A 56397-nucleotide genomic window follows, 5' to 3' on the forward strand; every position below is an offset into this window, starting at 1 on the left:
GGCTTGCTGGCGATGGCGATTTCGACGCCGCCATCGCCAGCAAGCCGGCTCCTACAGTAGACCGCATTCCAATGTGGGAACAGTGATTGCGACTCGGTCTACCGTAGGAGTGAGTCTGCTCGCGATGGCGCGGCAGTAACGCCACAAATCTCAAGGCAGCTCAATACGCTCGCTTTCCCCCGGCACCGACGGCCAATCCCCGGCCGCCCAGCGCCGGCGCGCTTCGTCGATAGCCGCCGGATCGCTCGACACAAAATTCCAGTTGATCCGTCGCGGTCCATCCAGCGGCGCGCCGCCGAACAACACCGCATGACAGTCGCTCTCGGCGAACAGCGTCATTTCTTCCCCGGCAGGCAGCACCACTAGCGAGTACGGCTCTATCGGCTCGCCATCGAGCTGCGCCTCACCGCTCAACACATACAACGCCCGTTCTTCATGCTCGGTGGGAATCAGCAGCGTGGTTGCTGTTTGCAGGTTCAGTTCCGCGTACAGCGTAGGAGAAAGCACCGGCACTGGCGATTCCAGGCAAAAGCCTGACCCGGCGATCATCCGGATCTTTACGCCAAGGTTATCGCTGACCGGCAACGTGGCTGCCGGGTGATGGCTGTAGTGGCCCGGGCCTTGCTCATGATCCTTGGGCGATGCCAGCCAGATCTGCAAACCGTGCATCGTGAAACCGTTGGCCTTCAGGGCTTCGGGCGTGCGCTCGACATGGGCAATAGCACTGCCAGCGGTCATCCAGCTGACGTCGCCGGCCTCCACAACCTGATCGGAACCGAGGCTGTCCTTGTGCTGGATTTTCCCTTCGAACAAGTAGGTAAGGGTCGACAGACCGATGTGCGGGTGCTGACGGATGTTCATGCCTTTGCCCGCTGGATAACGGGTTTCCAGCATGTGGTCGAAAAACACAAAAGGCCCGACGCTGCGGCATTTGGCTGACGGCAACGGGCGAAGAATCGGTTGGCCTTCGACATCTTCGGCGCGGGGGCGAATCACGAGCGGAGTGTTCATGGTGCATTCCAGGCTGAGCGGGTGACGCGTGGAGCATAACCCGCTTGCCCAAGCCTTGCTGCTATTGGCTGAACGCGCCTTCGGAGAGGTGGGTTTCGATGCTGACTTCGCTGGTGGTCATCAGCTTGTGTACGGGGCAGCGGTCGGCCACGCGATGCAACTCATCGCGCTGGGCGTCGGTGAGCACGCCCTTGAGGGTCAGTTTGACGTGCAGGGCGTATTTGCCTTTTTGCTCCTGGCTGTTGTCGCGCTTGACCTCTACGCCAACGCCGGTCAGCGGGATGCCTTTCTTCTTCGCGTAGAGCTTCAGGGTCAGGGCCTTGCATGCGCCGAGCGCTGCATCGAAATAGTCGTGCGGCTCAGGCGCCGAGCCTTCGCCACCGGACGATGTCGGGACATCGGCGAAGAGTTCGTGGTCATCGATTTGTACGCTGTGGCGAAAACCTTCGGCGGAAACGGTATTGACGGTGACTGTCATGGGGAACCTCGGCAGTAGGAATAGTCATTCGATCAAAAAAGGCCTTGAAGGTATAGAGCATTCCTTCTTTGGTGCGTTCCACTTTCTTGCCTTCGTAGCCCTGGTTCTTGCTTCGGTGCGAAGGTTGCGTGTCAGGGGGGGGGGCGGTTTTTTTGAGGGTGTACATATCCGTTTCTGCGGTGATGGCCACTAATGGTTTCGCTTTTACAGCGAGTCACTTTGGAAAAGCCCCAAAGTAACCAAAGGGCTCTTGCCCCTTTCGTTCGGTGGCTCGCTAAGGCTCGCCATGCCCTCGCTCCGGTCCTGCTCCGTGGGCCCGCCGCCATCGGCCATCCATGGCCGGGGGCGGCTAACCCGGCCTCCATGCCGGGTTGCCCACTGCGCAGAACCTGCGCTCGGCCTCTCGAGGGGGCGACTACCGCCACAGCCGCCGAGGCGGCCTGAAAGCCGACCTGGCTCTTTGGTGCGCGCGCTCCCTCATTCCGGATATGTACACCTATCCCCTGTAGGAGCCAGCTTGCTGGCGATGGACGTCAACGATAACGCGGGCTGTCTGAATGAACGCGGTGTCCAGACGATTTTCGCCGGCAAGCCGGCTCCTACAGGGATCGGTGTACGCTTTTGATTTCCACCACTCATCAGGCCGAGCGTTAGCTCGCCTTCCGCTTTTGATCTGAGCGCCCCCTCGAGAGGCCGAGTGGAGGTTCTGCGCAGTGGGCAACCCGGCATGGATGCCGGGTTAGCCGCGCACGGCCAAGGATGGCCGATCGCGGCGGGCCCACGGAGCAGGACCGGAGCGAGGGTATGCCGAGCCGCAGCGAGGCACCGAACGAAAGGGGCAAGAGCCCTTTGGTTACTTTGGGGCTTTTCCAAAGTGACTCGCTGTAAAAGCGAAACCAATAGCAGCCGTAACCGCAGCAATGGATATGTACGCCACCAAAACCTCATAGCCTGACACGCAGCCTTCTCCGGCAAGCCGGTCTCGCTCCTACAGGTTTGAGCCGCTACTTTTTCAAGGCAAAAAAAAAGCCCCGCATTGGCGGGGCTTTCGTATCAATCCGGATCAGCTGCCTTTGACAGCCTTGCCGTTGACCTTGCCGTCCAGGAGCATGATGTTGTACTCCTTGCCGTCGGTCTCGACCTGTTGCAGGCGAACCAGCAGGTAATCCCAATCCTTGGCGAACCACAGCACGGTGATGCGCTTGCTTTGTGTCGGGTCGCGCACGCGCTCGACCTTGATCGCGTCGATCTGGCCAGCCTTGGTGTCGACTTTTTCCGAACCCAGCACGCGGAAGTCATAAGTATCGACTTCACCATCATCGACCACCTGATAGCTCATGCTTTTCTTGCCGGCGGCCACGTCATGCTGCAGGGCCAACTGGTAAGTGGATTTGTCGACCATGCCGCGGTTGAGCGGGATCTTGACCGCGTCGCCGCGATCAGTGCCGGTGACCATTTTGGTGGTCCAGTCGAAATCCAGGTCAGCCTTCTTGGCTTTGCCCAGGCCACCGCGCTCAAAGTGGTAGGACTGTGGCAGCAGGGTGTCCTTGTCCAGGGTCAGGGTGCTTTCTTCGGTCAGGCTGGCAATCATCATCGATGCCTTGAAGCTGAGCTTCCAGACGCCGTTGGCTTCCTTGGTCAGGCTGCGCTCGGCGGTGCCGCTCATGGGCAGCTGCTTCCAGTCGGCGGTGTAGCTGGCGGAGAAGGGTTGAAGTTCCGCAGCCTGCGCGAAAGGCAGGGCAAGCAGAGCGCAAGCGAAGAGCAGGGCGCGACGCATAAAATCTCCTAGGTTCGAATCAAGTGGCCACTGGCCGCGAGTAACTTGCCATCCAGTAAAGCACCTTGTTCACCGAGTGATAAGCGACCTTCGGCAAACCAGCGTACGGCCATCGGGTAGATCAGGTGTTCCTGGGTATGAACTCGCTGCGCCAGACTCTGCGGCGAATCGTGCAACTCTACCGGTATTACTGCCTGTACGACCAGTGGTCCGCCATCGAGTTCCTCGGTGACAAAGTGCACGGAACAGCCGTGTTCAGTGTCGCCGGCCTCCAGCGCGCGCTGATGAGTGTGTAACCCTTTGTATTTGGGTAGCAGCGAGGGATGGATGTTGAGCAGGCGGCCCGCGTAGTGACGCACGAAATCAGCGCTGAGGATGCGCATGAAACCGGCCAGGACCACGAGTTTGGGATTGAAAGCGTCGATCAGTTCGATCAGCGCGGCATCGAAGGCTTCGCGGCCTTCGAAAGCCTTGTGATCCAGGGAGCGGGTGTCTATACCCGCGTCCCTGGCGCGTTGCAGGCCGTAGGCGTCGGCGCGGTTGGAAATCACCGCAGCGATGCGGACCGGGCTGTCGCCGGTCCGCGTGCTGTCGATCAAGGCCTGCAAGTTACTGCCGGTGCCGGACAGCAGCACCACCACATCACAGGTGACGGACATTAATGAGCCTTGAGGTTCTTTAGTTCTACCTGGGCCGCGCCTTCGGCCGCGGTGGCGATCTGACCAATGACCCAAGGCTGCTCGCCAGCTTCACGCAGTACGTTCAGCGCGGTTTCAACGTGCTCTTGAGCCACGCAGATCACCATGCCGACGCCGCAGTTCAGTACGCGGTGCATTTCGTTTTCGTCGACGTTGCCTTTCTCTTGCAGCCAGTCGAACACGGCAGGGCGGTTCCAGCTCGCCACGTCAACCACCGCTTGAGCGCCTTTCGGCAGTACACGCGGGATGTTGTCCAGCAGGCCGCCACCGGTGATGTGGGCCATGGCTTTGACCGCGCCGGTCTCCTTGATCAGCTTCAACAGCGGCTTCACGTAGATGCGGGTCGGGGCCATCAGCAGGTCGGTCAGCGGTTTGCCGTCGAGCTGGATGTTTTCGATGTCGGCACCCGACACTTCGATGATCTTGCGGATCAGCGAGTAGCCGTTGGAGTGCGGGCCGGAAGACGGCAGGGCGAGCAGGGCATCGCCGGCAGCGACTTTCGAACCGTCGATGATTTCGGATTTCTCCACGACGCCGACGCAGAAACCGGCCAGGTCGTAGTCTTCGCCTTCGTACATGCCAGGCATTTCAGCGGTTTCGCCGCCGACCAGGGAGCAGCCGGACAGTTCGCAGCCTGCGCCGATACCGGTCACGACCTGGGTCGCGGTTTCGACGTTGAGTTTGCCGGTGGCGTAGTAGTCGAGGAAGAACAACGGCTCGGCGCCGCAGACCACCAGGTCGTTCACGCACATGGCCACCAGGTCGATGCCGATGCTGTCGTGTTTGTTCAGGTTCAGCGCCAGGCGCAGCTTGGTGCCGACGCCGTCGGTGCCGGAAACCAGCACAGGCTGCTTGTAGCCGGCCGGGATTTCGCAGAGGGCGCCGAAACCGCCCAGGCCGCCCATGACTTCCGGGCGCGCAGTGCGCTTGGCGACGCTCTTGATGCGTTCGACCAATGCTTCACCGGCGTCGATGTCTACACCGGCGTCCTTGTAGCTCAGGGAGGGTTGCTTGCTCATGATCCAGGCCTTTAGGGGGGATTCAGGGGTAACGACCGGGTCCAGTGGGACTGTCGGAACAGACGAAGGCGAGTGCCATGCGCGCTATTCCGACACTGCCCGGCTGTTGCCGGTCTGCGAAGGCGCGCGATTTTATCAGGCTTGAGGGGCAGCGGCCATCCTCAGGCCGACAGCAGGGGCATATCGATAGAAAAAAACCGTAATTGCCCGTGTTGGTCGTCTCCCGCTTGGCTGTATAAGGTATCGCGATTAACCGTCTATCGTTATGGCAGTGCGAAAAACTTAACCGGGACGTGTGAATGTTTTGCGTCGGGCGATGGTCACAGCCTTGCTCGATTGTCTTCATGCGGTCAGTTCCAGCCGCTCTTGTCGTCAGGAATCCTCCATGCGTTTTTTCAGATCATTGTTTGTGGGTTGTTTGTCCCTGGTCAGCCTGGCGAGTCATGCTGAAACCGTAAAAGGCCTTTATCAGGTGCGCGAACCAGTCACCAGTCAGGCGCCTGAAGAGCGCGATCAAGCCACCCAGCGTGCGCTCGACACGCTGGTATTGCGCCTGACCGGCGACCCCAAGGCGGCGCAAAGTCCGGGGTTGGCGGCCGTCCGCAAGGACCCGCAGCAGATCATCAGTCAGTACGGCTTCGACGCCGGCCCGCCGGAAGTGCTGAAAGTCGATTTCGACCCTGCCTCCACCGAGCAGGCGTTGCGCCGTGCCGGGCTGTCGCTGTGGGGGGCGAACCGGCCGTCGATCCTCGGTTGGTGGTTGAATGATTCCGCAGAAGGTTCGAGCCTGGTCGGTGATGGGCAGGCCGCTGCTGCGCCGCTGCGTCGTGCCGCACAACATCGTGGTCTGCCGCTGCGTCTGCCATTGGCGGACTTGAGTGAACAATTGGTCGCCACCGCACCGAATCTGGAAGGTACGGATGCAGCGCCACTGCGCGGTGCATCGGAGCGTTACAACGCCGATGCCTTGCTGGCGGTGCATGCCCGGGAAGAGGGCGGTCAGTGGCAGGCCAAATGGCATTTGTGGCTGGGCGATCAGAAGGAGGCGGGCAGCGTGCAGGGCGCGGATCAGGCCGCTGTGGCTGACGCGGTGCTGCTGGCGGTCAGTCAGCGTCTGGCGCCACGGTTTGTGGTCAAGCCCGGTGCTTCGGGTGAGCAGCTGTTGGAAGTGCAGGGCATGAACCTGGAGCACTATGCAACGCTGGGGCGTTTGCTTGAGCCGTTTGGCGCGCGTCTGCAAAGTGTTGACGGTAACCGTATTCTCTACCGGGTCAATGGCAGCGCCGAGCAGTTGCGTTCGCAGTTGTCGCTGGCGAAGTTGCAGGAGGTCCCGGCGGGTGAGGCACCGGCTCCGACGGCGCCTGTCCAGCCGGTGGTCCAGGGTTCGGCGCCCGCTGTTGCGCCAACGCCTGCACCGGTGCCGCAACTGCGTTTCCGTTGGTAAGGTTTTCTTTCTTTATATAGATGCATATGGAGTGGTACATGGCCGATACGCGGCGTTGGTTCTGGTTGGGTGGAGTGGTTCTGCTCTGCGCGTTTATCTGGCTGTTGCATCCGATTTTGACGCCGTTCCTGGTGGCGCTGTTGTTGGCCTACTTGTTCGACCCGCTGGTGGATCGCCTGGAAAAGGCCGGGCTCTCGCGGACCTGGGGCGTGGTGGCGGTGTTCGCGTTGTTCTCTTTGATTTTCACCACGTTGCTGCTGGTGCTGGTGCCGATGCTCGCCAAGCAGTTGTTCCGCTTGTATGAGCTGGCGCCACAGATGCTCGACTGGTTGCAGCACACTGCATTGCCGTGGGCGCAATCGAAGTTCGGGTTATCGGATGGCTTCTGGAAATTCGACAAGCTCAAGGCGGCAATCAGCGAACACATGGGCCAGACCACCGACATTGTCGGCATGGTGTTGAGTCAGGCGACCGCTTCCGGCCTTGCGTTGATCGGTTGGCTGGCCAATCTGGTGCTGATCCCGGTGGTGAGCTTTTACCTGCTGCGGGACTGGGACGTGATGATGGCCAAGATCCGCAGCCTGTTGCCCCGCGCTCGTGAAGAGCGCGTCGTGATTCTGGCCGGCGAATGCCATGAAGTGCTGGGGGCGTTCGTGCGCGGGCAACTGCTGGTCATGGTGGCGCTGGGTGTGATCTATTCGGCGGGCCTGATGCTGGTAGGGCTCGAGCTGGGGTTGCTGATCGGGATGATCGCCGGTCTGGCGGCGATTGTGCCGTACATGGGGTTTGTCATCGGGATTGGCGCGGCGTTGATTGCCGGCCTGTTCCAGTTTGGTGGCGACCTGTACCCGATGATTGGCATCGTTGCGGTGTTCATGGTCGGCCAGGCGCTGGAAGGCATGGTGCTGACGCCGTTGCTGGTGGGCGACCGGATCGGCCTGCATCCGGTGGCGGTGATCTTTGCGATTTTGGCCGGCGGTGAACTGTTCGGTTTTACCGGCGTGCTGCTGGCGCTCCCAGTGGCGGCGGTGATCATGGTGCTGGTGCGCCATGTGCATGATTTGTATAAAGATTCTGATATCTACAGTGGCGTCGATGAACCTGAGCTGTAAGGTTCGCTGATGGCCCATCGCGGGCGGCCTGGTTCAGTACCAGGCTGGCCCGCATCCCTTGCGTGGCTGTCACATGCGCCGCCAAAGAAACAGTCATAAAACCGGTGCGATAACGCAAACCTTTGATTTTGCTTATGGTCTGTCGCATTGTGCGGTCAGCGTCACGGGTATAAACTTCGCAAACTTTACACAGAGGCCACTAACGGTTCCTTTGGAACTGTTCAGTCAGCATGAAACCGATTCAGCTGCCCCTAGGTGTGCGTCTGCGTGATGACGCTACCTTTATCAATTACTACCCAGGCGCCAATGCCGCTGCACTCGGCTATGTCGAGCGGCTTTGCGAAGCCGACGCCGGCTGGACCGAAAGCCTGATTTATCTCTGGGGCAAGGACGGGGTAGGGCGTACGCATCTGCTGCAGGCGGCCTGTCTGCGCTTTGAGCAGTTGGGGGAGCCGGCGGTGTACTTGCCGTTGGCCGAGCTGCTGGATCGCGGTATCGAAATCCTCGACAACCTCGAACAATACGAACTGGTCTGCCTCGACGACTTGCAAGCGGTTGCCGGGCGCGCGGATTGGGAAGAGGCGTTGTTCCATCTGTTCAATCGCCTGCGTGACAGCGGTCGGCGTTTGCTGATTGCAGCATCGACCTCGCCGCGCGAATTGCCGGTGAAGCTGGCGGACCTGAAATCCCGCCTGACCCTGGCGCTGATCTTCCAGATGCGACCGCTGTCCGACGAAGACAAATTGCGTGCCTTGCAACTGCGTGCATCCCGTCGCGGCCTGCACCTGACCGACGAAGTCGGGCATTTTATTTTGACTCGCGGTACTCGCAGCATGAGCGCGCTGTTCGAGCTGCTTGAGCGTCTCGATCAGGCCTCCCTTCAAGCTCAACGCAAGCTGACCATTCCGTTCCTGAAAGAAACGTTGGGCTGGTAAGGCCCAGGTTTTTCAGGGGTTGCGGCATATTTCAGGCGCCACAAAATCCGCTTTCCTGCACGGGGCAGGCTGCGCGAGCGTCTAAATGGGGCTTAAGCGCTTAGATGTAAACGCGAAACCAAGAAGTCACATAAAGTTCGATTGAATTTGCAAATGAGGTTGATAGCGGGCATAGTCTCGGCTTCTTTACAACTATCAGCCACGGTCGTGCCCATGCTAAATCGCTTCGCACCCCTCGTGCCTCTCGCACTCGTCACCCTGTTGTTCGGTTGCGCTGCTCACTCTCCAGTGTCCCAGCAAGAGCAACAACAGCAGGTTAAAAATTCAGTTACCGCGCAATCTTCTTCCGTTCTTTTCCAGGAAGAGCTGGCCACCGATAAAGAACTGGCAGACTTCGCCGACGGCAAGTCCTATCAGCTTCCGGTTCTGGCCGACAGCATCCTCGAGCGTGGCATGTCCCTGATCGGTACCCGTTACCGTTTCGGCGGCACCTCCGAGGCTGGCTTCGATTGCAGCGGCTTCATCGGTTACCTGTTTCGTGAAGAGGCCGGCATGAACCTGCCGCGCTCCACTCGCGAAATGATCAACGTTGACGCGCCACTGGTTTCCCGCAGTGCGCTCAAGCCGGGCGATCTGCTGTTCTTCGCCACCAATGGTCGCCGCGGTCGTGTCAGTCACGCCGGGATCTACCTGGGTGACAACCAGTTCATCCACTCCAGCAGCCGCAAAAGCGGTGGTGTCCGGGTCGATAGCCTGGGCGACAGCTACTGGAGCAAAACCTTCATCGAAGCCAAGCGCGCACTCGCGATGGCCCCGACCGTGGTCACTGCGCGCAAGTAATTGTCCAGCCTGTCGCCACATCAGTGGCGGCAACGGCCTCTCTGCAACAGAGTAGACGGACAGTTTATAAGGCGAACTTAAAGTCTTACTTGAAGTTTGCCGCGTACCCGCTAGAATCCTGATCTATTATTGATGGCAAACCGCCTGCGTCCTGCGCAGGCGGTTTTCTTTTCTGCCCTTGCGGTGGAAAAAGCCGCAGCCAGATCAGGATGTTCTGCTTATGACGATGTCGGCCCGCCTCGCACTCATGTTCTTCGCAGCGCTGCTCAGTGCCTGCGCCAGCCGCACACCGCCACCTGCGCCGGTGGTTCGCGCACCCATTGTCTTCGGCTCCGCACAACCTTTTTCGCCTGAGGCGGAAGACGTGTTGTTTCGCGCCTTGGGCCTCGTGGGCACGCCTTATCGCTGGGGCGGCAATACGCCAGATTCCGGGTTCGATTGCAGTGGCCTGATCGGTTATGTCTACCGTGACGTGACGGGCATATCCCTGCCACGCACCACGCGCGAGATGATCAGCATGCAGGCAGCCAATGTCGGCAAGGAAGGCTTGCAAACCGGCGACCTGGTTTTCTTCGCCACCAATGGCGGCTCCCAGGTCAGCCACGCGGGGATCTACGTTGGCGAAGGCCGTTTCGTCCATGCGCCAGCCACTGGCGGCACGGTGAAGCTCGACAGCTTGTCCAAAGCGTATTGGCAGAAAGCTTACCTGAGCGCCAAGCGAGTTCTGCAACCCGAGCATTTGGCGCGTAACCCCTAGTTCGCAGAGGTCGTCATGACCGCCCGCACACTCAATCTCGACGATTCCCTGTATCAATACCTGCTCGACGTTTCCCTTAGGGAAACGCCGCTGCTCAAGCGTTTGCGCGATGAAACCCAGGCGCTGCCGATGGCGCGCTGGCAGGTGGCGCCGGAGCAGGGGCAGTTCCTCGCATTGCTGGTGAAACTCACCGGCGCGAGGCGTTTGCTGGAAGTCGGCACCTTCACCGGTTACAGCGCCTTGTGCATGGCGGCGGCATTGCCGGATGACGGTTCGTTGATTTGCTGTGATATCCCCGGCGACTACAACACCACGGCGCTCCGTTACTGGAAGGAAGCGGGCGTTGCCGAACGAATTGACCTGCGCCTGGCGCCCGCGCTGGAAACCCTGGCTCGGCTGGATCAACCCGGGCAATTCGATTTGATTTTCATTGATGCCGACAAGGCCAACTATCCGGCCTACCTGGAGCACGCGCTGCGTCTGTTGCGCGTCGGTGGCCTGGCGGTGTTCGATAACACCCTGTGGAGCGGGCGGGTGCTGGAGCCGAATCCTGAAAGCGCAGACACTCGCGCTATCCAGGCGCTCAACCGCGCCTTGAAGGATGACTCGCGTGTGGATCTGTCGTTGTTGCCGCTGGGCGATGGTTTAACCCTCTGCCGCAAGCGGTAACGCTGATCCCTGTGGGAGCGAGCCTGCTCGCGATAAGGGCAGTACATCCAACATTGATGTTGCCTGATGCACCGCTATCGCGAGCAAGCTTGCTCCTACAGGGTATGTGTGTGGCGTAGTTACTGGGTTGCCGACACCCGCCACACCTTATTCCCCACATCATCCGCCACCAGCAAATCACCCTGCTGATCAATCACCACTCCCACCGGCCGGCCCATGGCTTTTTCATCGTCATTGAGGAAGCCCGTGAGCACGTCAACCGGGCTTCCGTTCTGTTTGCCGGCACTGAACGGGACGAAAATCACTTTGTAGCCACTGTGCGGCTTGCGGTTCCATGAACCATGCTGGCCAATGAACGCGCCTTCCTTGAATTGCGCTGGCAGCCTGTTGCCTTCAGCGAACGTCAGGCCCAGTGAGGCGGTATGCGGGCCGACCGCGTAGTCCGGAGCAATGGCCTTGGCCACCAGGTCCGGGTTTTGCGGCTCGACGCGAATATCGACGTGCTGGCCGTAGTAGCTGTAAGGCCAGCCATAGAACCCGCCGTCCTTGACCGAGGTGATGTAGTCCGGCACCAGGTCGCTGCCGATTTCATCCCGCTCGTTGACCGCCGTCCACAACGCGCCGCTCCGCGGTTCCCAGGCCATGCCGTTGGGATTGCGCAGGCCTGAGGCGAAAACCCGATGCTTGCCGGTGGCGCGATCCACTTCCCAGATCGCCGCGCGACCTTCTTCCTGATCCATGCCGTTTTCGGCGACGTTGCTGTTGGAACCCACCGTGACGTACAGCTTGCTGCCGTCCTTGCTGGCGATCACGTTTTTGGTCCAGTGGTGATTCAGCGTGCCGCCCGGCAGATCAACCACTTTGATCGGCGGCGACTTGATGGTCGTGGCGCCGTCCTCGTAGTGAAATCGCAGCAAGCGGTCCGTGTCGGCGACATACAGGTCATTGCCGACCAAGGTCATGCCGAAGGGCGAATTAAGGTTTTCCAGAAACACCGTGCGAGTTTCGGCGATGCCGTCGTGGTCTTTGTCCCGCAGCAACGTGATGCGGTTCGGGCTCGGGACGCCGGCACCGGCGCGGCCCATGGCTTTCTTCATGACCCAGCCTCTAACGCCTTTGCCATCGTCGGGTTTGGGTGGCGCATTGGTTTCGGCGACAAGCACGTCGCCGTTCGGCAGCACGTACAGCCAGCGCGGGTGATCGAGGTTTTCAGCAAATGCCGCCACTTGCGTTCCCGCTGCTGCCGTGGGTTTCGCGCCGTCCGGCCAGCCGATTGCCGGGGCGATGTTGACTGTCGGGATCAGGGTCTTGTTCGGTTCTGGCAGTCGAGGGGACGGGCCGGTGCCGTCGGAGACTTGCAGGGTGGAGGTCTCGCTGCAGGCAGCGAGCCCTCCTGTGAGGGCGATGACGAGAACGAGCCGGAGCTTGTGCATGCTGATCTTCCCTATAAATGCAGTGACCTGATCAATAGAGAAGTGCAAACCCGCGATGGTTCAACCGGTCAGCCGCGGGCTTCCTTGAACAGTACGGCGATGCCGGGATGATAGTTGCCCGCTTCGTTGCGCAACTTGCGGTAGGCGTAGGGGAAATACCAGGCGACCGCGCAGCTGTGTTCCTTTTGCAGGTCGTCGACCATGTCCTGGAGTTCTTCCGGCGTGGCGCCGTGCTGGGCCTTTTGCGGGGCGACGAACAGGCAGCCGAGTTTCAGGTCGCTGGCGTAGCTGATGCGCTTGGCGTCGCTGGTGATATCGGCCAGGGCCTGCGTCAGGTTCAAGCTGTTGACCCGTGGCCAGCGCTGAGTGGCCTGGAGGTAGGCGCGTTCTTCGCTGCTGGCGATGAACAGGTCGGCGCGGGCGTTGCGTTCGCCTTCCTCGTTTTGTTTGCGGGTGGGTGTGTTCTGCAGCGTGACCATTTCCGCCATCCACGCGGCAGCCGAGAGCAAGCCGAGGTTGGCTTTTTCGTCGTACCAGTAAGGCGTGTCGTTATCGCCGCGCACCGCGTTGTAGCGGTCGATACAGTCAAACCAGCGCTCCAGCACCGGGCGCAGGAATTCCAGCTTCGGATTGCTGATGGTCATGCCTTGCATGTGGCTCACCCTTGTTATTGTGTTGTCAGGTTGTGGCGCTTTGATATCACTGCTAGGAGTGTGGCACAAGATTGGCGTCATTTTATTGATCGACGGCAGTTATTCGCCCGACGGTCTCCCGGCTTTAATTGACGCTCCACCCCCAACCCTCTAACCTTCGCGGCTTGTTTCAGGTGCTCTGTGGCGTCGGTCGACAGAGTGAAACAGGGAAGCCGGTGAGTGCGCTCGTTCAATTCATGAACAGTCACGATCCCGGCGCTGCCCCCGCAACGGTAAATGAGTGAAGGCTGCGCCTTGAGCCACTGTGTCGAATGTCGATATGGGAAGGCGCGCAGTCAGGCGAAACGCCGCTCATGAGCCCGGAGACCGGCCTGATCCATTCAGCGGCATCACGGTGGGCGATGCCAGGCTTCTTGCCGTCTATTCTTGTGCCTGCCCGCCGTTATCCAGCCTCAACGGAGAGCTCCCCCATGACTGATACTCCCGATCGTGACGAACGCCATCTGGCGCGTATGCTGCGCAAAAAAGCCGTGATCGACGAACGCATCGCCAACTCCCCGAATGAATGCGGCCTGCTGCTGGTGCTGACCGGTAACGGCAAGGGCAAAAGCAGCTCGGCTTTCGGCATGCTCGCCCGCTCGATGGGCCACGGCATGCAGTGCGGCGTGGTGCAGTTCATCAAGGGGCGCAGCAGCACGGGCGAAGAGTTGTTCTTCCGACGCTTCCCGGAGCAGGTGCGTTTTCATGTGATGGGCGAGGGCTTTACCTGGGAAACCCAGGACCGCCAGCGTGACATCGCCGCCGCCGAAGCCGCGTGGGAAGTGTCCCGCGAACTGTTGCGCGATCCGTCGATTGGCCTGGTGGTGCTCGATGAACTGAACATCGCCCTCAAGCACGGCTACCTTGACCTCGATCAGGTGCTCAGCGACTTGCAGGCGCGTCCGCCGATGCAACACGTGGTCGTCACGGGTCGCGGCGCCAAGCCGGAAATGATCGAGCTGGCTGACACTGTCACTGAAATGGGCGTCATCAAACACGCTTTCCAGGCCGGGATCAAAGCGCAAAAAGGCGTCGAGCTGTGAATCAACCACGTCATTGCCCGGCGGTCTTGATTGCCGCGCCGGCCTCCGGTCAGGGCAAGACCACCGTCACCGCCGCGCTGGCCCGTTTGCATCGCAATCAGGGACGCAAGGTGCGCGTGTTCAAATGCGGCCCGGACTTTCTCGACCCGATGATTCTCGAGCGCGCCAGCGGTGCGCCGGTGTATCAACTGGACATGTGGATGGTCGGCGAACAGGAAAGTCGTCGACTGTTGTGGGAAGCCGCCGGTGAAGCGGACCTGATCCTGATCGAAGGTGTCATGGGCCTGTTCGACGGCACGCCGTCCAGCGCCGATCTTGCGCGGCACTTCGGTGTGCCGGTGCTCGGGGTGATCGACGGCACGGCGATGGCGCAGACCTTTGGTGCGCTGGCGCTGGGGCTGGCGAAGTATCAGCCGGACTTGCCGTTCGCCGGCGTGCTGGCCAACCGCGTGGGCACCTTGCGCCATGCGCAATTGCTCGAAGGCAGCCTGACCGAAGGCTTGCGCTGGTACGGCGCGTTGTCCCGGGAAACCGGGATCGAGCTGCCGAGTCGGCATCTTGGTCTGGTGCAAGCCAGCGAGCTGAATGACCTCGACCTGCGCCTCGATGCGGCGGCCGAATCGCTGGCCAACAGCTGCGACGTTACGCTGCCGCCGCCTGTGGAATTCGCCGCTCCAGAAGTGATCGCCGCCGAGCCGTTGCTGGCCGGTGTCCGAATCGCCGTGGCCCGTGATGAGGCGTTCGCTTTCACCTACGGTGCGAGCCTGGATTTGCTCCGGGCCATGGGCGCCGAATTGTCATTCTTCTCGCCGATCCGCGACACGCAATTGCCGGAGGCTGACAGCCTCTATCTGCCGGGCGGCTACCCGGAATTGCACCATGTGGCGCTGTCTCGGAATACTCAAATGCTCAACGCCATCCGCGCTCATCACGCGGTGGGTAAACCCTTGCTGGCCGAGTGTGGCGGCATGTTGTATTTGCTCGATTCGCTGACCGATGTCGAAGGCACGCGGGCGGAGCTGGTTGGTTTGCTGACCGGTGATGCGGTGATGCAGAAACGATTGGCGGCGCTGGCGTTGCAGGTGGTTGACTTGCCGGAAGGTTCGCTGCGCGGGCATACCTATCACCATTCGTTGACCAGTACCGAACTTGAGCCGATTGCTCGTGGCCTGAGCCCGAATGGCGGGCGTGGGGCGGAGGCGGTTTATCGTGAGGGACGGATGACCGCTTCTTACGTGCATTTTTATTTTCCGTCGAATCCGACCGCGATTGCCGCGTTGTTTGCGCCTGACCTTCAGGCCGCCATCGCGAGCAGGCTCGCTCCCACAGGGGACCGCGTTTCTTCAGGTGGTACAGCCTCAAATGTGGGAGCGAGCCTGCTCGCGAAGAGGCCATGACTGACAACGCATTCAGTCAGGCCGAGCGCGAAGCGGTCTACCGAGCCATCGCCGAACGCCGCGACATGCGCCACTTCAGCGGCGGCACCGTCGAACCCGAGTTGCTCCGGCGTCTGCTCGACGCCGCGCACCAGGCGCCAAGCGTCGGCCTGATGCAGCCCTGGCGGTTCATTCGCATCAGCGACCGGGCCCTGCGCGGCAAGATCCAGTTGCTGGTGGAAGAGGAGCGCATGCGCACCGCCGAAGCCCTCGGCGAGCGCACCGATGAATTCATGAAGTTGAAAGTCGAAGGCATCAACGACTGCGCCGAGGTGCTGGTCGCTGCGCTGATGGACGATCGCGAGCGGCACATCTTTGGCCGTCGCACCTTGCCGGAAATGGACATGGCGTCGTTGTCCTGCGCGATCCAGAACCTGTGGCTGGCGTCCCGTGCCGAAGGACTCGGCATGGGCTGGGTCTCTTTGTTCGAGCCGCAAGCCCTGGCCGACCTGCTGGGTTTGCCCGCAGGGGCCAAGCCTTTGGCTGTTCTTTGCCTGGGCCCGGTCAAGGAATTCTATCCGGCGCCGATGCTGGTACTCGAAGGCTGGGCGCAAGCGCGCCCGCTCAGTGAAATGCTGTACGAAAATTATTGGGGAGTGAGTCAATGAGTGTGGCGTTGTTGAGTGTCGCCGCGGTTGCGCTGGATGCGCTGCTGGGTGAACCCAAACGCTGGCATCCGCTGGTGGCGTTCGGCCGTTTTGCCGACCGCATCGAGCAACGTTTCAATGGTGGCGGGCGCGGCTGGCGCAGCCACGGCGTCACGGCATGGGTGATAGCGGTGTTGCCGCTGACCTTGCTGGCCACGGCGTTTTCATGGGCGCCTTACGTTGGCTGGATCGTCGAGATTCTCGCGCTCTATTGCGCCCTCGGCCTGCGCAGTCTCGGTGAACACGTCGAGCCGGTCGCCAAGGCCCTGCGCAGTGATGATCTGGAGGAGGCGCGCACACGCGTTGGCTATCTGGTCAGTCGCCAGACCAGCGAACTGGATCAAACCGAAGTGGCCCGTGCCGCTACCGAATCGGTGTTGGAGAACGGCAGCGACGCGGTGTTTGCTGCGCTGTTCTGGTTTGCCGTGGCCGGTGCGCCGGGCGTGGTGCTCTACCGATTGAGCAATACGCTGGACGCGATGTGGGGCTATCGCAACGAACGCTTCGAACGGTTTGGCTGGGCGGCGGCGAAAATCGACGACGTGCTCAACTACATTCCGGCGCGGCTGGTGGCGTTGACCTATGCGCTGCTGGGCAAAACCCGACTTGCACTGAAATGTTGGCGCACCCAGGGCCCGACCTGGGACAGCCCGAACGCCGGGCCGGTGATGGCTGCGGGAGCCGGTGCGCTGGGTGTCGAGTTGGGCGGGGCGGCGATTTATCACGGCGAGTTGCATCAGCGTCCGCAACTGGGCGAAGGCGTGCCGGCGGATGCCGACTCCATTGACCGTGGCTGGCAATTGGTCCAGCGCGGGGTATGGTTATGGCTGCTGATTCTCTGCGTGGGAGCTGAATTCTATGCTTGAACACGGTGGACGGTTGCGCAAGGCTGCGCTCGAATACGGTATCGCCGAAGCCGATTGGCTTGACCTGTCCAGCGGCCTCGCGCCCTGGCCGTTTCCTGTCCCGGACATTCCGTTGCGCGCCTGGGCGCGGTTACCGGAAAACGATGACGGTCTGGAGCAGGCCGCCTGTGATTATTACGGCACCGCGCAGGTGTTGCCGGTGGCCGGTTCGCAAATGGCGATCCAGTTGCTGCCGCGTTTGCGGCGGGACGGCAAGGTTGGCGTGCTGTCGCCGTGTTACGCCGAGCACGCCGAAGCCTGGCGTCGCAACGGTTACATCGTGCGTGAAGTGCTGGAGCAGGAAGTCGACTTCTTCCTCGACAGTCTCGATGTGCTGGTGGTGGTCAATCCGAACAATCCGACGGGCTTGAGCCTGACTCCGAGTCGTCTGCTCGACTGGCATTCCAGGCTGGCGCAGCGCGGCGGCTGGCTGGTGGTCGACGAAGCGTTCATGGACAACACGCCGCAGCTGAGTCTGGCGCCATGTGCCCATATGGTGGGCTTGATCGTGCTGCGTTCCTTCGGCAAATTTTTTGGTCTGGCCGGGGTGCGCTTGGGCTTCGTACTGGCGGAGCGCAAGTTGCTCAAGTTGCTCGCCGAACAAGTCGGACCCTGGGCCGTCAGCGGGCCGACCCGCGTGTTGGGGCAAGCCTGCCTGAAGGATGCCGAAGGCCACGCCAGACAACGTCTGCGTACCGAAGAAGCCAGCAAACGGCTGGCGCTGTTGCTTGAAGAACACGGCTTCAAACCTCAGGGCGGTTGCGCGTTGTTTCAATGGCTGGTGACCGAGTGCGCCGAAGAGCTGCATGAGTTCATGGCCCGGCGCGGCATCCTGCTGCGGTTGTTCACCCACAACAGCAGCCTGCGTTTCGGCCTGCCCGGCGAAGAAGCCGACTGGACCCGTCTCGCGCAAGCGTTTACAGATTACGCCAAGGAAAGCCGATGACTACGCTGATGGTGCAAGGCACTACATCGGACGCCGGTAAAAGCACGCTGGTGACGGCGTTGTGTCGCTGGGTTACGCGGCAGGGCGTGCGCGTGGTGCCGTTCAAGCCGCAGAACATGGCGCTCAACAGCGCCGTGACTGCTGACGGCGGCGAGATCGGCCGCGCGCAAGCCGTGCAGGCTCAGGCTGCCAACCTCGAACCGCACACCGACATGAACCCGGTATTGCTCAAACCCAACAGCGACACCGGCGCCCAGGTGATCATCCATGGGCGCGCCGTCACGACCATGAACGCGGTCGCTTATCACGACTACAAAGCCATCGCCATGCAAGCGGTGCTGGCCTCCCATGCGCGGCTGAGCGCGGCGTATCCAGTGGTCATGGTCGAAGGCGCAGGCTCACCGGCCGAGATCAATCTGCGCGCCGGCGACATCGCCAACATGGGGTTCGCCGAGGCAGTGGATTGCCCAGTTGTATTGATCGCCGACATCAATCGCGGCGGGGTGTTCGCGCATCTGGTAGGCACCCTGGAACTGCTGTCGCCAAGCGAGCAGGCACGGGTCAAAGGCTTCATCATCAACCGTTTTCGCGGCGACATTGCCTTGCTGCAACCGGGCCTCGACTGGCTGGAAGCGCGCACCGGCAAACCGGTGATTGGCGTACTGCCGTACGTGATGGACCTGCACCTGGAAGCCGAGGACGGCATCGATCAACGTCAGACCGACAAGGCCGATCAAGTGCTCAAAGTGGTGGTGCCGGTGTTGCCGCGCATCAGCAACCACACCGACTTCGATCCGCTGCGTTTGCACCCGCAAGTCGACCTGCAATTCATCGGTCCCGGCCAGGCGATTCCGCCCGCCGACCTGATCATTCTTCCTGGCTCGAAAAGCGTGCGCAGCGACCTTGCTTATCTGCGCGCCAACGGCTGGGAAAACGCCATCGCCCGCCATCTGCGCTACGGCGGAAAAGTCCTGGGTATTTGCGGCGGCCTGCAAATGCTCGGCGAGCAGGTACACGATCCGTTGGGCCTTGAAGGTGCGCCGGGCTCCAGCGCCGGTTTGGGGTTGTTGGCGTTCGAAACGCAACTGGAAGAAGAGAAGCAGTTGCGCAATGTGCGCGGGCGTCTGGCGCTGGAAGATGCGCCGGTCAGCGGCTACGAAATTCATGCCGGCGTCACCACCGGCCCGGCACTGGAAAATGCCGCCGTGCAGTTGGACGATGGCCGTTGCGATGGCGCGCAAAGTGGCGACGGGCAGATTTTCGGCACCTACCTGCATGGCCTGTTTGAATCGCCGGCGGCGTGCAGTGCGCTGTTGCGCTGGGCGGGTTTGCAGGATGTGCAGGAAGTGGATTACCACGCGCTGCGTGAGCGAGATATCGAGCGGTTGGCGGATTTGGTGGAGAAGCATCTGGATACCCGACTGTTGCGTGAGCTCTGCGGGATTTGAGGTGGCTGTTCTGGCCCCTTCGCGGGCAAGCCTCGCTCCTACAAGATCGAGAGTCGCGCAAACCCGTAGGAGCGAGGCTTGCCCGCGAAGAGGCCATTGACCGCACCGCCTATTTGAAGGAATGAACCATGCTGCAACTGATCCTCGGCGGCGCCCGTTCCGGCAAAAGTCGCCTGGCCGAAAAACTGGCAGCAGACAGCCAGCTCCCGGTGACCTACATCGCCACCAGCCAACCGCTGGACGGTGAAATGAGCGAGCGGGTTGCCCACCACCGCGCCCGTCGTCCAGCCGAATGGGCGCTGATCGAAGAGCCCGTTGAGCTGGCCCGCGTCCTGCGCGAAACCGCCCGTGCCGAGCGTTGCCTGCTGGTGGATTGCCTGACCCTGTGGATGACCAATCTGCTGATGCTCGACGACGCCGAGCGCCTGACGGCCGAACGTGAAGCGCTGCTGGACTGCCTGGCCGAACTGCCGGGTGAAATCATTTTTGTCAGCAACGAGACCGGAATGGGTGTCGTACCGCTGGGCGAATTGACTCGCCGCTACGTCGATGAAGCCGGTTGGCTGCATCAAGCTTTGGCCGAGCGCTGTCAGCGAGTCGTCCTGACCGTCGCCGGCCTGCCCCTGACTCTGAAAGGAACTGCGTTATGACTCAATCCTGGTGGCTGAACCCGTGCAAGCCGATCGATGCCCAAGCCGTCGAGCAGGCTGAAGCCCGGCAACAGCAACTGACCAAACCGGCCGGTTCCCTTGGGCGGCTGGAGTCGGTGGCGGTGCAGTTGGCGGGATTGCAGGGGCAGGTCAAGCCGAGCCTGGATCAGCTGTGGATCGCGATTTTTGCCGGCGACCATGGCGTGGTCGCCGAAGGTGTGTCGGCGTTTCCCCAGGAAGTCACCGGGCAGATGCTGCACAACTTCGTCAACGGTGGCGCGGCGATCAGTGTGTTGGCGCGCCAACTCGGCGCGTCGCTCGAAGTGGTCGACCTCGGCACGGTCACGCCGTCGCTGAATCTGCCGGGTGTGCGCCACTTGAACATCGGTGCTGGCACCGCGAATTTTGTCGACGGCCCGGCCATGACTCAAGCCCAGGGTGAACTCGCCTTGCAGGCCGGTCGCGACAGCGTGCGGCGCGCCATTGCGGCGGGCGCGCAGTTGTTCATCGGCGGCGAGATGGGCATCGGCAACACCACGGCGGCCAGTGCGTTGGCCTGTGCCTTGCTGGATTGTCCGGTGGTGCATCTGGCCGGGCCGGGCACCGGTCTGAACGCGGCGGGTGTCAGTCATAAGGCTCAGGTCATCGAACGGGCTTTGGCCTTGCACAGCGCTCAGCGTGGCGATGCACTGCAAACCCTGTTCAACCTCGGCGGTTTTGAAATCGCCGCACTGGTCGGCGCGTATCTGGCGTGTGCCCAGGAAGGTGTCGCGGTGCTGGTGGACGGGTTCATTTGCAGCGTCGCCGCATTGGTGGCGGTGCGCTTGAATCCGCATTGCCGCGAGTGGCTGTTGTTCGGGCATCGCGGTGCCGAGCCAGGTCATCGCCATGTGCTGGAAACCCTGAACGCCGAACCCTTGCTGGACCTCGGTCTGCGCTTGGGCGAGGGCAGCGGCGCGGCGTTGGCCGTGCCGTTGCTGCGCCTGGCGTGTGCCCTCCACGGGCAAATGGCGACCTTCGCCGAAGCCGCCGTGGCGGACCGTCCGGCATGACCTTGCGCCTGGACCTGTTGCGTCACGGCGAAACCGAATTGGGCGGCGGTTTGCGCGGCAGCCTCGACGATGCACTGACCGCCACAGGCTGGGCGCAGATGCGCGCAGCGGTGGTCGCGCAGGGGCCATGGGATCGTCTGGTCAGTTCGCCATTGCAACGCTGTGCGCGGTTCGCCGAAGAACTCGGGGCGCAACTGGGTTTGCCAGTGCAGCTGGAAAAAGATCTGCAAGAACTGCATTTCGGTGCCTGGGAAGGGCAGAGCGCAGCGGCGCTGATGGAAACGGATGCCGAGGCGCTGGGTTTGTTCTGGGCCGATCCCTATTCGTTTACGCCGCCGCAGGGTGAGCGCGTCGCGGATTTTTCGACGCGAGTACTGGCCGCGGTCGGGCGTTTGCAGGCTGCCTGCGCGGGCGAGCGTGTGTTGCTGATCAGTCATGGCGGCGTCATGCGTTTGTTACTGGCGCAAGCGCGGGGATTGCCGCGCGAGCAGTTGCTCAACGTTGAAGTGGGCCATGGTTCGCTGTTTTCGTTGAACGTCGAACCCGGCGTTATTCTCAAGGAAGCGATCTGATCATGTTGCCGTTCTGGATCGCCCTGCAATTTCTGAGCAGCCTGCCGATTCGTCTGCCGGGCATGCCGGCGCCGCAGGAGTTGGGGCGCTCGCTGCTGTTTTATCCGCTGGTGGGGCTGCTGTTCGGCGGGATCTTGTGGGCGTTGAACTGGGCGTTGTCGGGCACGCCGTTGTTGCTGCACGCGGCGTTGCTGTTGACGGCTTGGGTGTTGCTCAGCGGTGCGTTGCACCTCGACGGCCTGGCTGATAGCGCTGATGCGTGGCTCGGTGGTTTTGGCGATCGCGAGCGAACGCTGACGATCATGAAGGACCCGCGCAGCGGTCCGATAGCGGTGGTCACGCTGGTATTGGTGTTGCTGCTGAAGTTCGCGGCGTTGCTGGCATTGATTGAGCAGCAGCACAGCGTTTTCCTGATCATCGTTCCGTTGATTGGCCGTGCTGCGTTGCTGGGGTTGTTTCTGACCACGCCGTATGTGCGGGCCGGTGGCTTGGGGCAGGCGCTGGCCGATCATCTGCCGCGTCTTGCCGGCAAGCAGGTGCTGGCGGTCAGTGCATTGGCTTGTGTGCTGATGGCAGGGCTCGGCGGTGTCGTGGCGTTGGTGTTGGCTGCGCTGGTGTTTGTCTGGTTGCGGCAGGTGATGCTGCGGCGATTGGGCGGGACCACGGGCGATACGGCGGGGGCGTTGCTGGAATTGCTGGAGATGGTTTTACTGATTGGCCTTGCACTGTTCCTGTAGGAGCGAGCGGTGCGGCGATCCGACTTGCCCGCGAAGAACGATAACTTAGTTTTTCTGTTAGACCGCGGGGCATTCTTCGCGGGCAAGTCTCGCTCCTACAGGGTTTTGTATCAAAAATTTGCATTCATTCAACCGCGGGTATATACACGCACCATGCTCGACTCTCAATGTTTATGCATCAACCTGCGTCGCGCCGCCCGTGGCGTCAGCAGGCACTACGACGGCGCTCTCGACGGCTTCGGAATCAACGTTGCCCAGTATTCTTTGTTGTGCAATCTGCAGCGTCTGAATGAACCGAGTATTTCCACCCTGGCGGAAGCCATGGGCCTGGACCGCAGTACCCTCGGGCGCAATCTGCGGGTATTGGAAGGTGACGGACTGGTCATGCTGGTCGAGGGCGAAGACATGCGTAATCGCATCGTCAGGTTGACCGAGGCCGGCGCTGAACGCCTGAAAGCGGCCTTGCCGGCCTGGGAGGCGGCGCAGCAGCGACTGGTTGATCGTCTGGGCGCCGAAAAACGCGAAATTTTGCTGAAGCTGCTGGACGAACTGGCCTGACGCCAGTTTTTCCGATCTTAAGCGGGTATATACCCGCTACCGGAGAATAAGAATGACATCGATGTGGCGTACTTGCGGTTGGGTTTTAGTGGGGAGTGCGCTGATCCTTGCGTTGTCTCTGGGCGTGCGGCATGGCTTCGGGCTGTTTCTGGCGCCGATGAGTGCCGAGTTCGGTTGGGGGCGTGAGACGTTTGCCTTTGCCATCGCCTTGCAGAACCTGATCTGGGGCCTGGCGCAGCCCTTTACCGGCGCGTTGGCCGACCGCTTCGGCGCGGCGAAAGTGGTGCTGATCGGCGGCGTGCTCTACGCGATGGGCCTGCTGTTCATGGGCTTGTCCGATTCGGCAGTAACCCTGTCGCTGAGCGCGGGCCTATTGATCGGTATCGGGCTGTCGGGCACCTCATTTTCGGTGATCCTGGGCGTGGTTGGCCGCGTGGTACCCCCGGAGAAACGTAGCATGGGCATGGGCATCGCCAGTGCTGCCGGCTCTTTTGGCCAGTTCGCGATGGTACCGGGCACGCTGGGTTTGATCGGTTGGCTCGGCTGGTCGGCGGCATTGCTGGCGCTGGGGCTGCTGGTGGCGCTGATCGTGCCGTTGGTGAGCATGCTCAAGGACAAGCCGTTGCCGGTTCTCGGTCACGAACAGACCCTCTCCGAAGCCTTGCGCGAAGCCTGTTCCCATTCGGGATTCTGGCTGCTGTCGTTCGGCTTTTTTGTCTGCGGTTTTCAGGTGGTGTTCATCGGTGTGCACTTGCCGGCGTATCTGGTGGATCAGCATTTGCCCGCCACGGTCGGCACGACGGTGCTGGCGCTGATCGGGTTGTTCAACATCTTCGGTACTTATACAGCGGGCTGGCTCGGCGGGCGGATGTCCAAGCCGCGTTTGCTCACCGGTCTGTATGTGCTGCGGGCTGTGGTGATTGTGCTGTTTCTGTGGGCGCCGGTGACGACAACCACGGCGTATCTGTTTGGCATGGCCATGGGCTTCCTGTGGCTGTCGACGGTGCCATTGACCAACGGCACTGTGGCGACCTTGTTCGGCGTAAGAAATCTGTCCATGCTCGGTGGGATCGTTTTCCTGTTCCACCAGCTCGGATCGTTCCTGGGTGGCTGGTTGGGCGGGGTGGTGTATGACCGAACCGGGAGTTATGACTTGATCTGGCAAGTAGCGATTCTTTTGAGCCTGTTGGCGGCTGCCCTGAATTGGCCAGTGCGTGAGCGGCCGGTGGCGCGCCTGCAAACCCGGATGAGCGCGACATGAACAGCCTCTGGCCACGAATCGCCGTGGCAGCGGGCGGCCTGTTGCTGCTGGCCCTTGCGTGGTGGGGCTGGCATCAGGGCGGGCTGGCGTTGATGCAATTGGGCATGGGCGCTTGCTAGCACGATGTGAGGGCGAGTAAGTTCATTGCAGACGACTTTTCAAGGATGCATGGACATGCTGATGCGCTGGCTTGCCGTTCCCGCGTTACTCATGGCGTTTACCGGATTGGCTCAAGCGGCCGACGAGTGCCCTGAGCTTTTGCAAGGCTCGTTGCCCAAGCTGCGGGCCAAGGAAACGATCGACCTGTGCCAGCGCTTCGCCGGCAAACCGCTGGTGGTGGTCAACACTGCGAGCTTTTGCGGTTTCGCCCCGCAGTTCAAAAGCCTGGAGGCGCTGAATCAGCGTTACAAGGGGCAGGGGCTGGAGGTGATCGGTGTGCCTTCCAATGACTTCAAGCAGGAATCCAAGGATGGTGCGGAAACTGCCAAGGTTTGCTACGTGAATTACGGCGTGACCTTTACCATGACCGAGACGCAGAAGGTTCGCGGTGATGATGCGATTCATCTGTTTCAGGTGCTTGCCGCCCAAAGCGATGCGCCGAAGTGGAATTTCTACAAGTATGTGGTCGATCGCAAAGGCAAGGTGATCGCCAACTTCTCCAGCCTCACCACGCCTGACGATCCCGAATTCATCGCCGCCGTGGAAAAAGCCCTGGCTTCACAACCCTGATCGACGCCCACTAAAAAGCCCCGCCTCTGTAAAGAGCGCGGGGCTTTTTTGATTCAGGCGGCGAGGGGTTCAGGCTCGCCGTGAATCACATCAGAAGCGGTAGGTCGCACCAATGCCGAAACCGTTCGCCCAGTTTTCATACTTGGCGTTGTAGGTCTGGTTGCGAGGAGCACCGTTGCTGTTGTTGACCTTGACCGACTCTTCGCGCAGGTACGAATACGCTACGTCGATGGTCAGGTCGTCGGTCGGGCTCCAGCCAGCGCCCAGGCTGAAGATCTTGCGATCGCCAGTCGGAATGCGCGGGGAACGGTTTTCGTTGTTGGTCGGCGCCTGGTCGACGGACAGACCGGTACGCAGCACCCATTGCTTGTTCAACTGATAGGAGGCACCGATGGCGTGAGCCCAGGTGTCGTGCCAGTTCTGCTCTTCAGTGATCGTGCGAAGGCCGCGTGCGGCCAGAGCGGCAGGAACGCCTTCGTTCTCGACGGTGATTTCTTTCAGGCGGCTCCAGCGAGTCCAGGTGCTGCCTGCGTAGAGGGTCCACTTGTCGTCCAGCTGATGAGTGACCGAGAAGTCCACGGACTCAGGCGTGGTGATGTCCAGCGAAGCGTCGAACTTCTGGTTCGGGTTCTGGCCCAGCGCCGCGAGCAAGCCGTAGTCGACCTTGGTGTCACCGTCGAGCTTGTACTTCACTTTCGAGTGATAGGTCAGGCCGAGGCGAGTGCTTTCGAGGGCTTGAACCATGATGCCGATGTTGTAGCCGATAGCGGTGTCGTCACCCTTGATCTTGACGGTACCGTCCGCTGCCTGCGGGTTCAGCGACAGGTTCGATTCCAGCTTGCCGTCGATGCGGTTGATGGTCGGACCGAAACCGATCGACACCTTGTCGTTGAAGGCGTAGCTGACGGTTGGCTGCAGGGTGACGATTTTGACTTCGCTCTTGCTGCCGAAGTACTTGCCGGCGAAGCCGTTCTCGTAGTCGGTCACCAGGCCGAATGGCGCGTAGACGCCGAAACCGACAGCCCACTGGTCATCGATTGGCTTTACGTAGTAGCCCATGGGTACGCCCATGAAAGGGACCATGTCACCTTTGTTGGTACCACTATTCGGGCGGGAGCTTGCATCGCTGATGTCAGCGTGCGCGTCGATAAATGCAACACCACCGGTCACTTGTTCGCGCTTGAGGCGAGACATACCGGCAGGGTTGCCAAAAACGGTGGATGCGTCGTCGGCAGCAGAAGATCGCCCGGCAAAACCAGTGCCCATCCCACTGATGCTTTGTTCGTTGAGGGCAAAACCACTTGCGAAGATTTGGGTGGATGCCAAGGCAACGGCGAGGCTAAGGGTGGTTTTGAGCATTACTTTTTTCATTATTAGAACTCCTGGTGATCACCGGGGCGAAAATTACCAACATTTTCGTCCCAGCGCTATAGGCTGTATTGCTTGATTTAGAGCGGTTTTGTAGGACAATCCGACCAAAATCGCGACCTGTTGGGCGATCTTGTTAAGCGAGGGGTTCAGCAGGCGACTTGATTCAACGGTGATACACAGGTTTGCCAGGCGTAGGTGAAATCTCTCAGGCGTCCTTGGGGTTGGAAGGTCTGGCGCCAGATTCGGGCCATTCCCAGCAAGTCGTCTGCTTCGGGGAGGGGGGTGTTCTGTTCTTCGACCAGCAGCCAGGCGATGGCTGTGGCGTAACGCAGGTTTACGGTCAATTCGAGGTGCGGGCCGCTGAGGAACGCATGCTGGCTGGCCAGTCCGCGCACCAGGCTCGCGCGTTCCGGATCAAGTGCCAGGTAATGGTCCCAGAGTGCCTGGTGGCGGGGTTCGGCGATTCGGTACAAGCCGTGTCCACGGCGGTCATGCAGGGCGGAACCAAGGGCTGACTGACTGGCGGCGATGCCCAGCAGCAGGGATTCGGCGGTCGCGCTATGGCGTCCCAGGTAGACCAGTGTCGGACGGATCACATAACGGCACAGTTCGCTGGCAGCGATACCCATAAAACCCTCGAACAAGAAGTGGTCGGCGAGTCCTGAACTTAGCGTTGGCAGCGGGTGGATCGACTCAGGCTCGCCGTAAGCGGTTCAAGCCGCTTGAGTTGAAGTGTAGTGTCATATTCGCGCTGTAAAGGTCTGTTTTTAAAATATTTCCGGCAGACAGTTATAACCGTTATATCGGTTAGTGCTTACGCGGCGGCTGTGAAAAGGGAAATATCGGGCAATAAAAAGACCCGCTTTTTAGGGGGGGCGGGTGTTCTTTTGTTTGGGTGCATATCCATTCTTGGGGTAACGGCTGCTATTGGTTTCGCCCTTACGGCGAGTCACTTTGGAAAAGCCCCAAAGTAACCAAAGGGCTCTTGCCCCTTTCGTTCGGTGCCTCGCTAGTGCTCGACATGCCCTCGCTCCGGTCCTGCTCCGTGGGCCCGCCGCGATCGGCCATCCCTGGCCGTGCGCGGCTAACCCGGCATCCATGCCGGGTTGCCCACTGCGCAGAACCTCCACTCGGCCTCTCGAGGGGGCGACTACCGCCACAGCCGCCGAGGCGGCCTGAAAGCCGACCTGGCTCTTTGGTGCACGCGTTCTCCTTCACTGCTGCGTTCACTCATTCCGGGTATGTACACCGATCCCCTGTAGGAGCCGGCTTGCTGGCGATGGCGTCCTTTCAGGCGATAAATATGTCGACTGATCCATCGCTATCGCCAGCAAGCCGGCTCCTACAGTTGATCGTATTTATCCAAACACATCTGCATTTCCCTTGTAGGAGCTGGCTTGCCGGCGATGGACGCCAACGATAACGCGGGCTGTCTGAATGAACGCGTTGTCCGGACGCTTTTCGCCGGCAAGCCGGCTCCTACAGGGAATCCCATACGCTTTTGCTTTTCACCACTCATCAGGCCGAGCGTTAGCTCGCCTTCCGCTTTTGATCTGAGCGCCCCCTCGAGAGGCCGAGTGGAGGTTCTGCGCAGTGGGCAACCCGGCATGGATGCCGGGTTAGCCGCCCCCGGCCATGGATGGCCGATGGCGGCGGGCCCACGGAGCAGGACCGGAGCGAGGGCATGCCGAGCCTAGGCGAGGCACCGAACGAAAGGGGCAAGAGCCCTTTGGTTACTTTGGGGCTTTTCCAAAGTGACTCGCTGTAAGAGCGAAACCAATAGTCGCCGTTACCGAAGAATCGGATATGTACACCTAGCCCAGTCCCAAACGCCCAGAAACGGCCGCACACGAAACAACAGGCAATAAAAAGCCCCGCTTTTCAAGGCGAGGCTTTTGAGGTTTTCAGCGTTTCTGGCGTCTCAGGCAACCAGTGCCTGACGGGTACGCTCGATCACGGCCTGCAGCGGCTCGGCGCTGGAGTATTGATCGGGGTACAGGCGTTCGCTGTGACGAGCGATGCCGTGTTCGTTGACCAGAGTGAAACTGAAGCAGCCTTTGCGAGCGGCCATGATCAGGCAGTTCATTGGTGCAAAAGCGTTGGTTAGGGTGCGAATGGCATCCTGGGTGTGGATTTGAGTAGTCATTAATGGGTGTTCCTACAAGCGACACGGATAAGAACCGTGCAAAATTAAAACGTTCCAGTGACGACGACCACCATTGGTCGAACGAAGAACCCGACTGGAACAAAGCAGCCAGTTTGAAGCGCTGATTAAGTTGGCGCGCTTGGGCTGGCAGGTAGGTACTTAGGAGGGCAGGCAACACATCAAGGGCAAAGGTTCTGGGCCCGGGGTGAAGATCCTGATCAATTTGCAGGCTGGTTCGGTCAGAGTAAGTGAGCTTCGCAACACCCTTTGCTTTCGATTCAAAGGCTGTGTTGGCGCAAGGTTTACCTGGAAACCATCGAGGTGGTCGATCCCGCTTGTTCGGTTGAGGCTTCCTTTGGGAAGGCTGACCGGGAGGATTTGTTCGACCAGAATTGACTTTCAGCTTGGTACTAACGCCGCGGATACTAACGGATTGAATTGCAGAAAGGAAGTGTGTTAGTCAAAAACATCTCGCGGATGCCGCCATTCGTGTGCGGACTGGCGCTTACCCACAGCCAGAGAGCGCCGGTTTCGCCCCGTAATGGCACAGATTCCGACCATCGGTCGTCGACGTTCGTCGGTTCGAAACCGGTCTGGATCATGGGTTCGCCAGGGTTTATCCCCAAGCCAGGTGAGAAAATGCGCCGAAAAAGCGCATGGATATAACTGCCTCGAAGGTACTTGTGCACATAAGTTGCGCGGACTGTCACCCCACTGTCATCTGCCCTTCAAACGTAGTGGGTGCCTGTAACCAAAATTTAAGTCAATGAAAAACATCGGTTTTTTTTACTGGTGAAAAAATCGTCAGTTTGACTGCGAGCCCCATTCCACAGGGCTTTGCGAGAGTTCAAGGGCGGTTGTCCACTGAGTTATCCACAGCTTCTGTGGATTGTCCCGAGCGCTTGCTCTAGGACGGGCGTGCTGGGTTTTTTTAGGCTTTACCTGTAAGAAAAAAAGAGTAGAGTGGCGCGCCTTCCGATCTGCCCCACAGTGCTTTATGAAGTTTCGCTCAGTACCAGCTTCCGCAACCTCGACACCTACCAGCGTCACCCCACCCAAGCGCTTTTCGATGCGTGTGGCCGAATGGCTGCTGGACAGCCCGCGCCTGGGCGAAAACCACAACGTCAAACATTTCGCCGGGCGTTTGCTCAAGCAGCCGGCGCGTGAAGGCGTGGTGGCCGCGCAGAGCCGTCTCGGTCAGTTGATGTGCCGCGAATGCGGGAATGCCCGGGACCGTCGTATCGGCCAGGACCTCTTGCGTCAGGCCGCGCGAGCCGGGGATCGGCGCGCTCAACAGGAACTCGGTCTGATCGAAGACTGAGCTGTCCAAGACCTGACACCTTGGTTAACCTTCAAGCTTTATCGAACGGGCAGGATTGGCTATGGCGATGGACTTGACCAGCATATTGCTCGGTCTGGCGGGTGCTGCACTGCCGTTGCTGGCATTGGCCTGGCAACTTCAGCGCCGTGCGAGCACCTCGCAGTCAGAGGTTGCATTGCTGGAAGAGCGTCTGGCCATGGCCAACCTGGCACAGGACGGGCTGAATGCCCAGCTCGAAGCTGCTCGCGACGAAATCGCTGACCTGGGGCAGGCCAACGCCACCAAGCAGGCAGACCTCGCCGCCTTGCGCCGTGAAGTCGAACTGCTGCAGATCGAACGTGATGACGCCCGCGACGCCGCTCATGCCTGGAACATTGAGCGCGCCGGCAAAGACGTTGAGTTGCGTCGCCTGGACGCTCAAGCCGCCTCGCTGAATGCCGAGCTGCGTGAGCAACAGGAAAGCCATCAGCAGCGTCTCAGTGACCTGCAAGGCTCGAGGGACGAGCTACGTGCCCAGTTCGCCGAGCTGGCCGGCAAGATCTTCGACGAGCGCGAGCAGCGCTTCGCCGAAACCAGTCAGCAGCGTTTGGGGCAGTTGCTCGATCCGTTGAAAGAGCGCATCCAGTCGTTTGAAAAACGCGTCGAGGAAAGCTATCAGGCCGAAGCGCGCGAACGTTTTTCGCTGGCCAAGGAGCTGGAGCGTCTGCAACAGCTGAACCTGCGCCTGAGTGACGAAGCGACCAACCTGACCCGCGCCTTGAAAGGGCAGAAGACCCAGGGTAACTGGGGTGAGCTGATTCTCGAGCGGGTGCTTGAGCACGCCGGTCTGGAGAAGGGCCGCGAGTATCAGACCCAGGTCAATCTCAAGGGCCCGGATGGCGAGCGGTTCCAGCCGGACGTGATCATTTATCTGCCTGGCGACAAGCAGGTGGTGGTCGACTCCAAGGTCAGCCTGACGGCCTATCAGCAATACGTGGCGGCCGAAGACGATGCCATCGGCCAGATCGCCATCAAGCAGCACGTGCTGTCGCTGCGCAACCACGTCAAAGGTCTGGCCGGCAAGGATTACAAACGGCTCGACGGCTTGCACAGCCTGGATTTCGTCTTGCTGTTCGTGCCCATCGAAGCGGCGTTTTCCGCGGCGTTGCAGGCGGAGCCAACGCTGTTTCAGGAAGCGTTCGACCGCAACATCGTGATCGTCAGTCCGACCACGTTGCTGGCCACCCTGCGTGTCATCGACAGCCTGTGGAAGCAGGAACGGCAGAGTCAGAACGCCCGGGAAATCGCCGAGCGGGCAGGGTGGCTGTACGACAAGTTCGTGTTGTTCATTCAGGATCTGGATGAAGTCGGCAATCGCTTGCAGCAACTGGACAAGGCCTACAGCTCTGCGCGCAACAAGCTGACCGAAGGCCGTGGCAACCTGGTCAGCCGCAGCGAACAGCTCAAGTTGCTCGGCGCACGGGCCAGTAAAAGTCTGCCGGCGGACCTGTTGGAGCGGGCGATGACGGATGTCGATGGCCTGGTCGAGTTGCCCGAGTAACCTCAAAAGCATCGCCGGAACGCCGCCCGCAGCAAGCCGGCTCCTACAGTAAACCGCGTTCTCAACTGTAGGAGCCGGCTTGCTGGCGATGGCGTCGGTTCAAACACCGCAGGGCCAAATCCGTCGCATTACAACGGCAAATGCCGACTCAACAACGCCCGCAACGCCGCCGGTTTCACCGGTTTGGCCAGGTAATCCAACCCCGCTGCATGCACCTGCGCCACCGTCTCGGGATGCCCATCGGCGCTGATCACCACACCGGGCACCGGCTCGCCCAAACGGGTGCGCAGCCACGCCATCAACTCGGTCCCGGTCTCGCCGTCGTCGAGGTGATAATCCACCAGCGCCAATTGCGGACGTACGCCATCGCTGAGCAACGCCGCGCATTCGTCGCGATTGCGCGCCGTCCAGACCTGACAACCCCAGCGGGTCAGCAAACTGTTCATGCCTATAAGGATGCTGTCCTCGTTGTCGATGCACAGCACCTGTGCGCCGCTCAGGAGTTTGCCGTTAAGTTCGGTGACGTTGGCCGGCGCCGCGATTTGCGCCTGAGCCAACGGCACGCTGACGCTGAACACGCTGCCGCGCCCCGGCCAGGAACGAACTTGCAAGGTGTGGCCCAGAACGCGACACAGCCCGTCAGCAATCGCCAGGCCCAGGCCCAGGCCTTTCTCGGCACGGGTCTGGTGGCTGTCGAGGCGTTTGAACTCCTCGAAAATCACTTTCAGTTTGTCTTCCGGGATCCCCGGGCCACGGTCCCAGACCTCAAGGCACAGTTCACCCTTGTGCCGGCGAACCCCTAAAAGCACTGGCCCCTTGGCGTAGCGAAAGGCGTTGGTCAGGAAGTTCTGCAAGATCCGCCGCAACAGTTTGATGTCACTGTCGACCCGCAGCGTACTGCCGCGAACGCGGAATTTGAGCCCCTGGTCCCGGGCCAGCGCCTTGAATTCTGCGCCAAGAATATCGAACAGCTCATTGAGCACGAACGGTTTCGGCTCCGGGTTGATCTTGCCGTTTTCCAGGCGGGAAATGTCCAGCAAATCGCTGATCAGGTCTTCGGCCGAGCGCAGTGACGAATCCAGGTGATGAACCAGTTTCTGCGCTTCGCTGGACAAGCCATCGTCCTGATGGGACAGGGCTGCAGAAAACAGTCGGGCGGCGTTCAGCGGTTGCATCAGGTCGTGGCTGACCGCTGCGAGAAAGCGGGTCTTCGACTGGTTGGCCGACTCGGCGGTGCCCTTGGCTTCGGTCAGGGCCACGTTGAGTTGCGACAACTCGTGGGTACGCTCGGTGACCCGTCGCTCCAGGCCTTCGTTGGCTTCGGTCAGCGCCTGCTCGGCCTCGCGGAACGCGGTGATGTCGGTGAAACTCATGACAAAACCGCCGCCCGGCATCGGGTTGCCGATCAGCTCAATCACACGGCCATTGGGGAAAAGTCTTTCAGACGTGTGGGCACGGCCCTGACGCATCCAGTGCAATCGGCGTGCGACGTGCACTTCCGCTTCACCCGGCCCGCACAGACCACGCTCGGCGTTGTAGCGAATGATGTCGGCAATCGGCCGACCGACGCTGATCAAGCCATCCGGGTAATTGAACAGTTCCAGATAACGCCGGTTCCACGCCACCAGCCGCAGCGACTGGTCGACCACGCTGATGCCCTGGGTGATGTTCTCGATCGCGCCTTGCAGCAAGGCACGGTTGAATTGCAGCACTTCCGAGGCTTCGTCGGCGATGCGCACGACGTCCTCAAGTTGCATTTCCCGACCTTCGATGGCGGCTTTTACCACCGCCCGCGTCGAAGAAGCACCCAATACACCGGCCAGCAAACGTTCGGTATGGGCGATCCACTCGCTGTCGGCGTTCTGGTTGGGGTTGAAGCCTTTGCCCTGGCGATAGGCAAAACGGATGAAGCTCTGACGGGCGCGTTCTTCACCGACAAACCGTGCCGCGAGTTGCAGCAGATCTTCGATTTGCACCGCCAGCATTGAACGCGCGCTGGGGCGGGCACTGATTTCCTGGCCGATGAAACGCCCGGCCTGCCAGTGCTCCGAAACCCTTGTGCGTGACAGCACCGACACCCAGGCGAACAGCGTGAAGTTGGCCGCCAGCGACAACACCACGCCTTGGGTCAGCGGGGTGAGCGGCAGGTTCAGCGGATTGCTGTGCAACCACGCCAGCCCGGGGAACGTGCTCAACGACACGCCGAGGCTGTGCGCGGCAATCGGTAGAATCAGCGTGTAAAACCACAGGAACGTTCCGGCGGCGAGGCCGGCGAACACGCCACGGCGGTTGGCCTGTTTCCAGTACAGCGCGCCAAGCATGGCCGGGGCCAGTTGGGTCACGGCGGCAAAGGCGATCTGGCCGATGGTCGCCAGGCTCGCGGTCGAGCCCAGCAGTCGATAGCTGACGTACGCCAGCAGCAAAATCACCACGATGCTGACGCGGCGCACCGACAGCATCCACTGGCGGAACACTTCGAACGGCCGCTCGGCGTTGTTGCGACGTAGTAGCCACGGCAACAGCATGTCATTGGAGACCATGGTCGACAGCGCCACGCTGGCAACAATCACCATGCCGGTCGCCGCCGAAGCACCGCCGATAAAGGCCAGCATCGCCAGTGCGGGATGGGCCTGGGCCAGTGGCAGGCTGATCACAAAGGAATCCGGCAACACTGAACTTGGCAGCAGCATCTGGCCGGCCAGTGCGATCGGCACGACAAACAATGCCGCCAACGCGAGGTACGCCGGGAACACCCACTTGGCCAGGCGCAAATCCTGCGGGTCGATGTTTTCCACCACGGTCACGTGGAACTGCCGGGGCAGGCAGATGATTGCCATCATCGCCACGCCGGTCTGCACGACCATCGATGGCCAGTTGATGGTTTCCTTCCAGTAGGCTTCGAGGCGCGGCGCGAGCATGGCCTGGTCAAACAGGTCGTCGAAACCGTCGTACAGGCCGTAGGTCACGAACGCACCCACCGCGAGAAACGCGAACAGCTTGACCAGGGACTCGAACGCAATCGCCAGCACCATGCCGCGGTGGTGTTCGGTGGCGTCGAGGTTGCGCGTACCGAAGACGATGGTAAACAGCGCCAGCACCAGCGACACAATCAGCGCCGTGTCCTGGGCGCGGGTGCCCATGGCGTCGGCACCGGCACCGATCAACAGGTTCACCCCGAGCACGATGCCTTTGAGTTGCAGCGCAATGTAGGGCAGCACGCCGACCAGGCAGATCAGCGCCACGACAATCGCCAGTGACTGGGATTTGCCGTATCGGGCGGCGATGAAGTCGGCAATGGAGGTGATGTTCTCCTGCTTGCTGATCATCACCATTTTTTGCAGGACCCACGGCGCGCAGACCAGCAGCAGGATCGGCCCGAGGTAGATCGGCAGGAACGACCAGAGTTGTTCGGCGGCCTGGCCGACGGCGCCGAAGAACGTCCAACTGGTGCAATAGACCGCCAGCGACAGGCTGTACACCCAGGCGCGCACTCGCGGCGGCAGCGGCGCGCTGCGACGGTCACCGTAGAAGGCGATGGCGAACATGATGGCCATATAGGCCAGGGCGACGGCGGCGATCAGCCCGCTGGACAGCGACATGGAAACTCCAGACAAAAGACACACGGGACGACAGCCCGAACAGACAGTCTCGCACGACCGTCCGCGTTAGTCAGTGTCGACCAAGGTCGTGGAGTGGCGGGGTGTCGCAGGGTGGAGCGTCAGTCAGATTTTAGGTGCTTGTGCTGGCCTTTTCGCGGGCAAGCCACGCTCCCACAGGTTCTGTGTCGTATCCAAATCATGCGGTCAGCACAAACCTGTGGGAGCGAGGCTTGCCCGCGAAGGCGTCATCACTGGCTGAACGCAATCTCGATCAACCGATGCAACTCCTCAACCTCCAAAGGCGCCGGCGAAAACAGAATGCGAAACACCGTAGGCGCCGCCATCAGATTGATCAGCCGATCAACACCCGGTTTCGGCTGATCCGGATAACGATCCAGAATCATCTGCAACTGCCCGCCAATGATCGTCACGCACAGGCCCGGCGTCGGGCTCGATTGCACATCGCGCAGCATGTTGCGGCCAGGTTCGGAGCTCATCTCGTCCAGATACTGCTCGGCCCAGGCCTGCACATCCCCGCGCAGGCTGCCGGTGTTGGCAGGCTCGCTGTCGGGTTGCATGCGCGCCAGGGCGACATCCGCCAGCAACGCCGACAGATCGCCCCAACGCCGATAGATGGTCGACGGCGTAACCCCCGCGCGAGCCGCGATTTGCGGGACGGTCACGGTGGAGCGGTCCTGTTCTTCGAGGAGCGCACGGACTGCCGAATGAATCGACTCTTGCACCCGGGCACTGCGGCCGCCGGGGCGTAAACCTTCTTTAATAGCCATGGAACGGACCTTAACACAAAGAATTTGCTTTAAGCGCAGACGAGTAGCACACTCCACAAAAGCAAAAAGTTAGCTTTTGCGGAGTGTGCGCATGTCGAGTTCTGTTTCCAACCGTTCAACCCTGTGGTTTCTGGCGATCACTTTACTGAGTTTTCTCGCCGCTTCCACGGCGCCGACGCCGTTGTATCACTTGTATCAGGAGCAGCTGCATTTCTCGGCAGCAACCTTGACCGTGATTTTCGGCATCTACGCCATCAGTCTGCTGGTGGCGCTGCTGACGGTCGGTTCGCTCTCGGACTATCTGGGACGCAAGCCGGTCATTTTCAGCGCCGTCCTGCTGAACCTGCTGGCGATGCTGTTGTTTATCAATGCCGACAGCGTGGCGTGGTTGATCGGCGCACGAGTGCTTCAGGGGTTCGCGACCGGGATGGCCACCGCGGTATTGAGCGCCGCGCTGCTGGACACCGATCGCCGGCAGGGGCCGCTGATCAACAGTGTCGCGCCGCTGCTCGGCATGGCGGTTGGCGCCGTGGGGTGCGGCTTGCTGGCCGAGTTTGCACCGCTGCCGCTGCAGCTCACTTATTGGGTGTTGTTCGCGCTGTTTGTGATGCAGGCGCTGTATGTCTGGCGCCTGCCGGAAAGCGTCAGTTCGCAACCGGGGGCATGGGCCTCGTTGCGTCCGACCCTGCATGTGCCGACCCAGGCTCGCTCGACCTTGTGGCGAGTGTTGCCGCTGAATATCGCGACCTGGGCGCTCGGCGGTTTTTATGCCTCGCTCGGCCCTTCGTTGCTGCGCACGGCCACCGGTTCCACCTCGAACCTGATGGGGGGCGCGGCAGTCGCCGCATTGACGCTGACCGGCGCGCTGATGATCTTCACCCTGCGCAACCGGCCTGCCGCCAAAGGTCTGTTGCTGGGCGGCACGTTACTGCCCATCGGCCTCGTGTTGCTGTTGCTGGGCGTGCACAGCGCCAGCCTGCCATTGTTTTTCCTCGGCACGCTGGTGGCCGGTTGCGGATTCGGCGCCGGTTTCCTCGGCGCGGTGCGCAGCCTGGTTCCGCTGGCGCAGCCCCATGAGCGGGCCGGGTTGATGTCGGCGTATTACGTGCTCAGTTACCTGGCGTTCTGCTTGCCGTCGTTGCTGGCGGGGAATCTGACGCGCACGTTTGGCCTGGTGGCGACCACCGATGGTTATGGTGCCGTGCTGATTGTCCTGTCGGTCGGTGCGTTGCTGGCGTTGATGCGGCCGCGACCTGCCGAAGTGTGCAGCGCGAGCGGTCATCCATAAAAAAACGCGGCGCCGTTCAAGGCGCCGCGTTTTTGTGTGCAGCGATCAAATCTGTGCAAATCCGCCATCGACGAACAACTCGATCCCATTGATGAAGCTGCTGTCATCCGATGCGAGGAACACCGCGGCTTTGCCCACCTCCGATGGCGTTCCAAGACGGCCAATCGGCACTTGGCTGGCGAGGTAATCCAGCAACCCCTGCTGCTGGTCTGCTGGCGCAAGTTCAGTCAGGCCGGGCGTGTGAATCGGGCCGGGGCTGATGACATTGACGCGAATCCTGCGGGCTTTCAAATCCAGCAACCAGGAGCGGGCAAAGTTGCGCACCGCCGCTTTGCTGGCGCTGTAGACGCTGAAGTTTTCCGTGCCTTTGGTGGCGGTCGTGGACGCGGTGAGAATCACCGAACCGCCGTCCTTGAGCAGCGGCAGTGATTTCTGCACGGTGAACAGCAGGCCTTTGACGTTGACGCCGAAAATCCGGTCGAAGTGTTCCTCGGTAATCGCGCCGAGGGGCAACATGTCGCCACCGCCCGCATTGGCAAAGACGATGTCCAGAGTACCGGCCTTGGTCCTGATCACGTCGAAGATGCGGTCCAGGTCGGCAAGGTTCGCGACGTCGCCCTGAATCCCGGTGACGTTGTGACCGATGCTGCTGACCGCCGCATCCAGTTCGGCCTGGCGGCGGCCGGTGATGAACACCGTGGCGCCTTGGTCGACGAACGCTTGAGCCGATGCCAGGCCGATGCCGGTGGTGCCGCCAGTGATCAGTGCAACCTTGCCTGTGAGTGTGTTGCTCATGAGGTGAATCTCCGCTGAGTCGTTAAGGAAGTTCCTGGCACTGTCGTGCGCCGTTGAACAAACTCTATGCCGGAAGATTCATCGGAAAAATCGCCTGAATCGGGTTTGTTTGTACATGGTTGTGGACAATACTCAAGGCTTGTCCCTTGAGATGTCTGTCATGAATCAACTGTTGGCCATGCGTGTTTTCTCCCGCGTCGTGCAGGCCGGTTCGTTTACCAGGGCCGCCGACTCGCTGAACATGCCAAAAACCTCGGTCAGCAAACTGGTGGCCGAGCTTGAAGAACACCTCGGTGCGCGGCTGTTACAGCGCACCACGCGCCGGCTGACGGTGACGGCGGATGGCATGGCTTACTACGAGCGCGCCTTGCAGTTGATGGTGGAGCTGGACGATCTGGACAACAGTTTCGCCAGTGCCCAGGGCCATCCGCGCGGCAGGATTCGCGTCGATGTCGGCGGCTCGGTGGCGACGATCCTGATCATCCCCGCGTTGCCGGATTTCTATGCCCGATACCCGGACATCCAGGTCGAGTTGGGTGTCAGCGATCGGCCCGTGGACTTGATCAGCGAAAACGTCGATTGCGTGATTCGCGGCGGGCCATTGACCGAACTCTCCATGGCTGCGCGTCCCCTGGGCCTGTCGTCATGGACCACCTGCGCCACCCCAGGCTATCTCGAACGTTTTGGCACCCCGACGGACCCGCGAGACCTTGAGAAAAATCATCGCATCGTCAGTTATCACTCGGCGCGTACCGGGCGGGTAATGCCGGCGCGATTCGAGCGCAACGGTGAAAAGTTCGAGATTCGGGGGCAGGGAGCATTCAGTGTCAACGAGAGCAACGCTCATCTGGCCGCGGGGCTGGCGGGACTTGGGGTGATCCACACGTTCACATACACCGTGCAACCGCACATCGAGCGTGGCGAGCTGGTGCCGATTCTTCAGGACTGGCGCCCGCCCCGGTATCCGTTTCACGTGCTGTATCCGCCGAACCGGCACCTGAGTAACCGGGTTCGGGTATTTATCGATTGGCTGGCGCAGCTGTTCGCCGGTTTGGGTTAGCCTTGGCACGTCATTTCTTTCGACGGACCGCCCATGAAGATCATTCGCAGCCAATCCTTCACCGCTGACCGTGCCTGGGGAGCGCTGGACATCGCCAACATGAACGGCATCACCACGCGTCTGCACTGGACCGATCAACCATACAAGTGGCATGTGAATGATGGCGAGGAAGTGTTCGTTGTGCTCGATGGCCAGGTGCAAATGCGCTATCGCGAAGCAGGCCTGGAGAAAGCGGTGATGTTGGCGGTCGGCGATATCTTTTATGCCTCGGTGGGCACCGAGCATGTGGCGCATCCGCTGGGGGTGGCGAGGATATTGGTGATCGAATCGGAAGGCAGCGTTTGACGCTATATCTATAAAATAGATAACAGTTAGAGATATTACCCGTTATATAGATATTCGATTTGGACCTACCCTGAACTCCACCTCAACAGAGGACAGGAGTTCGCTATGACATGCCCCAACGCCACCCCCGTTTACAAACCTTTCAGCCACTTGCAGCACCCGCGCGAGGTCATCCGCCAGTTCACGCCTAACTGGTTCGCCGCGACCATGGGCACGGGCGTCCTGGCGCTGGCCTTGGCCCAGTTGCCTGGCGCGACCCCAGGTCTGCACGCGATCGCCGAAGCCCTTTGGCTGTTCAATATCGGTCTGTTCATCTTGTTCACGGCGCTGTACGCGGCGCGCTGGGTGCTGTTCTTCGATGAGGCCCGGCGGATTTTCGGGCACTCCACGGTCTCGATGTTTTTCGGCACGATTCCCATGGGGTTGGCGACCATCATCAATGGCTTCCTGCTGTTTGGCCTGCCACGCTGGGGCGAAGGTGTCGTCCATGTGGCCGCGCTGCTGTGGTGGCTGGACGTGGCGATGTCGCTGGCCTGCGGTGTGCTGATTCCCTACATGATGTTCACCCGCCAGGAACACAGCATCGATCAGATGACCGCCGTTTGGCTGTTGCCAGTGGTGGCGGCGGAAGTGGCGGCCGCCAGTGGCGGGTTGCTGGCGCCGCATTTGGCCGAGGCCCATGGGCAGCTGGTGGTGTTGGTGACGAGCTACGTGCTCTGGGCATTTTCCCTGCCGGTGGCGTTCAGCATTCTGACCATTCTCATGCTGCGCATGGCGCTGCACAAACTGCCTCACGAAAACATGGCCGCGTCGAGCTGGCTGGCGCTCGGCCCGATTGGCACCGGGGCGCTGGGCATGTTGCTGCTGGGTGCCGACGCGCCGGCCATCTTCGCCGCCAACGGGCTTGCCGGCCTGGGTGAAATCGCGGCGGGGCTGGGGCTGGTGGCGGGGATCACGCTGTGGGGCTTCGGTTTGTGGTGGATGCTGATTGCGCTGCTGATCACCGGGCGTTATCTGCGCGCCGGGATCCCGTTCAACCTTGGCTGGTGGGGTTTCACCTTTCCGCTGGGCGTCTATTCTCTGGCAACGTTGAAACTGGGAAGCACGTTGAACCTGGCGTTTTTCAATACCTTTGGCTGTGTGCTGGTGGCGTTGTTGGCGGTGATGTGGCTGATCGTTGCCAAACGCACGGTACAAGGCGCGTGGCGGGGTGAGTTGTTTGTCTCGCCGTGCATTGCAGGTTTAAACAAATAACCGGGTAATGTGTGGCCTGGATCGGCGTGCGGCATTCCAATCACAGTATCCACGCCACTCTCTAACAACATCAGGGCACACGGAAGATGAGTCACCCCTCACAGTTCACCTTGCTTCGCACCCGGCGCTTCCTGCCGTTTTTCGTGACCCAGTCCCTCGGGGCGTTCAACGACAACGTCTTCAAGCAATCGTTGATCCTCGCCATTCTGTACAAATTGACCATCGAGGGGGATCGCTCGATCTGGGTCAATTTGTGTGCGCTGTTGTTCATCTTGCCGTTCTTTCTGTTTTCGGCGTTGGCCGGGCAGTTTGGCGAAAAGTTCGCCAAGGATGCGCTGATCCGTCTGATCAAGCTCGGGGAAATCGCCATCATGGCGGTCGGCGCGGTGGGGTTTGTCTTCGATCACCTGTCGCTGATGCTGCTGGCGCTGTTCGCCATGGGCACGCACTCGGCGCTGTTCGGGCCGGTGAAATACTCGATCCTGCCCCAGGCCTTGCATGAAGAGGAGCTGGTGGGCGGCAACGGTCTGGTGGAAATGGGCACCTTCCTGGCCATCCTCGCCGGGACCATCGGTGCCGGGATCATGATGTCCTCCGCGCATTACGCGCCCATCGTGTCCACGGCGATCATCGGCATTGCCGTGCTCGGTTACCTGGCCAGTCGCAGCATTCCGCGGGCGGCGGCCTCATCGCCGGAAATGCGTCTGAACTGGAACATCTTCAGTCAATCCTGGGCCACCCTGAAACTGGGCCTGGGACAAACGCCGGCGGTGTCGCGCTCGATTGTCGGCAACTCGTGGTTCTGGTTTGTCGGGGCGATTTACCTGACGCAAATCCCGGCGTACGCCAAGGAATGGATGCATGGCGACGAAACCGTGGTGACGCTGATTCTCACCGTGTTTTCGGTGGGTATCGCACTTGGCTCGCTGCTCTGCGAAAGACTGTCCGGACGCAAAGTCGAGATCGGTCTGGTGCCGTTCGGCTCGTTTGGCCTGACGGTATTCGGATTGCTGCTGTGGTGGCATTCCGGTGGAATTCCCGAGAGTGTCGACGGCCATGGCTGGATCGAAATCCTCGGCTTTGGCCACACCTGGCTGGTATTGACCGACATTCTCGGTCTTGGGGTTTTCGGTGGTTTCTACATCGTGCCGCTGTACGCGCTGATTCAGTCGCGCACCCCAGAGAACGAGCGTGCGCGGGTGATTGCCGCCAACAATATTCTCAACGCGCTGTTCATGGTGGTCTCGGCGATTGTCTCGATCGTGCTGCTGAGCCTGGCCAAGCTGTCGATCCCGCACCTGTTCCTGGTGGTGTCGCTGCTGAACATCGGCGTCAACGCCTACATCTTCAAGATCGTCCCCGAGTTCAGCATGCGTTTCATGATCTGGCTGCTCAGCCATTCCATGTACCGCGTGGAGCATCGCAATCTGGAGCTGATTCCGGATGAAGGCGCGGCGTTGCTGGTGTGCAACCACGTGTCTTTCGTCGATGCGCTGCTGATTGGCGGCGCGGTGCGTCGGCCGATTCGCTTTGTGATGTATTACAAGATCTACAACCTGCCGGTGCTGAACTTTATCTTCCGCACGGCCGGGACGATTCCGATCGCGGGACGTCAGGAAGACATTCAGATTTACGAAAGGGCCTTCACGCGTATTGCTCAGTATCTGAAGGACGGTGAGCTGGTGTGCATCTTCCCTGAAGGCAAATTGACCGCCGATGGCGAGATCAACGAGTTCAAGGGCGGGTTGACGCGGATTCTCGAAGAGACGCCGGTGCCGGTGATTCCATTGGCATTGCAGGGGTTGTGGGGGAGTTTCTTCAGTCGCGATCCCGACAAGGGCCTGTTCCGTCGGCTGTGGTCGCGGGTGACTCTAGTGGCGGGGCCGGCGGTGGCGGTAGAAGCGGCGGAGCCGGCGAAGCTGCAAGGGATGGTCGGAGAGTTGCGCGGCGCTGTCCGCTGATCCCTGTCGATGCGGGCCGCTACTTTCGCGAGCCCGTGCTGGCGGGAGTCAGCCCGCCATCGCCAAGCGGTTGCGTCCTTCGCGCTTGGCCACATAAAGCGCGCTGTCGGCCCGACGCAGCAGGCTCTCGGCCGATTCGCCGGGCAACAGGGTCGAACAGCCGAGGCTGACGGTCAGCTCGATCAGGTTGCCATCAGCCGAAAAATCCTTGGCTTGCGCCGCGAGTCGCAGGCGCTCGCCGACCATGGCGGCGGCTTCCCGGCCGGTGTTGGACAGCAGAATCAAAAACTCCTCGCCACCAAAGCGGAACACCATGTCCACGTTGCGCAGCTGGCTTTTGATCGAGGCGGCGACTCCCTTGAGCACGTCATCGCCAGCGCTGTGGCCATGGGTGTCGTTGATTTGTTTGAAATGGTCGATGTCCAGCATCAACAGCGACAAGGGCTGCAGATGCCGACGCGACATGTCGATTTCCCGTTGCAGCGTCTGGTCCATGGCAATGCGGTTGCCGGTGTCCGTGAGCGGGTCGCGCAGGGCGCTTTGGGTGGCGGCGCGGTAGAGCAGGGCATTGCGCATCGGGTACAGCAATGCGGACAGCAGCGACTCAAGGTTGCCCAGTTCCTGCTCACTGAAACGCTGATTGCGACGGAACACCAGTTCACCCAGCTGCTCGCCTTCGTGGCTGAGGGTGTAACTGATCGAGTGGTGGCCGCGCTGGCCGTATTCCAGACGCAAGTCGCTGGCCTTGTGCTGGTAGCTCAAGGCGTCGAGCGGTACGAGACGCTGAATTTCACGGTAGAAGAGCCCAAGAATGCGTTGCGGCTCAAGACTGGTTTGCAGCTGCAAACTCAGTTGCTGGCGCAATTGCGCAAGGCTGACCGGCCTCTCCAGAAGAGGGGGCTGCTGACCAAAGCCCAGGCGTTGCAATTTGGCGCTATCGAAGTCAATTGCGTTGGTCTGGGAAGGTGATTTCATATGGCGTGCGCCCCTAAGCAGTAAGGCTGTCTTACAGGCTGGGTGAGAGCGGCTTTGGGCTGCGCGTCATACTGGTCCATCAGTCCCGTAGGACATTTGGCGCAAGTCTAATCTGCTTTGCTGAAGATTAGTAACCTATCGACTCGAAGGCCTGCCCGACTGCTTTCACTCACTCGGCGTGTCTGAGCAGATATAGAGCGAAAGTCATGCCATTCGGTTCATTTGAATAAAATCTGTTGAAAATCAATGTCTTGAAAGTGTTTATGGCTTTTTCTGGCCCGTTTCATGACATTTGTTTGACTAAAAACAGCTGCAGTTGCGAGGCTTTTTAAGTGCCGTGACGGTAATTCGCCACGGCACAAAAGCGACGCACGGTGTTACTGCGCGTTGAATGCCTGGCCGTTGATGCCGGTGCTGTCCGGGCCCATCAGGTAGAGGTAGACCGGCATGATCTCCTCGGGCGTCGGATTGTTCAGCGGATTTTCACCGGGATAAGCCTGGGCGCGCATGCTGGTGCGGGTGGCGCCGGGGTTGATGCTGTTGGAGCGCACCGGTGCGACGGTGTCGACTTCGTCGGCCAGGGTTTGCATCAAGCCTTCGGTGGCGAACTTGGAGACGCCATAAGCGCCCCAATACGCACGACCCTTGCGGCCGACGCTGCTGGAGGTGAACACCACCGAAGCGTCCTGCGACAGTTTGAGCAGCGGCAACAGGGTACTGGTGAGCATGAACATCGCGTTGACGTTGACTTGCATGACACGCATGAAGTTCTCGCCGGAGAGCTGTTCGATCGGCGTGCGCGGACCAATGATCGAGGCGTTGTGCAGCAAGCCGTCGAGGTGGCCGAACTCGGTTTCGATCATCGCCGCCAACTCATCGTATTGATGGGGCAGGGCGGTTTCCAGGTTGAACGGGATCACCGCCGGTTGTGGATGACCGGCGGCCTCGATTTCGTCGTAGACCTGAGTCAGGTTGGCTTCGGTCTTGCCCAGCAACAGCACGGTGGCACCGTGGGCGGCGTAGGTTTTCGCAGCGGCAGCGCCGATACCACGACCAGCACCGGTGACCAGGATGACCCGGTCCTTGAGCAATTCAGGGCGGGCGGAATAATCAAACATAAAGAAACCTCAACAAATCAGAATACGCGCGACCGTTGCGCGGTCCTGTAGGAGCCGGCTTGCCGGCGATGGCGTTTCCAGCATCGCCATCGCCAGCAAGCTGGCTCCTACAAAGGCGGTTCAGCTCGGCGATTTCATCATCGCCATCGCCAGCAAGCCGGCTCCTACAAAGGCGGTTCAGCAGCTACAGAGGGCGCTATCCAAAACCTTGCGCAACTCCAGCGGATGATCGACCACCACATCCGCACCCCAATGCCGCGGGTTATCGTCCGGGTGAATGTAGCCAAAGGTCACGGCGGCGGTCTTGGTGCCGGCGTCACGACCTGATTCGATATCGCGCAGGTCATCACCGACAAACAGCACGCTGGCCGGATCGAGGTCGAGCATCTTGCACGCGAGGATCAACGGCTCCGGGTCCGGTTTGCTGTTCTTCACGTGATCCGGGCAAATCAGCAGCGCCGAACGCTCGGCCAGCCCGAGCTGCTGCATGATCGGCTCGGCAAACCGCAGAGGCTTGTTGGTGACCACGCCCCAGATCAGGTTGGCTTTTTCGATGTCGGCCAGCAACTCGCCCATGCCGTCGAACAGCTTGCTGTGCACCGCGCAGCCCACGAGGTAGCGCTCCAGGAACTCCAGGCGCAGCTCTTCAAAGCCTGGCGATTCCGGGTCCATGCTGAACGTCACCGCGACCATCGCCTTGGCGCCGCCGGAGATCTCGTCGCGGATGTGCTTGTCGTTCATCGGCGGCAAGCCACGGTCGGCGCGCATTGCCTGACAGATCGCAATGAAGTCCGGCGCGGTGTCGAGCAGCGTGCCGTCCATGTCAAAAAGGACTGCTCTGATACGCATCGACTTATTCCTCGCGCAGGGTCTGGATCATGTAGTTGACGTCCACGTCGGCCGCCAGTTTGTAGTGCTTGGTCAGCGGGTTGTACGTCAGGCCGATGATGTCCTTGACGGTCAGGCCCGCCATGCGGCTCCAGGCACCCAGCTCGGAAGGGCGGATGAATTTCTTGAAGTCATGCGTGCCGCGCGGCAGCAGCTTCATGATGTATTCGGCGCCGACGATGGCGAACAGGTACGCCTTCGGGTTGCGGTTGATCGTGGAGAGGAACACCTGGCCGCCCGGCTTGACCATTTTGAAGCAGGCGCGGATCACCGAGGAGGGATCCGGTACGTGCTCAAGCATTTCCAGGCATGTGACCACGTCGAACTGTTCCGGCATTTCTTCAGCCAGGGCTTCGGCGGTGATCTGCCGGTATTCGACGTTCACACCCGACTCAAGCTGGTGCAGTTGAGCGACGGCCAGCGGCGCTTCGCCCATGTCGATGCCCATCACGGTCGCACCGCGTTGCGCCATGGCTTCGCTGAGGATGCCGCCGCCGCAACCGATGTCGAGAACTTTCTTGCCCGCCAGATTGACCCGTTCGTCAATCCAGTTGACCCGCAGCGGGTTGATGTCGTGCAGCGGTTTGAACTCGCTTTCGCGGTCCCACCAGCGATGGGCCAGGGCTTCGAATTTGGCGATTTCGGCGTAGTCGACGTTACTCATGGTTCATCCTCTAAAACTTGAAAAATCCTGTTGCCCCGGCGGTGGGTCCGGGGTGCTTACAATTCGGTGTGGCCGCTGATGCGCTGGCCCCAGGCCTTGGCGGTGGCGCACAGCTGTTCTTCATCCAGGCGGGTCAGGCGACGGTCGTCGAGCAATTGCTTGCCGCCCACCCACAGGTGTTTCACGCAGTCGCGACCGGTGGCATATATAAGCTGCGAAACCGGGTCGTAGACCGGCTGCTGCGCCAGGCCCGAGAGGTCGAACGCGACGATGTCCGCTGCTTTGCCGACTTCCAGCGAGCCGACGTCGGCCTCGATGCCCATGGCGCGTGCGCCGTTCAGCGTGGCCATGCGCAGCGCGCGATGAGCGTCCAGCGCGGTGGCCGAACCGGCAACGGCTTTGGCCAGCAACGCGGCGGTGCGGGTTTCGCCGAGCAGGTCGAGGTCGTTGTTGCTGGCTGCGCCGTCGGTGCCGACAGCCACATTGACGCCCGCCTGCCACAAACGTTCTACCGGGCAGAAACCGCTGGCCAGCTTCAGGTTCGACTCCGGGCAATGAATCACATTGGTGTTGCTTTCTACCAGCATCACCAGGTCTTCATCGCTGATCTGCGTCATGTGAACGGCCTGGAAGCGTGGCCCCAGCAGGCCCAGGCGTGCCAGTCGGGCCAACGGCCGCTCGCCACGCTGCTCGACGGCTTGCTGCACTTCGAAGGCGGTTTCGTGGACGTGCATGTGAATCGACGCGTCCAGTTCTTCGGCAATCACCCGGATTTTCTCCAGGGTTTCGTCGCCCAAGGTGTAGGGCGCGTGGGGGCCGAAGGTGACTTTGATGCGCTCGTGGTGCTTGAGATCGTTGAACAGTTCGACGCCCTGACGAATGGCGTCATCCGCCGTGCCGGCGCCCGGGATCGGGAAATCGAGGATCGGAATCGCGATTTGCGCGCGTATGCCGCTGTTATGCACACGTTCGCTGGCAACCTTCGGGAAGAAATACATGTCAGAGAAGCAGGTAATGCCACCTTTTATCTGTTCGGCGATGGCAATGTCGGTGCCATCGCGTACAAAAGCTTCATCGACCCATTTGGCTTCGGCAGGCCAGATGTGGTTTTCCAGCCAGGTCATCAGCGGCAGGTCATCGGCCAGGCCACGGAACAGCGTCATCGCCGCGTGCCCGTGAGCATTGATCAGGCCGGGGCTGAGCAGCATGCCCGGCAGTTCGCGGACTTCGGTTGCGTTAAGCTTCAGCGCGGCGGACCGCGGGCCGATAAACACGATGCGCCCGTCGCGGATGCCCAGGGCATGCTCTTTGAGGACAACGCCAGCGGGTTCGACGGGTACCAGCCAGGTCGGCAGCAATAACAGGTCGAGCGCAGCGGCAGTGTTCGGCATCGAGGGTCGGTTCCAGTGCTTTTGTAAAGGATGGCGAAGTATACCCGAGCGTCTTCGCGGGGGGATCGCTATAATCGGCGGCTTTTGTTCATGAGTGCGGGGTGAAGGATGCGCGATCGACTGTTGGCTGCGGAGAAGGTGAAGGCCATCGATTGGCGTGATGGCGCCCTGTACCTGCTGGATCAGCGTATTTTGCCGTTCGAGGAAACCTGGATTGCCTACACCAGCGCGGCTGGCGTGGCCGAGGCTATTCGCTCGATGGTGGTGCGTGGCGCGCCGGCGATTGGTATCAGTGCCGCCTATGCCATGGTGCTTTCAGCCCGCGCCCGAATTCTCGAGGGCGGTGACTGGCAGGCCGCGTGGGAAGAGGATTACGCGTTGCTGGCCGATTCCCGTCCAACGGCGGTGAACCTGTTCTGGGCGCTAAGTCGCATGCGTGACCGCCTTGATCGTATCAAGGGCGATGCCGACCCTCTCGCGGCGCTGGAGGCAGAAGCCATCGCCATTCATGAAAGTGATCGCGAAGCCAACCTGACCATGGCGCAACTGGGTGTGGACTTGATCCGCAAGCATCAGGGCAATGCGCAGGCGATCCTGACTCATTGCAATACCGGCGCGCTGGCCACTGGCGGTTTTGGTACGGCTTTGGGCGTCATTCGCGGGGCGTTCATTGAAGGCATGGTCGAGCGTGTTTATGCCGACGAAACCCGTCCCTGGCTGCAAGGTTCGCGACTGACGGCGTGGGAGCTGGCCAACGAAGGCATCCCCGTGACCCTCAATGCCGACTCCGCTGCGGCTCACATCATGAAGACCAAAGGCATCACCTGGGTCATCGTCGGTGCCGACCGGATCACCGCCAATGGCGACGTGGCCAACAAGATCGGCACTTATCAGCTGGCGGTCAACGCCATGCACCACGGCGTGCGCTTCATGGTGGTGGCGCCGAGTTCGACCATCGACATGAACCTGGCCAGCGGCGATGACATTCCGATTGAAGAGCGTGACGGGCGCGAGTTGCTGGAGGTCGGCGGCAAGCGGGTCGGGGCGGATGTCGATGCGTTCAATCCGGTGTTCGACGTCACCCCGGCAGATTTGATTGACGCGATCGTCACGGAAAAAGGCATCGTCGAACGCCCGGACACCGCGAAAATGGCGCAGTTGATGTGCCGCAAGCGGTTGCATTGATTGGCCGTGGCGTTCGAAAGGACGCCATCGCCAGCAGGCTGGCTCCCACAGGGTTTGTGATCGACACGGATCAAATGTGGGAGCCAGCTTGCTGGCGATTAGGGTCTGAAAGTCAATAAACATCTGTAATTCAGCCCCAAATTCTGCATTCGCAGCAGCTCTAAGCCCCTCTCGTCCCCTTCAAGCCTGCCATCAGTCAACTAACTACACTCCATGCGCATCTGGGGGATAGGTGCGTGGCGGCTCTTGTGATAACATCCGGCGTTTTCCGAGGCAGTCCCACGGGGTTGTCTTTACTGCGCAAATCCATGGCATAACTCGTTGATTTGTCGTAAGTCGGTGCATGGCACTCAGCCTGCAGCGGCGAGCTTCGTTCGTCCCATATGGATGTGACGAGGTTTCACCAGAAAAAGGAATCGAGCTTCTCATGGGCGAACTGGCCAAAGAAATCCTCCCGGTCAATATCGAAGACGAGCTGAAGCAGTCCTACCTCGACTACGCAATGAGCGTAATTGTCGGGCGGGCACTGCCGGATGCGCGCGATGGCTTGAAGCCCGTGCACCGGCGCGTGCTGTTCGCGATGAGCGAGCTGGGCAACGACTTCAACAAGCCGTACAAGAAATCTGCCCGTGTTGTCGGTGACGTGATCGGTAAGTATCACCCGCACGGTGATACCGCGGTGTACGACACCATCGTTCGGATGGCGCAGCCATTCTCGCTGCGCTACCTGCTGGTAGACGGTCAGGGCAACTTCGGTTCGGTGGACGGCGACAACGCCGCGGCCATGCGATACACCGAAGTGCGCATGACCAAGCTGGCGCACGAGCTGCTGGCTGACCTGCATAAAGAAACCGTGGACTGGGTGCCGAACTACGACGGCACCGAAATGATCCCGGCGGTCATGCCGACCCGTATTCCCAACCTGCTGGTCAACGGCTCCAGCGGTATCGCCGTGGGCATGGCGACCAACATCCCGCCACACAACCTCGGTGAAGTCATCGACGGTTGCCTGGCGCTCATCGACAACCCTGAGTTGACCATCGATGAGCTGATGCAATACATCCCCGGTCCGGACTTCCCGACCGCCGCGATCATCAACGGTCGCGCCGGTATCATCGAAGCCTACCGCACCGGTCGCGGCCGCATTTATATGCGCGCCCGCTCGATCATCGAAGACATCGACAAGGTCGGTGGCCGTCAGCAGATCGTCATCACCGAACTCCCTTACCAGCTGAACAAGGCCCGTCTGATCGAGAAGATCGCCGAGCTGGTTAAAGAGAAGAAGCTCGAAGGCATCACCGAACTGCGCGACGAGTCCGACAAGGACGGTATGCGCGTTGTGATCGAGCTGCGTCGCGGCGAAGTGCCTGAGGTGATCCTCAACAACCTCTACGCCCAGACCCAGCTGCAAGCGGTATTCGGCATCAACATCGTTGCGCTGATCGACGGCCGTCCGCGGATCCTGAACCTCAAGGACCTGCTGGAAGCCTTCGTTCGTCACCGCCGCGAAGTCGTTACCCGTCGCACCGTGTTCGAGCTGCGTAAAGCGCGCGAACGTGGCCACATTCTGGAAGGCCAGGCGGTTGCCCTGTCGAACATCGACCCGGTCATCGCGCTGATCAAGGCCTCGCCAACGCCGTCGGAAGCCAAGGAAGCGCTGATCAGCACGCCTTGGGAATCCTCCGCCGTGGTGGCGATGGTTGAACGTGCCGGTGCCGACTCTTGCCGTCCGGAGACCCTGGATCCGCAATACGGTCTGCGTGAGGGCAAGTACTTCCTCTCGCCGGAACAGGCGCAAGCCATTCTGGAACTGCGTCTGCACCGCCTGACCGGTCTGGAACACGAAAAACTGCTGGCCGAGTATCAAGAGATCCTCAACCAGATCGGCGAGCTGATCCGCATCCTCAACAGCGCCACGCGCCTGATGGAAGTGATCCGCGAAGAGCTGGAAGTAATCCGCGCCGAATACGGCGACGTGCGCCGCACCGAAATCCTCGATGCCCGTCTCGACCTGACCCTGGGTGACATGATCCCGGAAGAAGATCGCGTCGTGACCATTTCCCACGGTGGCTACGCCAAGACCCAGCCATTGGCTGCGTACCAGGCCCAGCGTCGTGGCGGTAAAGGCAAATCGGCGACTGGCGTCAAGGATGAGGACTACATCGCTCACCTGCTGGTCGCCAACAGCCACACCACGCTGCTGCTGTTCTCCAGCAAGGGCAAGGTGTACTGGCTGAAAACCTACGAAATCCCGGAAGCATCCCGCGCTGCCCGTGGTCGTCCGCTGGTCAACCTGCTGCCGCTGGACAGTGATGAATACATCACCACCATGCTGCCGGTCGAGGAATACACCGAAGGTCACTTCATCTTCATGGCGACTGCCAAAGGCACCGTGAAGAAGACCCCGCTGGAATCCTTCAGCCGTCAACGCAGCGTCGGTCTGATCGCGCTGGAGCTGGACGAAGGTGACGTACTGATCTCTGCCGCCATTACCGATGGCGAGCGCGAAGTCATGCTGTTCTCCGACGGCGGCAAGGTCACTCGCTTCAAGGAAACCGACGTTCGTGCCATGGGCCGTACCGCTCGCGGTGTCCGCGGTATGCGTCTGCCGGAAGGCCAGAAGCTGATTTCCATGCTGATCCCGGAAGAAGGCAGCCAGATCCTCACTGCTTCGGCGCGTGGTTTCGGCAAGCGTACGGCGATCACCGAGTTCCCTGAGTACAAGCGTGGCGGCCAGGGCGTTATCGCCATGGTCAGCAACGACCGTAACGGCCGTCTGGTCGGCGCGGTTCAGGTGCTCGACGGCGAGGAAATCATGCTGATTTCCGACCAGGGTACGTTGGTTCGTACCCGTGTCGACGAAGTTTCCAGCCTGGGTCGAAATACCCAAGGCGTGACCCTGATCAAACTGGCCAGCGACGAAACGCTGGTCGGTCTGGAGCGGGTGCAGGAGCCGTCGGAAGTCGAAGGCGAAGAGCTGGAAGGCGAAGAGGGTGCGGTGTTCGACGGCGAAGTCGTGATCGACGACGTTGTTGAAGACCAGCAACTCGACGCTGCCGCTGACGAAGAACCGCAAGAGTAAGCGGACAAACAGGGGGCGGATGAAAATTCGCCCCCTTGTTGTTTGTCCGAACGGAAAATTTCGATATCCAGGGACATCCCATGTGGGAGCGAGCCTGCTCGCGATGCAGGCGCCGCGGTACCTCTGAAGCACCGCGGTGATGCATTCGCGAGCAGGCTCGCTCCCACAGGTTTTCTGCTTCGGCAGGGACCCTGTGTCGATTGATGTTGTGATTTATTGCGTGATTACCACCAAATCAGAGCGAGATTGGATGTGAGCAAGAGAGCCTATAACTTCTGTGCCGGTCCTGCGGCACTTCCCGAAGCTGTCCTGCAGCGCGCCCAGGGTGAACTCCTTGATTGGCACGGCAAGGGTCTGTCGGTCATGGAAATGAGCCATCGCAGTGATGAGTTCGTGTCCATCGCCACCAAGGCCGAGCAGGATCTGCGTGATCTGCTGAATATCCCCTCGAACTATAAAGTGCTGTTCCTGCAAGGTGGCGCCAGCCAGCAGTTTGCTCAGATCCCTCTGAACCTGCTGCCGGAAAGCGGCACTGCCGACTATATCGACACCGGTATCTGGTCGCAGAAAGCCATCGAAGAAGCGTCGCGCTACGGTCACGTCAATGTTGCCGCCACCGCCAAGCCTTACGACTATTTCGCGATTCCCGGTCAGAACGAATGGAAGCTGTCGAAAGACGCGGCCTACGTTCACTACGCACCGAACGAAACCATTGGTGGCCTGGAATTCAACTGGGTCCCGGAAACCGGTGACGTTCCGCTGGTCGCCGACATGTCTTCGGACATTCTCTCGCGCCCGATTGATGTTTCGCGTTTCGGCATGATCTACGCCGGCGCCCAGAAAAACATCGGCCCGAGCGGCATCGTCGTCAACATCGTTCGTGAAGACCTGCTGGGGCACGCCCGTTCCCTGTGCCCGACCATGCTCAACTACAAGGTCGCGGCCGATAACGGCTCGATGTACAACACCCCGCCAACATTGGCCTGGTACCTGTCTGGCCTGGTGTTCGAGTGGCTGAAAGAGCAGGGCGGCGTCGAAGCCATCGGCAAGCTCAACGAAGTGAAACAGCGCACGCTGTACGACTTCATTGATGCCAGCGGCCTGTACAGCAACCCGATCAACAAGTCCGATCGTTCGTGGATGAACGTGCCGTTCCGTCTGGCTGACGATCGTCTGGACAAGCCATTCCTGGCCGGTGCCGACGAGCGTGGCCTGCTGAACCTCAAGGGTCACCGTTCCGTGGGCGGCATGCGCGCCTCCATCTATAACGCCGTCGATATCGTTGCGGTCAACGCACTGGTTTCGTACATGGCAGAGTTCGAGAAGGAACACGGCTAATGTCTGAGCAAGAACTCAAGGCACTGCGCCTGCGCATTGATGCCCTGGACGAAAAAGTCCTGGAGCTGATCAGTGAGCGCGCACGCTGCGCCCAGGAAGTTGCGCGAGTAAAGATGGCCTCGCTGGCCGAAGGCGAAGTGCCGGTGTTCTATCGTCCTGAGCGTGAAGCTCAGGTGCTCAAGCGTGTGATGGAGCGCAATCAGGGCCCGCTGGGCAACGAAGAAATGGCGCGGTTGTTCCGCGAAATCATGTCTTCGTGCCTGGCCCTCGAGCAGCCGCTGAAAGTGGCTTACCTCGGTCCTGAAGGCACCTTCACTCAAGCGGCGGCCATGAAGCACTTCGGCCACGCGGTGATCAGCAAGCCGATGGCGGCCATCGACGAAGTGTTCCGCGAAGTGGCGGCCGGTGCGGTGAACTTTGGCGTGGTCCCGGTGGAAAACTCCACCGAGGGCGCGGTCAACCACACGCTCGACAGCTTCCTCGAACACGACATGGTCATCTGTGGCGAAGTCGAGTTGCGGATTCACCACCATCTGTTGGTCGGTGAAAACACCAAGACCGACAGCATCAGCCGCATCTATTCCCACGCCCAGTCGCTGGCGCAGTGCCGCAAGTGGCTGGATGCACACTACCCGAACGTCGAGCGCGTCGCGGTTTCCAGCAACGCCGAAGCGGCGAAGCGGGTCAAGGGTGAGTGGAACTCGGCGGCGATTGCCGGCGACATGGCCGCAGGCTTGTACGGGCTGACCCGTCTGGCCGAGAAAATCGAGGATCGCCCGGACAACTCCACGCGATTCCTGATGATCGGCAGCCAGGAAGTGCCGCCAACCGGCGACGACAAGACGTCGATCATCGTCTCCATGAGCAACAAGCCGGGCGCGCTTCACGAGTTGCTGGTGCCGTTCCACGACAATGGCATCGACCTGACACGCATCGAGACACGTCCTTCGCGTAGCGGTAAATGGACCTACGTGTTCTTCATCGACTTCGTCGGCCATCACCGCGATCCGCTGGTAAAAGGTGTGCTGGAAAAGATCAGTCAGGAAGCAGTGGCACTTAAAGTGTTGGGTTCCTACCCGAAAGCCGTTCTCTAAGGGGTAGCAAATGAGTGGCAACTTCCTCGCTCTGGCACAGCCGGGCGTGCAACAACTGTCGCCTTACGTTCCGGGCAAACCCGTGGACGAACTGGCGCGCGAGCTGGACATCGATCCGGCCAGCATCGTCAAACTGGCGAGCAACGAAAACCCGTTGGGCGCCAGTCCAAAGGCTTTGGCGGCCATTCGCGAAGAATTGGCCGAGCTGACCCGTTATCCGGATGGCAACGGTTTTGCGCTCAAGACCCTGCTGGCCGATCAGTGCCGCGTCGAACTGAATCAGGTGACGCTGGGCAACGGTTCCAACGACATCCTGGAACTGGTCGCGCGTGCCTATCTGGCGCCGGGCCTGAATGCGGTGTTCAGCGAGCATGCGTTCGCGGTCTATCCGATCGTCACCCAGGCCGTCGGTGCGACGGCCAAAGTGATCCCGGCCAAAGACTGGGGCCATGATCTGTCGGCCATGTTGGCCGCGATCGATGCCGATACCCGTGTGGTCTTCATCGCCAACCCGAACAACCCGACCGGGACCTGGTTTGGCGCCGAAGCGCTGGACGAGTTCCTGCAGGATGTGCCGGAGCACGTGCTGGTGGTGCTGGACGAGGCCTACATCGAATACGCCGAAGGCAGTGACTTGCCGGATGGCCTCGACTTCCTGGCGGCGTACCCGAACCTGCTGGTTTCGCGCACCTTCTCCAAGGCCTATGGCCTGGCGGCGTTGCGCGTTGGTTACGGCTTGTCCACGGCGGTGGTTGCCGACGTGCTGAACCGTGTGCGTCAGCCATTCAACGTCAACAGCCTGGCCCTGGCCGCTGCGTGCGCTGCGCTGCAGGACGCCGAGTACCTGGCTGAAAGTCGCCGCCTGAACGAAGCCGGCATGCTGCAGCTGGAAGCGGGTTTCCGTGAGCTGGGGCTGAGCTGGATCCCGTCCAAGGGCAACTTCATTTGCGTCGATCTCGGTCGTGTTGCCTTGCCGGTCTTCCAGGGCTTGCTGCGTGAAGGCGTGATCGTGCGTCCGGTGGCCAACTACGGCATGCCGAACCACTTGCGCATCACCATCGGCCTGCCGGCGGAAAACAGCCGCTTCCTTGAGGCGCTGACCAAGGTTCTGGCTCGTGGTTGATGTCACTGCTCTGCAATCTGCTGAACCTATGATCGGTCGCCTGGTGGTGGTCGGTCTCGGGTTGATCGGCGGTTCGTTTGCCAAGGGGCTGCGTGAAAGCGGCCTGTGCCGCGAAGTGGTGGGCGTCGATCTCGATCCGCAGTCGCGCAAGCTCGCGGTCGAGTTGGGCGTGGTGGATCGCTGCGAAGAAGACCTGGCCGTTGCCTGCCAGGGCGCCGACGTGATTCAACTCGCGGTGCCGATCCTGGCCATGGAAAAGATGCTCGGCCGGTTGGCCGGCATGGACCTTGGGCAAGCGATCCTGACGGATGTCGGCAGTGCCAAGGGCAACGTCGTGCGCGCCGCGACTGAAGCGTTTGGCGGCATGCCGGCGCGTTTCGTGCCGGGCCATCCGATTGCCGGTTCCGAGCAGAGCGGGGTGGAAGCCTCCAATGCCGAACTGTTCCGTCGTCATAAAGTGATTCTGACGCCGCTGGACCAAACCGATCCGGCCGCGCTGGCCGTGGTCGACCGGTTGTGGCGTGAGCTGGGCGCCGATGTCGAGCACATGCAGGTCGAACGTCACGACGAAGTGTTGGCGGCGACCAGCCATTTGCCGCACTTGCTGGCGTTCGGTTTGGTCGATTCGTTGGCCAAGCGCAATGAAAACCTTGAGATCTTCCGTTACGCTGCCGGCGGTTTCCGCGATTTCACAAGAATCGCGGGAAGTGATCCGGTCATGTGGCACGACATCTTCCTCGCCAACCGCGAAGCTGTCCTGCGCACGCTTGATACATTTCGCAGCGACCTCGACGCCTTGCGCGACGCGGTCGATGCAGGGGATGGGCACCAATTGTTGGGCGTGTTCACGCGCGCCCGGGTTGCCCGCGAACATTTCAGTAAAATCCTGGCTCGCCGGGCTTATGTGGACGCTATGAACTCCAACGACCTGATTTTCCTGGGACAACCTGGTGGCCGCCTGACTGGGCGGATTCGTGTACCGGGCGATAAATCGATTTCCCACCGTTCGATCATGCTCGGCTCCCTGGCCGAAGGCGTTACCGAAGTCGAAGGCTTCCTCGAGGGCGAAGACGCTCTGGCGACCTTGCAGGCCTTCCGCGACATGGGTGTCGTGATCGAAGGTCCGCACCACGGTCGCGTGACCATCCACGGCGTCGGCCTGCATGGCCTGAAGCCTGCGCCGGGCCCGATCTATCTGGGCAACTCCGGCACTTCGATGCGT

The 56397-nt window shown here is 60.8% G+C and carries 51 protein-coding genes and 1 riboswitch (1 of these 52 only partly in view); of the genes, 33 read left to right on the forward strand and 18 right to left on the reverse strand.

Annotated elements, in window-relative coordinates:
* Nucleotides 1-150: 150 nt before the first annotated feature.
* The 5 genes from KGA82_RS15400 to purM all read right to left on the reverse strand — a co-directional run bounded on the left by KGA82_RS15400 (nt 151) and on the right by purM (nt 4983).
* Nucleotides 151-1011, reverse strand: coding sequence for a pirin family protein (locus KGA82_RS15400; protein WP_223451092.1), 861 nt, complete (start codon nt 1009-1011; stop codon nt 151-153).
* Between the two features lie 61 nt (nt 1012-1072).
* On the reverse strand, nt 1073-1489 hold the full coding sequence (locus tag KGA82_RS15405; protein ID WP_223451094.1) for an OsmC family protein: 417 nt from the start codon (nt 1487-1489) through the stop codon (nt 1073-1075).
* A gap of 1063 nt (nt 1490-2552) precedes the next feature.
* Entirely contained in the window at nt 2553-3266 is a 714-nt protein-coding gene (locus KGA82_RS15410; protein ID WP_008039220.1) for a DUF3108 domain-containing protein, read from the reverse strand.
* Between the two features lie 8 nt (nt 3267-3274).
* Entirely contained in the window at nt 3275-3925 is a 651-nt protein-coding gene (gene purN / locus KGA82_RS15415; RefSeq protein WP_008039219.1) for a phosphoribosylglycinamide formyltransferase, read from the reverse strand.
* Nucleotides 3925-4983 (reverse strand): phosphoribosylformylglycinamidine cyclo-ligase, encoded by a 1059-nt coding sequence (purM, locus tag KGA82_RS15420; protein ID WP_008033526.1) that lies wholly within the window; start codon nt 4981-4983, stop codon nt 3925-3927. The genes purN and purM overlap by 1 nt, the downstream gene beginning before the upstream one ends.
* Before the next feature lie 385 nt (nt 4984-5368).
* On the opposite strand from purM, the gene KGA82_RS15425 reads away from it, so the two are divergent.
* From KGA82_RS15425 to KGA82_RS15450, 6 genes are all read left to right on the forward strand, one after another.
* Nucleotides 5369-6427 carry a DUF2066 domain-containing protein gene (locus tag KGA82_RS15425; RefSeq protein ID WP_223436669.1) on the forward strand — a complete coding sequence of 353 codons (1059 nt, stop codon included), beginning with the start codon at nt 5369-5371 and terminating at the stop codon, nt 6425-6427.
* A gap of 38 nt (nt 6428-6465) precedes the next feature.
* The gene (locus tag KGA82_RS15430) at nt 6466-7539 is read left to right on the forward strand and encodes an AI-2E family transporter (RefSeq protein WP_008033540.1); all 1074 of its coding nucleotides are present in this window, start codon (nt 6466-6468) and stop codon (nt 7537-7539) included.
* A 230-nt stretch (nt 7540-7769) separates the two neighbouring features.
* The gene (gene hda / locus KGA82_RS15435) at nt 7770-8474 is read left to right on the forward strand and encodes a DnaA regulatory inactivator Hda (protein WP_008033543.1); all 705 of its coding nucleotides are present in this window, start codon (nt 7770-7772) and stop codon (nt 8472-8474) included.
* A 213-nt stretch (nt 8475-8687) separates the two neighbouring features.
* On the forward strand, nt 8688-9314 hold the full coding sequence (locus KGA82_RS15440) for a C40 family peptidase (RefSeq protein WP_008033546.1): 627 nt from the start codon (nt 8688-8690) through the stop codon (nt 9312-9314).
* Between the two features lie 220 nt (nt 9315-9534).
* Entirely contained in the window at nt 9535-10071 is a 537-nt protein-coding gene (locus KGA82_RS15445) for a C40 family peptidase (RefSeq protein WP_008033547.1), read from the forward strand.
* 15 nt (nt 10072-10086) lie between these two features.
* The gene (locus KGA82_RS15450) at nt 10087-10740 is read left to right on the forward strand and encodes an O-methyltransferase (RefSeq protein WP_223451096.1); all 654 of its coding nucleotides are present in this window, start codon (nt 10087-10089) and stop codon (nt 10738-10740) included.
* A 119-nt stretch (nt 10741-10859) separates the two neighbouring features.
* Here the strand turns inward: KGA82_RS15450 and KGA82_RS15455 are convergent, their stop codons facing one another.
* Together KGA82_RS15455 and KGA82_RS15460 are read right to left on the reverse strand one after the other, a co-directional pair.
* Nucleotides 10860-12173 carry a PQQ-dependent sugar dehydrogenase gene (locus tag KGA82_RS15455; RefSeq protein ID WP_223451098.1) on the reverse strand — a complete coding sequence of 438 codons (1314 nt, stop codon included), beginning with the start codon at nt 12171-12173 and terminating at the stop codon, nt 10860-10862.
* A 68-nt stretch (nt 12174-12241) separates the two neighbouring features.
* On the reverse strand, nt 12242-12826 hold the full coding sequence (locus KGA82_RS15460; RefSeq protein WP_008033558.1) for a hypothetical protein: 585 nt from the start codon (nt 12824-12826) through the stop codon (nt 12242-12244).
* A gap of 154 nt (nt 12827-12980) precedes the next feature.
* Nucleotides 12981-13216, forward strand: a riboswitch (cobalamin riboswitch).
* An 80-nt stretch (nt 13217-13296) separates the two neighbouring features.
* On the opposite strand from KGA82_RS15460, the gene cobO reads away from it, so the two are divergent.
* The 14 genes from cobO to KGA82_RS15525 all read left to right on the forward strand — a co-directional run bounded on the left by cobO (nt 13297) and on the right by KGA82_RS15525 (nt 24849).
* Nucleotides 13297-13908 carry a cob(I)yrinic acid a,c-diamide adenosyltransferase gene (gene cobO, locus KGA82_RS15465; RefSeq protein ID WP_008033559.1) on the forward strand — a complete coding sequence of 204 codons (612 nt, stop codon included), beginning with the start codon at nt 13297-13299 and terminating at the stop codon, nt 13906-13908.
* A complete protein-coding gene (locus KGA82_RS15470; protein WP_223451100.1) occupies nt 13905-15305 on the forward strand; it encodes a cobyrinate a,c-diamide synthase in 1401 nt (466 codons plus the stop codon). The genes cobO and KGA82_RS15470 overlap by 4 nt, the downstream gene beginning before the upstream one ends.
* Nucleotides 15302-15952, forward strand: coding sequence for a 5,6-dimethylbenzimidazole synthase (bluB, locus tag KGA82_RS15475; RefSeq protein ID WP_223451107.1), 651 nt, complete (start codon nt 15302-15304; stop codon nt 15950-15952). Before KGA82_RS15470 ends, bluB begins: the two co-directional genes overlap by 4 nt.
* The gene (gene cbiB / locus KGA82_RS15480; protein ID WP_008033562.1) at nt 15949-16857 is read left to right on the forward strand and encodes an adenosylcobinamide-phosphate synthase CbiB; all 909 of its coding nucleotides are present in this window, start codon (nt 15949-15951) and stop codon (nt 16855-16857) included. Before bluB ends, cbiB begins: the two co-directional genes overlap by 4 nt.
* Entirely contained in the window at nt 16850-17842 is a 993-nt protein-coding gene (gene cobD, locus KGA82_RS15485; RefSeq protein ID WP_008039193.1) for a threonine-phosphate decarboxylase CobD, read from the forward strand. Before cbiB ends, cobD begins: the two co-directional genes overlap by 8 nt.
* Entirely contained in the window at nt 17839-19290 is a 1452-nt protein-coding gene (locus tag KGA82_RS15490; protein ID WP_223451109.1) for a cobyric acid synthase, read from the forward strand. Before cobD ends, KGA82_RS15490 begins: the two co-directional genes overlap by 4 nt.
* A 128-nt stretch (nt 19291-19418) precedes the next feature.
* Nucleotides 19419-19940, forward strand: coding sequence for a bifunctional adenosylcobinamide kinase/adenosylcobinamide-phosphate guanylyltransferase (gene cobU / locus KGA82_RS15495; RefSeq protein WP_008033566.1), 522 nt, complete (start codon nt 19419-19421; stop codon nt 19938-19940).
* On the forward strand, nt 19937-20992 hold the full coding sequence (gene cobT / locus KGA82_RS15500) for a nicotinate-nucleotide--dimethylbenzimidazole phosphoribosyltransferase (RefSeq protein ID WP_223451110.1): 1056 nt from the start codon (nt 19937-19939) through the stop codon (nt 20990-20992). Before cobU ends, cobT begins: the two co-directional genes overlap by 4 nt.
* Nucleotides 20989-21564, forward strand: coding sequence for an alpha-ribazole phosphatase family protein (gene cobC, locus KGA82_RS15505; protein ID WP_223451112.1), 576 nt, complete (start codon nt 20989-20991; stop codon nt 21562-21564). The genes cobT and cobC overlap by 4 nt, the downstream gene beginning before the upstream one ends.
* Nucleotides 21565-21566: 2 nt before the next feature.
* Nucleotides 21567-22301 (forward strand): adenosylcobinamide-GDP ribazoletransferase, encoded by a 735-nt coding sequence (locus tag KGA82_RS15510; RefSeq protein WP_223451114.1) that lies wholly within the window; start codon nt 21567-21569, stop codon nt 22299-22301.
* Between the two features lie 153 nt (nt 22302-22454).
* Entirely contained in the window at nt 22455-22859 is a 405-nt protein-coding gene (locus KGA82_RS15515) for a MarR family winged helix-turn-helix transcriptional regulator (RefSeq protein ID WP_008033571.1), read from the forward strand.
* A 52-nt stretch (nt 22860-22911) separates the two neighbouring features.
* The gene (locus KGA82_RS15520) at nt 22912-24120 is read left to right on the forward strand and encodes an MFS transporter (protein ID WP_008033572.1); all 1209 of its coding nucleotides are present in this window, start codon (nt 22912-22914) and stop codon (nt 24118-24120) included.
* Complete coding sequence (locus tag KGA82_RS29335; RefSeq protein WP_008033574.1) at nt 24117-24239, forward strand: hypothetical protein; 123 nt, start codon at nt 24117-24119, stop codon at nt 24237-24239. The genes KGA82_RS15520 and KGA82_RS29335 overlap by 4 nt, the downstream gene beginning before the upstream one ends.
* A gap of 61 nt (nt 24240-24300) precedes the next feature.
* Nucleotides 24301-24849, forward strand: coding sequence for a glutathione peroxidase (locus KGA82_RS15525; protein ID WP_411736630.1), 549 nt, complete (start codon nt 24301-24303; stop codon nt 24847-24849).
* Nucleotides 24850-24939: 90 nt separating this feature from the next.
* Here the strand turns inward: KGA82_RS15525 and KGA82_RS15530 are convergent, their stop codons facing one another.
* From KGA82_RS15530 to KGA82_RS15540, 3 genes are all read right to left on the reverse strand, one after another.
* The gene (locus KGA82_RS15530; RefSeq protein ID WP_223451116.1) at nt 24940-26220 is read right to left on the reverse strand and encodes an OmpP1/FadL family transporter; all 1281 of its coding nucleotides are present in this window, start codon (nt 26218-26220) and stop codon (nt 24940-24942) included.
* A 146-nt stretch (nt 26221-26366) separates the two neighbouring features.
* On the reverse strand, nt 26367-26849 hold the full coding sequence (locus KGA82_RS15535) for a hypothetical protein (protein ID WP_223451118.1): 483 nt from the start codon (nt 26847-26849) through the stop codon (nt 26367-26369).
* A 1292-nt stretch (nt 26850-28141) separates the two neighbouring features.
* Nucleotides 28142-28366: a hypothetical protein gene (locus KGA82_RS15540; protein ID WP_008031832.1), complete on the reverse strand. Its 225-nt coding sequence runs from the start codon at nt 28364-28366 to the stop codon at nt 28142-28144.
* A 997-nt stretch (nt 28367-29363) separates the two neighbouring features.
* On the opposite strand from KGA82_RS15540, the gene KGA82_RS15545 reads away from it, so the two are divergent.
* A complete protein-coding gene (locus KGA82_RS15545) occupies nt 29364-29687 on the forward strand; it encodes a sel1 repeat family protein (protein WP_192416977.1) in 324 nt (107 codons plus the stop codon).
* Nucleotides 29688-29862: 175 nt separating this feature from the next.
* On the forward strand, nt 29863-31227 hold the full coding sequence (gene rmuC / locus KGA82_RS15550; RefSeq protein WP_207285394.1) for a DNA recombination protein RmuC: 1365 nt from the start codon (nt 29863-29865) through the stop codon (nt 31225-31227).
* Nucleotides 31228-31355: 128 nt separating this feature from the next.
* Here the strand turns inward: rmuC and KGA82_RS15555 are convergent, their stop codons facing one another.
* Both KGA82_RS15555 and KGA82_RS15560 read right to left on the reverse strand, forming a co-directional pair.
* On the reverse strand, nt 31356-34826 hold the full coding sequence (locus KGA82_RS15555; protein ID WP_008031826.1) for a hybrid sensor histidine kinase/response regulator: 3471 nt from the start codon (nt 34824-34826) through the stop codon (nt 31356-31358).
* A 248-nt stretch (nt 34827-35074) separates the two neighbouring features.
* Nucleotides 35075-35614 (reverse strand): TetR/AcrR family transcriptional regulator, encoded by a 540-nt coding sequence (locus KGA82_RS15560; RefSeq protein ID WP_008031824.1) that lies wholly within the window; start codon nt 35612-35614, stop codon nt 35075-35077.
* A gap of 91 nt (nt 35615-35705) precedes the next feature.
* Between KGA82_RS15560 and KGA82_RS15565 the strand changes: the two genes are divergently transcribed.
* A complete protein-coding gene (locus KGA82_RS15565; protein WP_223451120.1) occupies nt 35706-36902 on the forward strand; it encodes an MFS transporter in 1197 nt (398 codons plus the stop codon).
* A 45-nt stretch (nt 36903-36947) separates the two neighbouring features.
* On the opposite strand, the gene KGA82_RS15570 is transcribed toward KGA82_RS15565, so the two are convergent.
* Nucleotides 36948-37697 (reverse strand): SDR family NAD(P)-dependent oxidoreductase, encoded by a 750-nt coding sequence (locus tag KGA82_RS15570; RefSeq protein ID WP_008043718.1) that lies wholly within the window; start codon nt 37695-37697, stop codon nt 36948-36950.
* A 160-nt stretch (nt 37698-37857) separates the two neighbouring features.
* Between KGA82_RS15570 and KGA82_RS15575 the strand changes: the two genes are divergently transcribed.
* The 4 genes from KGA82_RS15575 to KGA82_RS15590 all read left to right on the forward strand — a co-directional run bounded on the left by KGA82_RS15575 (nt 37858) and on the right by KGA82_RS15590 (nt 42317).
* A complete protein-coding gene (locus tag KGA82_RS15575) occupies nt 37858-38757 on the forward strand; it encodes a LysR family transcriptional regulator (protein WP_008043713.1) in 900 nt (299 codons plus the stop codon).
* Between the two features lie 33 nt (nt 38758-38790).
* Nucleotides 38791-39102, forward strand: coding sequence for a cupin (locus tag KGA82_RS15580; RefSeq protein WP_192226140.1), 312 nt, complete (start codon nt 38791-38793; stop codon nt 39100-39102).
* Between the two features lie 105 nt (nt 39103-39207).
* On the forward strand, nt 39208-40356 hold the full coding sequence (locus tag KGA82_RS15585; protein WP_223451122.1) for a TDT family transporter: 1149 nt from the start codon (nt 39208-39210) through the stop codon (nt 40354-40356).
* 86 nt (nt 40357-40442) lie between these two features.
* Nucleotides 40443-42317, forward strand: coding sequence for an MFS transporter (locus KGA82_RS15590; RefSeq protein ID WP_223451124.1), 1875 nt, complete (start codon nt 40443-40445; stop codon nt 42315-42317).
* Between the two features lie 48 nt (nt 42318-42365).
* Here the strand turns inward: KGA82_RS15590 and KGA82_RS15595 are convergent, their stop codons facing one another.
* From KGA82_RS15595 to KGA82_RS15615, 5 genes are all read right to left on the reverse strand, one after another.
* A complete protein-coding gene (locus KGA82_RS15595) occupies nt 42366-43292 on the reverse strand; it encodes a GGDEF domain-containing protein (RefSeq protein WP_008031811.1) in 927 nt (308 codons plus the stop codon).
* 377 nt (nt 43293-43669) lie between these two features.
* On the reverse strand, nt 43670-44410 hold the full coding sequence (locus KGA82_RS15600) for a YciK family oxidoreductase (RefSeq protein ID WP_008031809.1): 741 nt from the start codon (nt 44408-44410) through the stop codon (nt 43670-43672).
* Nucleotides 44411-44587: 177 nt separating this feature from the next.
* A complete protein-coding gene (gene mupP, locus KGA82_RS15605) occupies nt 44588-45259 on the reverse strand; it encodes an N-acetylmuramic acid 6-phosphate phosphatase MupP (protein WP_008031808.1) in 672 nt (223 codons plus the stop codon).
* A gap of 4 nt (nt 45260-45263) precedes the next feature.
* Nucleotides 45264-45962, reverse strand: a complete 699-nt coding sequence (gene ubiG, locus KGA82_RS15610; protein WP_008031806.1) for a bifunctional 2-polyprenyl-6-hydroxyphenol methylase/3-demethylubiquinol 3-O-methyltransferase UbiG — start codon at nt 45960-45962, stop codon at nt 45264-45266.
* A gap of 56 nt (nt 45963-46018) precedes the next feature.
* Nucleotides 46019-47353 carry a TRZ/ATZ family hydrolase gene (locus KGA82_RS15615; RefSeq protein WP_223451126.1) on the reverse strand — a complete coding sequence of 445 codons (1335 nt, stop codon included), beginning with the start codon at nt 47351-47353 and terminating at the stop codon, nt 46019-46021.
* Nucleotides 47354-47461: 108 nt separating this feature from the next.
* Between KGA82_RS15615 and mtnA the strand changes: the two genes are divergently transcribed.
* The 6 genes from mtnA to KGA82_RS15645 form a co-directional block, all read left to right on the forward strand.
* Nucleotides 47462-48538, forward strand: coding sequence for an S-methyl-5-thioribose-1-phosphate isomerase (gene mtnA, locus KGA82_RS15620; RefSeq protein ID WP_008031801.1), 1077 nt, complete (start codon nt 47462-47464; stop codon nt 48536-48538).
* 427 nt (nt 48539-48965) lie between these two features.
* Nucleotides 48966-51620, forward strand: a complete 2655-nt coding sequence (gene gyrA, locus KGA82_RS15625; RefSeq protein WP_192226146.1) for a DNA gyrase subunit A — start codon at nt 48966-48968, stop codon at nt 51618-51620.
* Nucleotides 51621-51872: 252 nt separating this feature from the next.
* A complete protein-coding gene (gene serC / locus KGA82_RS15630; RefSeq protein ID WP_223451128.1) occupies nt 51873-52958 on the forward strand; it encodes a 3-phosphoserine/phosphohydroxythreonine transaminase in 1086 nt (361 codons plus the stop codon).
* Entirely contained in the window at nt 52958-54052 is a 1095-nt protein-coding gene (gene pheA, locus KGA82_RS15635; protein ID WP_007899727.1) for a prephenate dehydratase, read from the forward strand. Before serC ends, pheA begins: the two co-directional genes overlap by 1 nt.
* A 10-nt stretch (nt 54053-54062) precedes the next feature.
* On the forward strand, nt 54063-55175 hold the full coding sequence (gene hisC / locus KGA82_RS15640; protein ID WP_008031795.1) for a histidinol-phosphate transaminase: 1113 nt from the start codon (nt 54063-54065) through the stop codon (nt 55173-55175).
* Nucleotides 55176-55203: 28 nt separating this feature from the next.
* Nucleotides 55204-56397 carry the 5' portion of a bifunctional prephenate dehydrogenase/3-phosphoshikimate 1-carboxyvinyltransferase gene (locus KGA82_RS15645; RefSeq protein WP_230427588.1) on the forward strand. Its footprint extends 1014 nt past the window's final position, so 1194 of the gene's 2208 nt are visible here — the first part of the coding sequence; its start codon is at nt 55204-55206; the stop codon falls past the right edge of the window.

It is taken from the genome of Pseudomonas sp. BF-RE-22, from assembly GCF_019956155.1.
Classification (GTDB): Bacteria; Pseudomonadota; Gammaproteobacteria; order Pseudomonadales; family Pseudomonadaceae; genus Aquipseudomonas; species Aquipseudomonas migulae.

Excerpts from the sequence above, each read along its gene's own strand:
- KGA82_RS15400 (WP_223451092.1), bottom strand. The coding sequence starts at position 1,011 with ATGAACACTCCGCTCGTGATTCGCCCCCGCGCCGAAGATGTCGAAGGC.
- KGA82_RS15405 (WP_223451094.1), bottom strand. The coding sequence starts at position 1,489 with ATGACAGTCACCGTCAATACCGTTTCCGCCGAAGGTTTTCGCCACAGC.
- KGA82_RS15410 (WP_008039220.1), bottom strand. The coding sequence starts at position 3,266 with ATGCGTCGCGCCCTGCTCTTCGCTTGCGCTCTGCTTGCCCTGCCTTTC.
- purN (WP_008039219.1), bottom strand. The coding sequence starts at position 3,925 with ATGTCCGTCACCTGTGATGTGGTGGTGCTGCTGTCCGGCACCGGCAGT.
- purM (WP_008033526.1), bottom strand. The coding sequence starts at position 4,983 with ATGAGCAAGCAACCCTCCCTGAGCTACAAGGACGCCGGTGTAGACATC.
- KGA82_RS15425 (WP_223436669.1), top strand. The coding sequence starts at position 5,369 with ATGCGTTTTTTCAGATCATTGTTTGTGGGTTGTTTGTCCCTGGTCAGC.
- KGA82_RS15430 (WP_008033540.1), top strand. The coding sequence starts at position 6,466 with ATGGCCGATACGCGGCGTTGGTTCTGGTTGGGTGGAGTGGTTCTGCTC.
- hda (WP_008033543.1), top strand. The coding sequence starts at position 7,770 with ATGAAACCGATTCAGCTGCCCCTAGGTGTGCGTCTGCGTGATGACGCT.
- KGA82_RS15440 (WP_008033546.1), top strand. The coding sequence starts at position 8,688 with ATGCTAAATCGCTTCGCACCCCTCGTGCCTCTCGCACTCGTCACCCTG.
- KGA82_RS15445 (WP_008033547.1), top strand. The coding sequence starts at position 9,535 with ATGACGATGTCGGCCCGCCTCGCACTCATGTTCTTCGCAGCGCTGCTC.
- KGA82_RS15450 (WP_223451096.1), top strand. The coding sequence starts at position 10,087 with ATGACCGCCCGCACACTCAATCTCGACGATTCCCTGTATCAATACCTG.
- KGA82_RS15455 (WP_223451098.1), bottom strand. The coding sequence starts at position 12,173 with ATGCACAAGCTCCGGCTCGTTCTCGTCATCGCCCTCACAGGAGGGCTC.
- KGA82_RS15460 (WP_008033558.1), bottom strand. The coding sequence starts at position 12,826 with ATGCAAGGCATGACCATCAGCAATCCGAAGCTGGAATTCCTGCGCCCG.
- cobO (WP_008033559.1), top strand. The coding sequence starts at position 13,297 with ATGACTGATACTCCCGATCGTGACGAACGCCATCTGGCGCGTATGCTG.
- bluB (WP_223451107.1), top strand. The coding sequence starts at position 15,302 with ATGACTGACAACGCATTCAGTCAGGCCGAGCGCGAAGCGGTCTACCGA.
- cbiB (WP_008033562.1), top strand. The coding sequence starts at position 15,949 with ATGAGTGTGGCGTTGTTGAGTGTCGCCGCGGTTGCGCTGGATGCGCTG.
- cobD (WP_008039193.1), top strand. The coding sequence starts at position 16,850 with ATGCTTGAACACGGTGGACGGTTGCGCAAGGCTGCGCTCGAATACGGT.
- KGA82_RS15490 (WP_223451109.1), top strand. The coding sequence starts at position 17,839 with ATGACTACGCTGATGGTGCAAGGCACTACATCGGACGCCGGTAAAAGC.
- cobU (WP_008033566.1), top strand. The coding sequence starts at position 19,419 with ATGCTGCAACTGATCCTCGGCGGCGCCCGTTCCGGCAAAAGTCGCCTG.
- cobT (WP_223451110.1), top strand. The coding sequence starts at position 19,937 with ATGACTCAATCCTGGTGGCTGAACCCGTGCAAGCCGATCGATGCCCAA.
- cobC (WP_223451112.1), top strand. The coding sequence starts at position 20,989 with ATGACCTTGCGCCTGGACCTGTTGCGTCACGGCGAAACCGAATTGGGC.
- KGA82_RS15510 (WP_223451114.1), top strand. The coding sequence starts at position 21,567 with ATGTTGCCGTTCTGGATCGCCCTGCAATTTCTGAGCAGCCTGCCGATT.
- KGA82_RS15515 (WP_008033571.1), top strand. The coding sequence starts at position 22,455 with ATGCTCGACTCTCAATGTTTATGCATCAACCTGCGTCGCGCCGCCCGT.
- KGA82_RS15520 (WP_008033572.1), top strand. The coding sequence starts at position 22,912 with ATGACATCGATGTGGCGTACTTGCGGTTGGGTTTTAGTGGGGAGTGCG.
- KGA82_RS29335 (WP_008033574.1), top strand. The coding sequence starts at position 24,117 with ATGAACAGCCTCTGGCCACGAATCGCCGTGGCAGCGGGCGGCCTGTTG.
- KGA82_RS15525 (WP_411736630.1), top strand. The coding sequence starts at position 24,301 with ATGCGCTGGCTTGCCGTTCCCGCGTTACTCATGGCGTTTACCGGATTG.
- KGA82_RS15530 (WP_223451116.1), bottom strand. The coding sequence starts at position 26,220 with ATGAAAAAAGTAATGCTCAAAACCACCCTTAGCCTCGCCGTTGCCTTG.
- KGA82_RS15535 (WP_223451118.1), bottom strand. The coding sequence starts at position 26,849 with ATGGGTATCGCTGCCAGCGAACTGTGCCGTTATGTGATCCGTCCGACA.
- KGA82_RS15540 (WP_008031832.1), bottom strand. The coding sequence starts at position 28,366 with ATGACTACTCAAATCCACACCCAGGATGCCATTCGCACCCTAACCAAC.
- KGA82_RS15545 (WP_192416977.1), top strand. The coding sequence starts at position 29,364 with ATGAAGTTTCGCTCAGTACCAGCTTCCGCAACCTCGACACCTACCAGC.
- KGA82_RS15555 (WP_008031826.1), bottom strand. The coding sequence starts at position 34,826 with ATGTCGCTGTCCAGCGGGCTGATCGCCGCCGTCGCCCTGGCCTATATG.
- KGA82_RS15560 (WP_008031824.1), bottom strand. The coding sequence starts at position 35,614 with ATGGCTATTAAAGAAGGTTTACGCCCCGGCGGCCGCAGTGCCCGGGTG.
- KGA82_RS15565 (WP_223451120.1), top strand. The coding sequence starts at position 35,706 with ATGTCGAGTTCTGTTTCCAACCGTTCAACCCTGTGGTTTCTGGCGATC.
- KGA82_RS15570 (WP_008043718.1), bottom strand. The coding sequence starts at position 37,697 with ATGAGCAACACACTCACAGGCAAGGTTGCACTGATCACTGGCGGCACC.
- KGA82_RS15575 (WP_008043713.1), top strand. The coding sequence starts at position 37,858 with ATGAATCAACTGTTGGCCATGCGTGTTTTCTCCCGCGTCGTGCAGGCC.
- KGA82_RS15580 (WP_192226140.1), top strand. The coding sequence starts at position 38,791 with ATGAAGATCATTCGCAGCCAATCCTTCACCGCTGACCGTGCCTGGGGA.
- KGA82_RS15585 (WP_223451122.1), top strand. The coding sequence starts at position 39,208 with ATGACATGCCCCAACGCCACCCCCGTTTACAAACCTTTCAGCCACTTG.
- KGA82_RS15590 (WP_223451124.1), top strand. The coding sequence starts at position 40,443 with ATGAGTCACCCCTCACAGTTCACCTTGCTTCGCACCCGGCGCTTCCTG.
- KGA82_RS15595 (WP_008031811.1), bottom strand. The coding sequence starts at position 43,292 with ATGAAATCACCTTCCCAGACCAACGCAATTGACTTCGATAGCGCCAAA.
- KGA82_RS15600 (WP_008031809.1), bottom strand. The coding sequence starts at position 44,410 with ATGTTTGATTATTCCGCCCGCCCTGAATTGCTCAAGGACCGGGTCATC.
- mupP (WP_008031808.1), bottom strand. The coding sequence starts at position 45,259 with ATGCGTATCAGAGCAGTCCTTTTTGACATGGACGGCACGCTGCTCGAC.
- ubiG (WP_008031806.1), bottom strand. The coding sequence starts at position 45,962 with ATGAGTAACGTCGACTACGCCGAAATCGCCAAATTCGAAGCCCTGGCC.
- KGA82_RS15615 (WP_223451126.1), bottom strand. The coding sequence starts at position 47,353 with ATGCCGAACACTGCCGCTGCGCTCGACCTGTTATTGCTGCCGACCTGG.
- mtnA (WP_008031801.1), top strand. The coding sequence starts at position 47,462 with ATGCGCGATCGACTGTTGGCTGCGGAGAAGGTGAAGGCCATCGATTGG.
- gyrA (WP_192226146.1), top strand. The coding sequence starts at position 48,966 with ATGGGCGAACTGGCCAAAGAAATCCTCCCGGTCAATATCGAAGACGAG.
- pheA (WP_007899727.1), top strand. The coding sequence starts at position 52,958 with ATGTCTGAGCAAGAACTCAAGGCACTGCGCCTGCGCATTGATGCCCTG.
- hisC (WP_008031795.1), top strand. The coding sequence starts at position 54,063 with ATGAGTGGCAACTTCCTCGCTCTGGCACAGCCGGGCGTGCAACAACTG.